This is a genomic window from Pseudoalteromonas mucoides (assembly GCF_049257175.1).
Classification (GTDB): Bacteria; Pseudomonadota; Gammaproteobacteria; order Enterobacterales; family Alteromonadaceae; genus Pseudoalteromonas.
Window position 1 is genome coordinate 1 of record NZ_JBMMUC010000013.1, and the last position, 57,671, is coordinate 57,671.

A 57,671-nucleotide genomic window follows, 5' to 3' on the forward strand; every position below is an offset into this window, starting at 1 on the left:
AGTTTGCGAGTTTGCGAGTTTGCGAGTTTGCGAGTTTGCGAGTTTGCGAGTTTGCGAGTTTGCGAGTTTGCGAGTTTGCGAGTTTGCGAGTTTGCGAGTTTGCGAGTTTGCGAGTTTGCGAGTTTTATCAGAATGAGTTTTAAAACGCGGTAGTCAAGTATTTTGCCTCTTTACCCTAGCTAACTTTACCCTAGCTAACTTTACTCTCGCTAACCTTACTCTCGCTAACCTTACTCTCGCTAACTTTACTCTCGCTAACTTTACCCTCGCTAACTTTACCCTCGCTAACTTTACCCTCGCTAACTTTACCCTCGCTAACTTTATAGCACTAAAAACAAAAAACCCAGCCGAGGCTGGGTTTTTGGAATTCTGTAAAACGTAATATTAACGTTTTGAGAACTGTGGACGCTTACGTGCTTTCTTAAGACCCACTTTCTTACGCTCAACTTTACGCGCATCACGAGTAACGAAACCGGCTTTACGAAGTTGTGGACGTAGTGACTCGTCAAACTCCATAAGTGCACGAGTGATACCGTGACGGATTGCGCCAGCTTGACCAGTAGTACCACCACCAGCAACGGTGATGTGTAAGTCAAACTTTTCAGTCATATCTACAAGCTCAAGAGCTTGACGAACAACCATACGTGCTGTTTCGCGACCAAAGTACTCTTCTAAAGAGCGCTTGTTGATTACGATGTTACCAGTGCCTGGGCGTAAGAATACGCGAGCACTTGAACTTTTACGACGACCTGTACCGTAGTATTGATTTGCCATGATAGTGCTCCTTAAATGTCTAGAACCTGAGGCTGTTGTGCAGCATGGTTGTGCTCAGTACCCGCGTAAACTTTAAGTTTACGGTACATAGCGCGGCCTAAAGGACCACGTGGCAACATGCCTTTAACAGCTTTCTCGATGATCATTTCAGGCTTTGCAGCTTGAAGTTTATCAAAAGTAGTAGACTTAAGACCACCTGGGAAACCAGAGTGAGCGTAGTAAACTTTATCTTTGAATTTGTTACCAGTTACAGTAACTTTCTCCGCGTTGATAACGATGATGTAATCACCAGTATCTACGTGTGGAGTATATTCAGCTTTGTGCTTACCGCGTAGGCGATGAGCGATTTCAGTAGCGATGCGACCTAAAGTTTTACCTTCAGCGTCAACTACGTACCAGTCACGTTTTACTGTTTCTGGCTTAGCAACAAACGTTTTCATTTATAAAAATCCAATGTTTTTCAATTAAAACCACAGGTAATTATTATTAATTACCGCTCTAAATGTTTGCTCCAACCCCTTCGAGTTTAAGACTTTATGCGCCATTCAAAAGAGGCTAAGCTAATGAAGGCAATAGAACGCAACGTGGCAGACGCGGGAGTATACCAGCACTTAATAAACATTGCTACCTGACGGTTGTTTTTTCCGCAAGAAATTTAAAAATTCATAATACGGGCTTAATTAGAGCAGGTTTATTGTTTTTTCTTGCCGTGTAATGCTAAGCGTTCTAACTTCTCACGCAGCGAAGGGGGGGCACTTTGCGCAATAGCATTAAGATAGTCTGATGTCTGTTCACTCATGGGAAGTTTTTTAGCTATCGTCGCATTAGCTGTTTTAGCAGGATTATTGATACTTAAGCGTTGGGTAGATTGAGGGTTTGCAGTAATCTTTATTTGGCCAAGTTCTGCAAGACCTTGGCTACGAAAGTGCGAGAGCATATCCATTTTAAGGTAGTTCAAACGCAGAGCAATAGGTGCTGATACTGCTTCAATCATTAACGTACCATCTTTGTAATTACTGACTCGACACTTATCCGCTAAATTAGGACTTAAAAACTCAATTAAAAGTGCTTGTTGCTTATCAAGCGCTTGGCTTTTACCTGCATAGCTGGATAAGCGGCCACTTAAACCCGCCATAATATCGTTTAACGGTTTTGGCGCAAATTTGTCTTTAGCCATTACACACACCAAAAGTACAGTTAGAAATCAATTTTAATCCAATATAAAGCGAAAGCAATAGCTATTAATCATAAGCGTTCATTTGTGTTTATTGTTTTAATTTTTTCTATAATCTCTACATTAGCTGCAGGGAAGTTATAGTCATCTAGCTTATTAAGTGCTACCCATAGACTTTGCTGACCTTCAGCACCATGTGCATCACCGCTAAAATCAGTCACTAAATGCACATCTAGTTTCACGCATTTATCACCATAATCATGTTCAATAACCATTAATTCAGTTGAGCTATGAATAGTGAGTGCCACCTCTTCTTGTAGTTCGCGTTTCAGTGCCTCAAATACGCTTTCACCGCGCTCAACTTTACCACCTGGAAACTCCCATAAGCCACCTTGATGTTTATCATTTGGACGCTTACAGATAAACAATGTATTACCAGCTTTAATTACACCTACAGCAACATGTACTATTTTTTTTATCATTATTTACTCTTATAACGTATTTATAACCAATCACGGCTAAAGCCTGTTCCTACGAAAACCATTTTTGCATAGCGAAAAAGCCACGAGCGGCGAGCTATGAACCCTAGCTCCTAGCGCCTTTTACTTTTAGCCCTAACCTCTTTGTGAAAAAATCATTTACACTTTTCGCGGCTAAAGCCAGCTCCTACGAAAACCATTTTTTGCACAGCGAAAAAGCCACGAGCGGCGAGCTATGAACCCTAGCTCCTAGTGCCTTTTACTTTTAGCCCTAACCTCTTAAGCGCAGCACCTCTTAACCTCTTTGTGAAAAAATCACTTACACTTTTCGCGGCTAAAGCCAGCCTCTACGAAAACCATTTTTGCACAGCGAAAAAGCCACGAGCTATGAACCCTAACTCCTAGTCACTTCCCTAGCACCTTTAACCCTTAACCTTAATTTACAAACAAAAAAGCGACGCACATGCGTCGCTTTTATTAAAATAAAGCAATAGTTATTTTAACTTACCACAACATTGCTTAAATTTTTGACCTGAGCCACATGGGCATGGTTCATTACGACCCACTTTTGGCTCAGCGCGTGCAGTTACTGTTGCACTTGCAGGTGCTTCGCCACCTACATGTTCAGCTTCTTCATGTTGATATTCGCGAGGAGCATTTTCACTCTTACGGTGTTGCTCTTCAACTTTTTCTACATCATCTTCTGCACGAACTTGAACTTTACTTAAAATGCCAACAACGTCGACTTTCAAGTTTTCAAGCATTTCAGAGAATAACTCAAACGATTCACGCTTATACTCTTGCTTCGGATTCTTTTGTGCATAGCCACGTAAATGAATACCTTGACGCAAGTGATCCATTGCCGCTAAATGATCTTTCCAGTGTTGATCTAAGCTTTGTAACATAATTGCTTTTTCAAACTGGCGTAGAACTGACTCACCTACTTGCTGCTCTTTCTCTTTGTACGCGTTATTCACTTCTTCTTCGATACGCTCACGAAGCTTCTCTTCATATAACTTGTTATCGTCTGCTAACCATTGTGAAATTGGCAACTCTAATAAGAAGTCTTGCTTCAAGCGCTCTTCAAGGCCCGGGATATCCCACATTTCCGCAAGGCTTTGCGGTGCAATATATTGGTCAATGATATTACCAAGTACATCACCACGAATAACCGTAATTGTCTCAGAGATATCGCCTTCAACCAGTAATTCATTGCGCTGTGCATACACCACACGACGTTGATCATTCGCTACATCATCGTATTCAAGTAGTTGCTTACGAACATCAAAGTTGCGTGCTTCTACTTTACGTTGTGCGTTTTCAATTGCACGGTTTACCCATGGATGCTCAATTGCCTCACCACGTTGCATCCCTAGTTTGCGCATCATGTTAGTCATGCGCTCACCAGCGAAAATACGCATTAATGCGTCATCCATTGATAAGTAGAAACGGCTTGAACCAGCATCACCTTGGCGACCTGAACGACCACGTAGTTGGTTATCGATACGACGTGATTCATGACGTTCAGTACCAATAATATGCAAACCACCGGCAGCAATTACAGCATCATGGCGAACCTGCCATGCGGCTTTAATGTCAGCTATTTGCTCATCGGTTGGGTTTTCAAGTTTTTCAACTTCGCTATGCCAGTTACCACCAAGTACAATATCAGTACCACGGCCGGCCATGTTTGTTGCAATCGTTACTGTGCCCGGTAAGCCTGCATCTGAAACGATATCAGCTTCTTGAGCATGGAACTTAGCATTAAGTACATTATGCTTTATCTTTTCTTTACGTAAGAATTGCGACAAGTACTCAGAGCTTTCAATTGAAATAGTACCCACAAGCACTGGCTGTCCACGCTCTTGGCAATCTTTAATATCGACTAAAATTGCTTCGTATTTTTCTTCTTGTGTTAAATAAACTAAATCTGCGCGATCATCACGGATCATTGGCTTATTAGTTGGCATAACAACCGTATCAAGGCCATAGATTGACTGGAACTCAAACGCTTCAGTGTCTGCAGTACCTGTCATACCTGCTAGTGTTTCATAGATACGGAAGTAATTTTGGAATGTAATTGATGCCAACGTTTGGTTTTCGTTTTGAATTTTTACACTTTCTTTTGCTTCAACAGCTTGGTGTAAACCTTCAGACCAACGACGACCTTCCATAGTACGGCCTGTGTGCTCATCAACAATGATTACTTCGTTTTCTTTTACTACGTAATCAATGTCTTTTTGATAAAGTTTGTGCGCACGTAAAGCGGCATACACATGGCTAAGTAGCGTAATGCTACCCGCAGAATAAAGCGAGTCGCCTTCTTCAATTAAACCACGTTCAGTTAAAAGCTCTTCAACTTTAATTTGACCACGCTCAGTAAGATGAACTTGTTTAGACTTTTCATCGATAGTGAAATCGCCGTCACCTTCAACACCCTCTTCGTCTTCTTTTTCTTGTAGTTCAAGTAAAGGTACGATGGTGTTAATCTCAGTATATAGCTGTGAGCTATCTTCAGCTGGGCCAGAAATAATAAGCGGTGTACGTGCTTCGTCAATAAGGATTGAATCCACTTCATCCACTACTGCGTAATAAAGTGGACGCTGCACACGTTCATTAATGCTAAACGCCATGTTGTCACGTAGGTAGTCAAAACCAAATTCGTTATTAGTACCGTAAGTAATATCGGCGCTATATGCTTCTTTTTTCTGTTGCGGCATCATACCTGGTACGTTACAGCCAACAGTTAAGCCTAAAAATTCAAATAATGGGCGGTTAGTTTCAGCATCACGCTTTGCAAGGTAGTCATTCACGGTAATAACGTGAACGCCTTTACCCGTTAAGCCACGTAAATAAGCTGGTAAACTTGCAGTAAGGGTTTTACCCTCACCGGTACGCATTTCTGCTATGCGGCCTTGATGTAACACCATGCCACCGAGTAACTGAACGTCGAAGTGACGCATGCCATTAACACGCTTTGATGCTTCACGTACCACAGCAAACGCTTCAGGCAAAATATCGTCAAGGCTTTGCCCGTTATCGTAACGCTCTCTAAATTCTGCTGTTTTGGCTTTTAAATCTTCGTCTGAAAGCGCTTCAAGTTGCGTTTCAAGTGCGTTAATTAGCGCGACCGTCTTTCTTAAATTTTTAATAGTGCGGTCATTGCGACTACCAAAAATCTTGGTAAATAAATTAGATATCATGATAAAACCGTTACAATGTATTCTCTGCTAACCAGTCATTGGCTAACCCATTTAATGCACCCAATATATACATGGGGATTATTACCAATTAATATATTGCTCAATAAAAGCACATATTAATTAGTAATTTTGCTAAATGCTGTTAATTTCAGCATTAATTACGTGCGCTACTATACCAGACTCTGCGAAACATCAAACCATCGCGTAGTTAAGATACCCGTTTTATGCAATAAAATTTGTCGCAGCGCTGAAGGCCGATTAAATTTAGTTAAGTGATAAAACGAATGTGCTTGTTAGATATGGCGACAATAAACTTTAAATCAAGAGCGTAAAGTAAACTTGTCATCACGTTTAAGCCAAATGTTCTCTTGCTAAATACTCCAGTGACTGCATTTCTTGCAAACGGCTAATACAGCGTTTGAATTCAAAGTTTAGATTACCTTGGGTATACAATTCAGTAATCGCTTTTTCAGCTGAGATAATTAGCGTAACGTTACGCTCATAAAACTCATCGACCAACGCAATAAAGCGCCGCGCCGCATCATCATTAGCTTGGCCTAGTTGCTTAACGTTAGACAAGATCACCGTATTGTATAAACGGCTTATTTCCATATAATCCACTTGGCTGCGAGCTGTTTCGCACAGCTCACTGAATTCAAACATAACGATACAATCAGCTACTTTACGCGTTTTTATCATCCGCCCTTCGATTTTAATTGAAGTATCGAGCTTGCCTGGCTCTGGCGATAACTTATCAAAATATTCAAATAAGTTTGCATCGGCTTGTTGATCAAGTGGGCTGTGAAATATTTCAGCTTGCTCAAGTGTTCGTAAGCGATAGTCGATGCCTGAGTCCACATTAACAATTTCGGTATTGGCATTTACTAATTCAATCGCAGGTAGGAAGCGCGCACGTTGTAGGCCATTACGGTATAATTCGTCAGGCACGATGTTAGATGTAGCAACGAGCACGATACCTCGTGCAAAAAGTGCTTCCATTAAACCACCTAGCAACATTGCATCGGTAATATCTTGCACGAAAAACTCATCAAAGCATATGATGTCTGTTTCTGCTTTAAATATATCCGCAACAATCTCCAATGGGTTCGATTTGTTATTTAACTTTTTAAGTTCGTCATGCACTCGGTGCATAAAGCGATGAAAATGCACTCGCATCTTACGATCACCCGGTAACGCTTCATAAAAAGTGTCAACCAAGTAGGTTTTACCGCGCCCTACACCTCCCCAAAAGTACAAGCCTTTTATAGCCGGCGTGCTATCTTTATTAAATAGCTTTGCAAACCAACCTTTTTCAGCTGGCTTGGCAGCGGTTAAGTCATCGTATAGTCGCTGTAAGTGACGCACTGCATTTTCTTGAGCGGCATCATGTACAAAGTCATCACGCTGTAGATCTTGCTGGTATTTTTGCCAAGGAGTCATAGATAGTTACAATAAAACACGGTTTAATTTGCGCAATATATTAACACGCATCGTAACTCGGGGTATATTAGAGACAGTAAGATTTATTTAACCTGGGCTTAGGTTATTTAACGACAGACTAAATTTATTAATTACACACGCAATTTTTTCGTTATTTTTTATTTCCCAAAGGGGTAGAATTTATGGGCACCGTTACTTGGATTGGTATTATTGTTATTATTGCCGTCGCAGCGTTTTTCTTGGGCGCGTTTGTGACTAAAAAACAATTTAAGCAAGATGAACTAGAAGAACAAGCAGAGCAAGCTAAGCATGCACTAGAGCAATATCGCCAGGATGTTGCGGACCACTTAGCGAGTACCGGTAAGCTAGTAAATCGTATGAAGGACAACTATGACCAGCTTTTGAATCACGTTGATGAGACCAACAAGCTATTATTAAGTGATAAAAAACAGCACCCAGCTGAACCTTTCTTTTCAAAAGAAACCACAGAGCAACTGCAACGCTCATTAAAAGAGCGTCAAAGCGATCGTTCTTCAGCTGAAGCGCAACCTGCCGATTACGTATCGGGAGAGTCAGGCTTATTTGCTGGAGACGACAAAGTTTCAGAACATTCTAAAGCCTCTTGATGAACTTTTTTTTGACCCCATAGTCTGTAGATATAACAGCTTTATATCTAAACCTAGAAAAGGGCTGCTTATGCAGCCCTTTTTTATGTCTATGTTTTTGCTTTTTTGTGATGTGGAGTAAACCCTGACTATGAAAATGAAATTATCGTTAATCAGCGCAGCTGTTCTATCTGCGAGCCTATTATTAACCCCTACTGTATCAATGGCTAAAATGCCAGTGGCAGTCAATGGTCAACAATTACCTACCCTAGCTCCTATGCTTGAGCAAATCACTCCTGGCGTGGTGAGCATACAAGTATCAGGCTCTAAAGAAGTTCGTAGACGCGCCGATCCTCTTGACTTCTTTTTTGGCAATCCGCAACCGCGCAGCCAAAAACGAGAATTTAGTGGTTTAGGCTCTGGCGTGATTATTGATGCCGACGAAGGTTATGTTGTTACTAATAATCACGTGGTACAAGATGCCGAAAAAATGCTAGTGACTCTTGAAGATGGCCGTGAATATGAAGCTACACGCATTGGCAGTGATAAAGAGTCAGACATCGCCTTGTTACAAATTGATGCCGATGATTTAGTAGAAATTAAATTAGCAAATTCAGACCAACTTCGAGTAGGTGATTTTGCTGTTGCAATTGGTAACCCATTTGGTTTAAGCCACACCGTAACTTCTGGCATTGTCAGCGCGCTTGGTCGCAGTGGTTTAAATATCGAAGGCTACGAAGATTTCATTCAAACTGATGCCGCTATCAACCAAGGTAACTCAGGTGGTGCACTCGTTAATTTAAACGGTGAACTCATTGGTATTAATACCGCTATTTTAGGTGCCTCAGGCGGTAATGTTGGTATTGGCTTTGCAATTCCATCAAATATGATGAAGAACTTGGTTGATCAAATTATTGAACACGGTGAAACTCGTCGTGGTTCATTAGGTATCTCTGGTCGCCCATTAGATGCGGGACTTGCAAAAGCACAGCAGCTTGACGTCAAACAAGGCGCGTATGTTATGCAAGTAATGGACGACTCAGCTGCAAGCAAAGCAGGTATTAAAGCCGGTGATGTTATTATCAGTATCGATGGCAGTGATATCAGTGGCTTCCATGAATTACGCAGTAAGATAGCCACCTTAGGCGAAGGTAAAAAGGTTAAACTAGGCATTTACCGCGACGGTAAAGTAAAAACGGTTAAAGTCACTTTAGATGGCGCATCTGGCATGAGTGCTTCAGGCGATGAGCTACATCCAGCATTCCAAGGTGCAACGCTAGAAAGCATTCAAAAAAATGGTGCTAAAGGCATTGAGCTGACTTCTGTTGATCCGCGCTCACCAGCTGCACGCGTTGGCTTGGAAGAAGGTGATATCATTATGCAAGTAAACCGCCAACGAGTTGAGAATATTCGTGATATGAATAAGATCATCGAAAACACCAAAGGTAATATTGTGCTTGGTGTAAAAAGAGGGCGAGAATCTGTATTTGTTTTAATTCAATAACGCAAATATTGTACAAATGACATAAATAATAACAGCGGCACTTGCCGCTGTTATTTTTTTTGTGCCATCATAAAGGGATTGCCCACTAACAATAAGAATACCGTGCTAAAATTTTTAAAATTTGTCCTCCCCCCGTTGTTTGCCGGACTAGGCATTGCTTTTTTAGTGGTGTTCTTTAGCCCCAATATGCGTGCAGCGTTATTACCCAATGTGACCTTGCCAAGCGCAATCACCGCACAACACCTGAGCTTTGCTGACGCAGTTAAACGTGCAGGGCCTTCTGTGGTGACTATTTTCTCTGAGAGTATTTCTAGTCAACCTAGGTATAAACGCCAAAACACAGTACAAGAGCTGGGTTCTGGAGTTATCATGTCCAGCGATGGTTATATTTTAACGAACTACCACGTTATTAATAACGCCGACCAAATTATGGTGATCCTCACCGATGGCCGCCGCTTTTTTGATGTTCAACTTATTGGCTTTGACACCATTACTGATCTCGCATTATTAAAGATAAATGCCGAGCACTTACCTGTAATCCCAATAAATAATGATTTTAACCCGCGTGTTGGCGACGTAGTACTTGCCATAGGCAACCCGCTTAACTTAGGTCAAACAATTACCCAAGGTATAGTCAGTGCAACAGGTAAGCAAAAGATCACCGACAGCCCGTACAACAGTTTATTACAGATGGATGCGGCAATTAACGTAGGTAACTCTGGTGGTGCACTGGTTAATTCCAATGGCGATTTAGTCGGTATTACATCAGCGCAGTTTAAAACCCGCGAGAACTTAGATATTCAAGGGATTTTCTTTGCAGTGCCATACTCATTAGCCAAAGAAGTAATGGATAAACTAATCCGTCATGGTCGCGTAGTACGTGGCTATTTGGGCTTCACGGGCACCGCGGTTGATAGTACAGGTAAAGAGGTCAGTGATAACTTTACGCCTGTTGCAGGCCTTCGTATTACCAATTTAGACCCATTAGGCCCTGCATGGCAAGCAGGTATTAAAGAGCAAGATATTATCGTTAAAATTGCTGGTGAAGATGTCAGTAACCCACAAAAAACACTCACTACAATCGGTAACTCAGAGCCAGGCCATGAAATTGAGTTTCAGCTATATAGAAATGGGGAAATACTTAAGGTAATGGTTAATGTGGCAGAGCTTGAGACGAAATTATAATATCAGTTCCAAGGTAAAAGGATAAAGTCGAAAGATTAAAACAAGGTTCTCACTTGAACCTTGTTACTTGAACCTTTCGACTTATGTTTAACTACTTCTACGTTTAATATTCGCACCAAGTGCACTGAGCTTATCTTCAATACGTTGATAACCACGGTCAACGTGATAAATACGATCTACAACGGTTTCACCTTTTGCCACGATTCCAGTCAAAATCAAGCTTGCTGATGCACGTAAGTCAGTTGCCATCACTTGGGCACCACTTAAGCTCTTCGTGTCGTCACAAATTGCTGTGTTACCTTCTAAGCGAATATTGGCTCCCATGCGTTGAAGCTCAGGTACGTGCATAAAGCGATTTTCAAAAATTGTTTCTGTGATAGTCGCACTACCATTTGCCACTACATTAAGCGCTGTAAATTGCGCTTGCATATCTGTTGGAAAACCGGGATGCGGCATCGTCTTGATATTAACGGCTTTAAGCTCACGGTTACGCATATCTAAATAAATAGTGTCATCGGTTACTTCTACCAGAGCATTTGTGGCACGAAGCTTTTCAATAACAGGTTCGAGACTATGAAAATCAGTGGCTTTACATAATACTTCGCCGCCAGCCATCGCTGCTGCAACTAGAAAAGTACCTGTTTCGATGCGATCAGGCAAAATACGGTGTTCACAACCATGAAGTTTCTCAACACCTTCAATCTCAATACGGCTAGTGCCAGCACCGGTAATTCTTGCACCCATAGCAATCAAACACGCCGCAAGATCCGTTATTTCGGGTTCACGAGCTGCGTTTTCAAGTACGGTTTTACCATCAGCAAGTGTAGCAGCCATTAATAGGTTTTCGGTTGCGCCAACACTGACCATTTCCATGTATATTTCAGCGCCTTTTAAGCGGCCGTCAACACTGGCATTAATGTAGCCATTTTCAACTTGAATATTCGCGCCCATACGCTCAAGGCCTTGAATATGAATATCAACTGGACGAGCACCAATTGCACACCCGCCAGGTAATGACACTTGAGCTTGACCAAAACGAGCAACCAATGGTCCTAACGCTAAAACAGATGCACGCATTTGTTTTACTAAGTCATAAGGAGCAAGCGTTTTATCAACGGTAGCACCATCAATAACTAACTGATCGCCTTGCCACTGTACATCAGCCCCAAGGGTTTTTAACAATGCTTCAGTAGTCCCAATATCACGCAAACGCGGTACGTTATTAAACGTACTTTTACCATCGGCTAAAAGAGCGGCAAAAAGAATCGGTAGCGCGGCATTTTTTGCGCCAGAAATCGTCACTTCACCCGCAAGCCCTGTGCCACCCTGAATTACAAATTGATCCATGAGGAGGCCTTAGTTATTGCGGTAAGATAAATTTTTGTTCACGCTTCCACTCTGTAGGTGTAAAAGCACGAATAGACACGGCATGAATAGTACCGTCAGAAATGGTATTCATTAATGGTGCATATACTAGCTGCTGTTTTTTCACTCGACTCAGACCATCAAAGCACTCGCCTACTGCAATCACTTCATAATGACTACCATTGGCTTTTACATGAACTTCAGCTAATTGTAATTCGTCGCGTAATAACGTCTCGACTTCGCTTGTTTGCATAACTCTCACTCAAATAGGGTTGTAACTTGACCTAACTGCATTAACTTTTGCAATTGATCAGGTATATTTTGCAATTCAAGGCGAATGCCTTGCTGCTTTAATTCTGCGAAAGAGTGAATTAACCAAGCTAAGCCCGCCGTGTCAACCCTTGATACATCAGAAAGGTCAAAATACCAAGTTTTATGGTTAGTTTGTGAGTTTTTATTAATAAGCCGTTCAGCAGCAATTGAGTTTCGGGTTAATTCACCACTAACTCGAAATTGCTGCTCGTCGATTTGAGTAACGCTTACTTTACTCATTACCACCTTCGCCTCTAAATTGGACTGGTAACTGACTTTTCTGTCTAAGCAGGTTACTGACATGCTCAATACCCTGCTGACGAAGAATCCCTTGCAGTTCGCTTTGTTTCGCATCTAATAGACTGATTCCTTCAGCTACCATGTCATAAGCTCGCCAATCACCGCTTCTGTCTTCGCGTACTTTAAAATCAATTTTAATATCAGGCTTATTAGGATCTACAATTTTAGTTTTTACTAATACAACATCCTGCCCAGCAAACGTTCTAGCAGGTGCAAATTCAACCTGTTGATTTGTATATTGAGTAAAAACACCAGCATAAGTCGCTACTAAATATTCTTGAAAGGCATCAATAAACTCTTTAATGTTTTCAACTGCTTGCTTTTGCTCTGCCGGATCTTTAATTGCACGAACTTTTGATACATGGCTACCTAATACGCGTAGTGCAGCATATTTATAATCAATGTAAGGCATTAATTCTTCAGTAACTATGACACGTAAATGCTCTTTATCTTGCTCAATTAATGGCTGATCGCGGGTAATACGCTGAAAAGTGTTATCAGATACCTGACGAACCATTTTATATGGGTCTTTTAAATTAACGGACTGAGCATTTACATTAGTTGCGATAAAAACAAATGCCACTAAAGTTAAAAATTTCTTAAACATAATAATTACTCACCACCTTGATTGAATAAAAACTGCCCGATCAATTCTTCAAGCACTAAAGCAGATTTGGTATCGGTAATAAAATCGCCGTCATTTAAAGCTTTGCTTTCTACGCCAAATAACTCGTCCAAGCCTAAGTCTTGATCATTACTTGTTACTTCAAGACCTAAGCAGGCTTGCTCTGCAGATTTAGGTGCGATGACTGGGTTAATTCCTAAATACTGCTCACCTAAAATACCCGAGGTTAAAATCGATACCGAACTGGTATCTGAGAAGCGACATTGATATTGCGCATCAATGGTCATATCAACTACTGGCAAAAACTCTTGCGGATGGATTGAAATAGCCTCAACACGCCCGACGACAACACCGCCAACCTTAATTGGAGCACGTGCTTTTAATGAGCCGATATTTTCAAATTTGGCTTTTAGCAAGTATGTTTCGCCACTACCACTAATGCCTGCGTTAGCTACTTTTAATGCCAGCATAGCAAAAGCTGCAATGCCAAGAGCTACAAAAAAGCCAACTAAAATTTCTAATTTCCGTGAATTCATTATCTAATACCTTTTTTAGCTGGTAAACATTACCGCTGTCAAAATAAAATCAAACCCTAAAACAGCCAAAGATGAGTGTACAACGGTCTCTGTTGTTGCTTTACTGATCCCTTCCGAAGTTGGTACACAGTCATAACCTTTATAAAGTGCTATCCAAGTTACAACGATGGCAAATACAAAGCTTTTAATCATGCCATTTAAAATATCTTGTTGGAATGACACCTGTGACTGCATGATTGACCAAAAACTACCGGTATCAACACCTAACCAGTCAACACCCACTAAATGAGCACCAATTATTGCAACCGCTGAGAAGATTAACGCCAGCAGTGGCATACTAATAAAACCAGCCCAAAAGCGAGGAGCTATAATACGCTTAAGCGGATCAATCGCCATCATTTCAAGGCTCGATAACTGCTCGGTCGCTTTCATCAAACCAATTTCTGCAGTAAGTGCACTTCCTGCTCGTCCGGCAAATAGCAAAGCCGTAACAACAGGGCCTAGCTCTCTGAGTAAACTCAATGCAACAAGTGGCCCAAGGCTGTCTTCTGCACCATAACCCACTAAAACGGTGTAGCCTTGCAGCGCGAGCACCATACCAATAAATAGACCTGATACCATAATAATCAGTAATGATTGCGAACCCACCATATAGAGTTGGCGAATAAGCAGTGGTGTGCCTTTTCTGAAATTAGGTAGATTCCACAGTGCACCAATCAACATTTGCGTTGAGCGGCCAAGTGCAGCAAATCGACCCAATGTTTTATGACCTAGCTTTTGAAATAAATCAAACATCAGCTACGCCCTCCAAGCAACTCGTCATTATAAGGCTGAGCCGGGAAATGAAACGGTACAGGCCCATCTGAAAGCCCTTTTAAAAACTGCTGTACTAATGGCGATTCATGGTTGCGCATTTGCTCTGGTGAGCCACTACCTATGACACCTTGATCGGCAATAATGATTACATGGTCAGCAATACTCATTACTTCTGTTACATCATGAGTAACAATAAGTGATGATAATCCAAGTACTTGGTTCAGTGATTTAATTAGTTTAACCAGCACACCCATAGAGATTGGATCTTGTCCGGCAAACGGCTCATCGTACATAATAAGCTCAGGGTCCAAAGCAATAGAGCGAGCAAGTGCAGCACGACGAGCCATACCACCAGAAAGCTCTGACGGCATTAAGTCTTGTGCGCCACGTAAACCCACAGCTTGTAATTTCATTAACACAACAAGGCGAATTAAATCTTCACTAAGGCGGGTGTGCTCTCTAAGCGGAAACGCGATATTGTCAAAAACAGACATATCGGTAAACAATGCGCCACTTTGAAATAGCATGCTCATTTTGGTACGCGCTGCATAAAGCTCTTTGCGCGTCATAGTTGGGATATTATCACCTTCAAACAAAATCGTGCCGCTATCGGGTTTTAATTGACCACCAATTAAACGCAGCATGGTAGTTTTACCAATACCGCTGGGCCCCATAATGGCAGTGATCTTGCCTTTCGGAACGCTAAAGCTCATATTTTTATATATGCTTCTATCGCCCCGTGAAAAGCTTACATCCTTGATTTCTACTATTGGTTGCGACAAGTCGCTCTCCATTTCTATTTTCACTACTTCCCCTATTTTAAGGCTTTTTACGCAAAGATGGAAAAAACAAATCGTAAAATTTTGTAATATTCTATGTAATAACACCCTAAGCCTTGCTAACACTGACTTAACCTAGCCTTAAATAAATTTTTCTAAGCTAAAAATAACGACTTACTGAGATATAGACCTGATTCTTTTATTTATACTTTCAGGTTGGCTTTTGTTACTATTTACTGCAATCTGATATTGAATAATTGGCGTAATGTAATGGTGACTTCTTTTGTCATTTTAATTCTTGGATTTGCTGGACTTGTTTGGAGCGCAGATCGCTTTGTTTATGGTGCTGCAGCCCTGGCAAAAAATTTCGGCGTACCGACTTTAATAGTCGGTTTAACCGTTGTTGCTATGGGTTCATCAGCACCTGAAATGATGGTGTCGGCCTCCGCTGCTCTTGCCGGTAAAACGGATACTGCAGTTGGTAATGCAGTCGGTTCAAATATCACTAATATTTTGTTGGTATTAGGTATTACGGCACTGTTGCGCCCGCTTTCGGTATCTTCAACAACACTCAAGCGAGAAATGCCGCTGGTGTTACTTATTTCGGTTGCTGCTTGGTATGTGTTTTCAGATAACTACTTTTCATTTGCCGAAGGCATTGCGCTACTAATTGCATTTATTGTTTTTATTGCTGGGCTTATCATCATTTCGATTCGCGCTAAAAACCAAGTCGATGACCCATTTGTTAGTGAAGCCTGTGAAGATGTGCCAGATAATGTTCCAACTAAATCAGCACTATTTTGGCTCGTCGTCGGCATGGTCGTACTGCCTTTAAGTTCTCACTTTTTAGTTGGTTCAGCTGTTGATATTGCAAAGTATTTTGGTTTAAGCGATTTAGTCATCGGCTTGACTATTATTGCTATCGGTACCAGCTTGCCTGAACTTGCAGCTTGTATTGCAGGGGTACTAAAAAACGAAGACGACTTAGCATTGGGTAATATTGTTGGCTCTAATATTTTTAACTTACTAGCCGTTTTACCATTAGCGGGGATTATAAATCCTTCGATAATTGACCCGTCTGCGGCAAACCGTGACGCGCTAATTATGATAGGTGCCACCATCGCATTAATCGCTATGTCCTTGAGTTTTCGTGGGGCGCGCCGTATTAATAGAGTTGAAGGTGGCTTATTATTAGCCGCGTTTGTTGCTTATCAAGGTTATATTTTTAGCCAAGTAGCTTAATACCGAATAAATTGGACAACACAATGACGCAGTTAAATTTTATTGAACAAGGAAAACGAGTACTTGATATTGAACGTCAAGCCCTTGTTGATATAGCTCAATACCTAGACGAAAACTTTAACCAGGCCTGTCAGTTGATGTATCAATGCCAAGGCCGAATTATCGTTGTCGGCATGGGCAAGTCGGGCCATATTGGCAATAAAATTGCTGCTACATTAGCAAGCACCGGTACACCGGCTTTTTTTGTTCACCCTGGTGAAGCGAGCCACGGTGATTTAGGTATGATCACCCGTGGTGATGTAGTCATGCTGATATCTAATTCTGGCGAAACCAGTGAGGTGCTCAATATAATCCCAGTGATTAAACGCATTGGCGCTAAAATGATCGCAATGACCAGCAACCCAACATCGTCAATGGCAAATTGGGCTGATGCTCATGTATGCATTAAAGTATCTAAAGAAGCTTGCCCTCTTGGCCTTGCACCAACAGCCAGCACCACAGCAACACTTGCAATGGGAGATGCAATAGCCGTCGCCCTACTTGAGACACGAGGTTTCACAGCCGACGATTTTGCCCTATCACACCCAGGCGGCAGTTTAGGCAAACGTTTATTACTGTGCTTAAAAGATTTAATGCATGATGGCGCCTCAACGCCTATTATTAAAGACACCCAATGCATTAAAGACGCTTTAATAGAAATGTCAGCCAAAGGCCTAGGCATGACAGCAATTGTAAACAACCTTGGCCAACTTAATGGTTTGTTCACTGACGGTGATTTACGTCGTATTTTAGAGCAACGTATCGATATACATAGCACACTTATCAGTGAAGTCATGACACGTTCGTGTACCACGGCAACTGCGGACATGCTTGCCGCCGAAGCGCTTAATATTATGGAGCGTAAACGTATTAACGGTCTTATTGTCATTGATGAAAATCGTCACCCCATTGGTGCACTAAATATGCAAGACTTGCTCAAAGCAGGAGTGTTATAAATGCAATTTGCTGACTTATACCAGCCACTGAGCTTAGATGCTCAAACCCGCGCTAAAAAAATTAAATTGCTTATCTGTGATATTGACGGCGTATTTTCTGATGGTCGAATTTACTTAGGTAATCAAGGCGAAGAATTAAAAGCATTTAATACCAAAGATGGTTTTGGCATCAAAGCGCTAATCAACAGCGGTTTTGATGTTGCTGTTATCACTGGACGTCATTCACAGATAGTTCAGCAGCGAATGACTAGCCTAACAGTACAACATATTTATCAAGGCCAAGAAAATAAGCTGCAAGCCTATCAAGAGCTTAAAGATAAACTGAGCTTAACCGATGAGCAAATCGCCTATATTGGCGATGATGGCCCTGATCTTCCTGTTATGGAGCAAGTTGGCTTTGCAGTAGCGGTGAACGATGCACACCCGTTAATCAAACGCGTATCGCATTATACCACTATGCTACCGGGTGGGTTTGGCGCTGTAAGAGAGCTCACTGATTTATTAATGCTTGAAAACGAAAAATCGCTAACCAGCGAAGGAACCAGCTCATGAATAGTGCGCGTTTAGTTTTAAGCGTATTATTTATAAGCTGTATGGTTTGGCTTTGGTATCCATATTTTAACCAAACAAACATAGAGCAGCTCGTTGAAGAAGATGTTATTGCCAAGCCCGATTACACCGCTGTGGCTTTAAAACAAACAGCCTTTGATGAGCAAGGTAAAATAAGCCACAAAGTCACCGCTGCAAAAATGGAATTATATCAGCAGTTAGGGTTCACTTACTTTGAAGAGCCTATTTTCACTTTATACAATCAAGAACAAATGTGGCAAATTAATGCAGCAGAAGCCACATTGTATGAAAATAACCAGCTGGTTTTAGAAGGCAATGTGACGGCGAAAAACCTCACAAACAATGCCATGATAGACCATATTAATGCCGATAACATTCAAGTTGATATTGAACTTCAAACCATGAGTTCAGAGCAACCAGTCGAGTTAGTCGGCCCAAATTTAAAAATTACTGGGCGCGGATTACAAGCCGATTTAAAAGCCGAAGTAATTGAACTAATTAACCATACGCGAACCATATATTATGACCAATAAACTTGCCAACCTACTTATAATACCAAGCTTATTCATTGCATATTCGAGCTTTGCCCAAGATACAATGCCACCGGCCGATCAGGTCTCAATCAGCGCCGATAAACAACAAGCTCAACTTAAATCTAATGTCGGTATTTTTGAAAAAAACGTTGAAATTATCCACGGTAACCGCCGTATTAAAGCAGATCGCCTTGAAGTACATAAACGTGAAGACTTAGGCGATAACAAACAGCTACTCGTGGCCACTGGCAAACCTGCATACTTTGAAGAAAAACAAGCCGATGGCACCCTAATGAGCGCCAGTGCTGACGAAGTTCGTTACGATGTAGCAAAGCGCCTGTTAACTTTAATTGGCAACGCGAAAGTAACCCAAGCAGGACAAAAAATTAACGCTAAAAGCATCACCTACGATATGGAACAGCAACTAATAAGTGCTGAAAGAGGCGAAGACTCAAATGACCGCGTGCATACAATTTTAGTACCTGTCGATAGCAAAAAATCAAAAGGCCAGCTATGAGTACATTAAAAGCCGAGTTTTTAGCAAAAAGCTACAAGGGCCGCCAAGTTGTAAAAAGTGTTGGCTTAGAAGTTAGCGCTGGGAGTATTGTTGGTCTGCTAGGCCCTAATGGCGCAGGCAAAACCACTACTTTTTATATGATTGTTGGCTTAGTGCCCAGCGATAAAGGTAAAATTAGTATTGATGATAACGATATTACATTATTACCCATGCACAGCCGTGCTCGCTTAGGAATTGGCTATTTACCACAAGAGTCATCTATTTTTCGTAAATTGACCGTTTACCAAAACCTCATGGCGATTTTAGAAACCCGTAAAGAGCTAAACAAAACAGCCCGTGAAGAAGCCTTAGATAGCCTACTTGATGAATTTAGCATTCAACACATTCGCGACAGCCAAGGTATGGCATTGTCAGGTGGTGAGCGCCGTCGAGTTGAAATTGCGCGCGCTTTAGCCGCAAATCCTAAATTTATTCTGTTAGATGAGCCTTTTGCTGGCGTTGATCCCATTTCAGTGTTAGATATAAAGAAGATTATCGAGCACCTTAAAAACCGTGGTATCGGCGTACTTATAACCGACCACAATGTAAGAGAAACCCTTGATGTTTGCGAAAAAGCCTACATTGTTTCTCATGGGGAGTTAATTGCATCAGGAACTCCTGAGCATGTACTTGCCAACCAAACAGTTCGCGATGTATATCTGGGTGAGCAATTTAGGCTATAAAGCAACGCTCAGCTAACTATCTGCTAAACTAAATTATGACAACACAATAAAAGGATTGTTAGAGATAAATGAGGCAATCACTCCAGCTGCGCATGGGCCAGCAACTTACAATGACTCCACAACTGCAACAAGCAATTCGCTTATTGCAGCTAAGTACATTGGATCTCCAGCAAGAAATTCAAGAAGCACTCGACAGCAATCCATTGCTTGAAGTTGAAGAGCAAGAGTTTAGTGACGAAACGGCTGGCAAAAATGAACAAAAACAAGATACCGAAGACGTCACAGTAAGTGCTTCTGCCGATGAGACACCAAGCGAATACGAACAAGAAAGCAGTGAAGCACTTAATAAAGACACCGTAAGTGACGATATGGCTATGGATGTGACCTGGGATGAGTACATGAGCGCCGCTCCTGCCAGCTCATCAGGCCCGATGCCTGAAGATGAATCTATTTATCAAGGGGCTTCAACCGAAACCTTGCATGAATATATTATGTGGCAGTTACAGCTAACCCCATTTAGTCCGACCGACGAGGCGATTGCGATTGCCATTGTCGAAGCTATCGACGACTCAGGTATTTTAACCTTAAGCTGTGAAGACATTGCTGAAAGCCTAAATAAAGATAATAACGAAGAAGAAATTGAGCTTGATGAAGTTCAGGCGGTTCTAAAACGTATTCAACTGTTTGACCCAATTGGTATTGGCGCACGCAGCTTGCAAGAATGTTTATGTATTCAACTAAATCAATTTGACCCCGCAACTCCTTGGATTAGCGAAACAAAAATGATTTTAACTGAACATATCGATTTATTAGCCAGTCGCGACTACCGAACTTTGATGAAAAAGACTAAGCTTAAGGAAGATGAGCTTAAAGAAGTGATGACACTCATCCACAGTCTAAACCCAAAGCCTGCGGATAGTATTGTACGTGAAGAATCTGAATACGTTATTCCAGATGTCTCAGTAAAGAAAATCAAAGGCCGTTGGGTTGTTGAGTTAAATCCCGATAGCATGCCTAAAATTAGAGTAAACAGCCAATATGCAGCTATGTCTCGCTCGGTTAAATCGAGTAGCGACAGCCAATTTATTCGCTCCCACTTGCAAGAAGCAAAGTGGTTTATAAAAAGTTTAGAAAGCCGTAATGACACATTACTCAAAGTAACCAACTGCATCGTTAAACAGCAGCAAGGATTCTTTGAACATGGTCCCGAGGCAATGCGCCCTATGGTATTAAACGATGTTGCTGAAATGGTCGAGATGCATGAATCAACCATTTCACGGGTTACCACCCAAAAGTACATGCACACCCCAAGAGGGATTTTTGAGTTAAAATATTTTTTCTCAAGTCATGTAAGCACTGAAAACGGTGGGGAATGTTCGTCTACAGCGATCCGCGCATTAATCAAAAAATTAATTAGCGCAGAAAACTCAGCGAAACCATTGAGTGATAGCAAAATTGCAGATATATTGGCAGAGCAAGGTATCAAAGTAGCTAGACGTACAATCGCAAAATATCGCGAGTCACTGGCTATTCCACCGTCAAATCAAAGAAAGAGCTTGATTTAAGGCGTAAAAAAACAAAGAAGGAAAATGCTTATGCAACTGAATTTAACTGGTCGTCACGTAGAAATTACCGATTCACTTAGAGACTATGTACACAATAAGTTTGCAAAGCTTGAAAGGCACTTTGATCATATAAACAACGTGCACGTCATTTTAGACGTAGAAAAGCTAAGCCAAAAAGCAGAAGCCACAATACACCTCAGTGGTGCTGATTTATTTGCTTCAACAGAACACCAAGACATGTACGCTGCGATTGACGCCCTAATAGATAAACTAGACCGTCAAGTTATCAAACACAAAGAGAAGCACGCTCGACACTAATATTATGAAACTAAGTTCACTTACTTGTAAGGACTGCAGTAAAGCTGCGGTCCTTTTTAATAGCAAAAAACGAATTTTAGAATTTATTAGCCAGTTGGCTCATGAACAACTCCCTCACCTTTCAGAACAAGAAATTCTTAACTCGCTACTTAATCGAGAGAAACTAGGAAGCACGGGTATTGGCCGTGGAATTGCTATACCTCACGGTAGAATGACTGGTGTTGATACACCATTAGCACTGATACTAGTGAGTGAAACGCCCATTAATTTTGATGCGATTGATAATCGTCCTGTTGATATATTTGTGGCACTCATCGTACCTGATGGTGAGAGTCAACTTCATTTAAAGACCTTGGCCACAATTGCTGATAAACTTAACGATAAAGATTTTTGTAAACAATTACGTAGCGCTAAATCAGACCACGACTTATACCAAGTTATTGTCGAGCAGTCATAAGAAAGTGAAGGAGTCATTACATGGAGTTAATTATCATCAGTGGGCGCTCGGGTTCTGGTAAATCTGTTGCCCTTCGCGTATTAGAAGATCTGGGTTATTATTGTGTTGATAATATTCCTGTGAACTTGCTGCCTTCACTCGTACGAAGCGTTTCTGATAACTATGATAAAACAGCCGTTAGTATTGATGTGCGCAATCTGCCAAAAGAACAGGAAGAGTTTAATGACATCCTTGAGTATTTACCTGGCTTTGCAAACCCGACTTTATTTTATTTAGACAGTGACGACCAAACACTGATCAAGCGCTTTTCAGAAACGCGCCGTTTACACCCATTATCTTTAGACTCTTTACCCCTTGATTTGGCTATCAAGCAAGAGAAAGTATTGCTTGATGTATTGATCACGCGTGCTGATTTTATCCTTGATACTACTGACTTAAGCGTTCATCAACTAGCTGAATCAATTCGCGAAAAAATCTTAGGAAAAAAAGATAAAAAGTTGATTATCACTTTTGAGTCCTTTGGTTTTAAGCACGGTATTCCTAAAGAAGCTGATTACGTATTCGATGCACGCTTTTTACCAAACCCACATTGGGAGCTTGAGCTAAAGCCACTAACAGGCCTAGATCAACCAGTAAAAGATTATTTAGCTAGCCACAGTATTGTGCAGAAGTTTACATGGCAAATTCAAACATTTGTGCAAACCTGGCTACCGCATTTAGAGCGCAATAACCGCAGCTATCTCACAATTGCAATTGGTTGTACTGGTGGTCAACACCGATCTGTTTATCTAGCACAAACTATAGGTGAGAGCTTTGCAATGAGTCATAGCAATGTAAAAATCCGCCACCGTGAACAAGAATAATACCTGCTACAGGCTTTGATATGCATTTAGAAGACACTTTTTTAATAAAGAATAAGTTAGGATTACATGCACGAGCTGCCAGCGTTTTAGCCCAGCTCGCGCTGAAGTTCGATGCGACGATTACCCTATACCAAGACGATAAACAAGCCGCTGGAGACAGCGTTTTAGCTTTAATGTTGCTTGAGAGCAGTCAAGGCAAAGAAGTTAAAGTCGTATGCGAAGGACCGGATGCCAAGCCTGCACTAGAGGCCATTGGTGAGCTAATCGAACAACGTTTTCACGAGCACGAATAGCGATTTATTTTTAAAATTGCGTTAAACTGAATAAAGATAAGCAAGTATATAAAGTCTACTTTGCTATCGCCCTACCCAATAAAATTTGTAACCTAAGGACGCCAATGCCTGAAGCTTTTGAACAAGATTACCCACTACAACAACTAAAACAAGTGACCAAGTCACTCAATAGTGGTCAATTTGTTCAAGTTAGGCGAATGTTGGCAAAAACAGCTCCTTGTGACACAGCACTATTACTCGAATCATCCCCGCATAAGATCCGTAAATTACTCTGGCAATTAGTTGATCCTGATGTTCAAGGTGATGTTTTAGAGGAGCTTTCTGAAGACGTACGATTAGGTATCATCGCGCAAATGGAGCCGGAGCACATAGCTGCGGCAACAGAAGACATGAGCCATGATGATCTTGGGGAGGTGTTACGTAGTTTACCAGACACCGTCTACCAAGATGTTGTTGGAGCTATGGATACCCAAGATAGAGAACGTGCAACTCAGGCACTTTCATATCAAGAGCGCTCTGCTGGTGCCCTAATGAATACGGACACAGTAACAATTCGTCCTGATGTTACTATTGATGTGGTGCTTCGTTATTTACGCCTACGCGGAGAGCTGCCTGAAGGCACCGATGATCTATACGTTGTAGATAAACATAATTGTTTTCTCGGGGCTATGTCACTAACAACGCTTTTGACTAACCCACCAGATAAAATTATTCGTGACTTAATGGATGAAGACTGTGAGTCAATTTCAATCGCCATGGATGAAAGCGAAGTTGCCCAACTATTCGAGCGACACAATTGGATATCAGCACCAGTCGTTGATGATAATGACCATTTGCTTGGCCGTATCACAATCGATGATATCGTTGATGTTATCCGTGAAGACGCTGAACACAGCTTGTTAAGCTTAGCCGGTCTCGATGATGAAGAAGATACTTTCGCTCCCGTCTTAAAAAGCTCGAAGAAACGTTCTGTGTGGTTAGGTGTAAACTTATTAACAGCGCTTCTGGCCGCTATTGTAGCGAGTTTTTTCGAAAATACCTTGGCTATATTGCCGATCCTAGCGGTACTCAACGGTATAGTGCCTTCAATGGGGGGCGTAGCAGGTAGCCAAACTTTAACTTTAGTGATCCGTGGTATTGCTGTGGGTCACATCAATCAAACAAACCAACGCTTTTTAATGTTAAAAGAGCTCGCAATTGGTGCAATCAACGGCATGGTTTGGTCTATCTTAATAGCCGGTGTCGTTGCTATTTGGCAATGGGATTTTAAACTGGGTGGCGTTTTAGCGTTTGCTATGTTTATGAATTTGGTAGCTGCAGGTATTGCGGGTGCTAGTATTCCACTACTACTTAAAAAGATGAAAATTGATCCTGCGCTCGCGGGCAGTGTTGTATTAACAACAATCACAGATATTGTTGGCATATTCGCCTTCTTAGGTACTGCGACTTGGTTACTTATCTAGGTTCTTCGAAATTTAATAGAATCGTTTTTAGACGTGTTCATAAGTGCATGCTCTCAATTAGATAAGCATGCACTTATGATTTAATGGATACCATCCTAGCAATCTCCCTGTTTACTCTAAAACTACGACAACAATTTACTAAGTAATTTGTTCATCCTTGCCACTTATCCATTGTGATACGTCCAATCCTTGTCACTTATCCATCATGATACATTCAATCCTTGTCACATATCCATCGTGATACGTTCAATCCTTGTCACATCCATCGTGATACATTCAATCCTTGTCACATATCCATCGTGATACGTTCAATCCTTGTCACATCCATCGTGATACATTCAATCCTTGTCACTTATCCATTGTGGTACGTTCATTCCTTGTCACCTACCCATTGTGATATGCTCAATCCTTGTCACTTATCCATTGTGATACCTTCAATCCTTGTCACCTATCCATCGTGATACCTTCAATCCTTGTCACTTATCCATAGTGATACATTCATCCTTTGATCATGAGTTCATAAATTGCTTCCACTGCTTAGCTGTCCATAACGCCGTTGCACATTCAGCTTTTCTTTGCTGAGAGCCCTTTTGTACATGTTCCATAGCTCCTCCTTGTAAGACTTGTATCGCTAAGACTTAGTTAACGTCTGGCGATTATGTAAATCGCATGAATTAAACCAGGAATATACCCTAGTAATGTTAACAAAATATTAATCCAAAACTGTGCCCCTAAACCAACTTGTAAAAAAACACCAAGTGGTGGGATCAACACTGATAGTATAATTCGTATTAAATCCATTGTGATCGCTCCTTGCCAATTTGCTAAAATGCATAAGAAAGCCCAGCCTAGCTGGGCATTTCATAATAAGTGATTATTCAGCAACAACAGTTAATTCATCAACTACGTCGCGAACATCTTCAGCATTTTTAGCAATTTTCATCGCTAGCTGTTTTTCAGCTTCTGATTCAACAGTACCTTTAAGTGTAACTACACCTTTATCAGTATCTACGTCGATATCTGTACCGCCAACTTCTGAATTAAATAAGAAGCGTGTCGTGATCACCGTACTAATTTTTGCGTCTGTTAAATCGCTTTCAGTGTCATCAACATCAGATTTCATGCGTTTGTGGTCGGTATCAACATTTTTAACGACAGTCAGTTCGTTATCAACATCATTTACACCATCAAGGCTTAATACAAGCTCTTCAGCAAGCTCTTTATCTAAGTCGCTTTCCACTTTACCTGTTAGCACAACCTTGCCATTTTTTACGTCAGTGTTAATGTCAAAGTTGTTAAGATTAGTGTTCATTAAAAGAACTGTTTCTGCCTTACCATCAATCCAAGCATCTTTACTTTCATTTTCCCAGCTGCTTGCTTGTGCACCCATAGCTGTTGTACCAAGAACTAAAGCCGCAATCATAGATTTGTTAAATGTTTTCATAATCTTTCTCCTTTTGATTAAAGACACTTAAGTTAATGCGAACATCAAGCCAACTTTTAAATAACTACAAATCAATCACTTAGAAGAACTTGGCATTTTATAGCTATATTCACCTGGTAATAATTTACAAACAATTCGGTAATTTGTTCTGCTTGTGTCAGATTTACCATTTAGTCGTTGTTTTTATTAATCAGTCGTTAATATTACTACTTAAAAATTGAGTGTAAAAAATAAGCAACTGAATTTTAAGAAGTTAATTATTGGCCTGAGCTTTGCTTTAGTTATCGCAGTTAAAAAATAATACAGCCATTACATAGGGATACCCGTCATGACAGTTAAAATAGAAGATCGCCCAATCGAACAAGTACGCGAACAAGTTATTGATCAATTAATCTATAACTACAGTCATGGGGTAATATCTGCAGAAGCATTCGAACGTCGCTTAGACCAAGCTATGGCCGCAACAGACAACTTAGTGTTAATGGAGCTAGTGGGTGATTTAGATTTAAAAGCTGATGCCAGTTACCAAAATGAAAAGCGTGCGCAGTTTAGCCCACACTATAGTAACCAAAGCCAAGATGAAACATTACATTTAAAGAGTATATTAGGCTCCAATGAACGCAGTGGCCAATGGGTAGTACCCAAAGAAATTCATATCACCAATCTATTAGGTTCAATTGAATTAGATTTCACCGATGCAATATTTCAACATCAGCATATAACTTTGCACGTTAATTGTTTATTAGGTAGCGACGAGATATACGTGCCTGAGCATGTTAATGTGGTATCTAAAATATTTAGTGTTGTTGGCAGTGTTGAAAACAAGTCTGTATCACTGAACAAACTACATGGCCCAACTATTACTATAGAAGGCAAAGTGATACTCGGCTCAGTAGAGATAAAAGTAAAACGTACCATTAAAGAAAAGTTTGTCTCCTTTGCTAATAGCCTAAAAACCAGCTGGAAAGATATGAATAAATCTTAAAGCTCCCTCCTACAAATAAATAACCGTAGGAACAGGCTTCAGCCGTTATGATATTTAGATTTGCGATATATGAAACCCATCGGCGCTAAAGCGCTCTCCTACGTTTTAATATAACGTGGGAGCAGGCTTCAGCTTTAGTTAATAGCTTTGAATCAAAAATCATTATTACGCTCTTTGGGTATGTCACTGAGGTACTCAACAAACTCAACTTCAAAACCGGCAGGGTCAATAAAATACACATTTTTACGAAAAGGATTGTCTGCGCCAGGCTTATCAATACTGTAGCCCGCAAGCTCTAAGCGGTTAATAACCGCAGCAATATCATTTGTAACGTATGCAAAGTGTGCCAAGCCGACCTGATGACCTGTTAAATCTCGGTTTTTTTGCTCTCCATTATCACTCAACGCTAAATAGTGATAATCATCGCCAAAGTGCAACCATTGTCTTGGCTTTCCATGCCAAGCGCTTTTACCCTGACTTCTGATATACCAATGTGGAAATGCCGCTTTATAAAAGTGCAGCATTGCATCAACGTCATCAACAACTAAATTCACGTGCTCTAAATACATAATAAAATTCCTTTATTAAAATAATTAAAGCCAGCTTAAAACCTAAAGTTAAGTTGAGGTAAAGTGTTTTTATAAATGAAAGGCATTAGGTTCTAGGAACTAGGTTGGAGGCCCTAGAACCTAGTCATGTAGTTTATAGCCTATAACTTACGGCTAGCTTCCCGCTATTTGCATTTCTTCAATCAGAACTGAACCTGTTTGAATTCCGCCACGGCGTTCTATATCGCCACCTAAGCCAACAATTGCTTTAAACATGTCTTGCAGCTTGCCAGCTATAGTAATTTCACTTACAGGGTATTGTATCTCGCCATTTTCAACCCAAAAACCTGCTGCACCACGTGAGTAATCACCGGTTACGGTATTTACACCTTGGCCCATTAGTTCGGTTACTAACAAACCTGTGCCCATAGCTTTAAGTAATTGCGCTAAATCCTGGTGAGTTTGCTCAACAAGCCAATTATGGATACCACCAGCATGACCTGTTGGTGTCATATTCATTTTCCGAGCTGCGTAGCTGGCTAATAGATAAGTTTGTAATTCACCGCCTTGAATAATTTCACGGTCAATGGTCTTTACCCCTTCGCTATCAAAAGGTGTCGATGCGAGCCCTTTTAAAAGATGAGGACGCTCAGAGATATTAACAACATCACTAAATACTTGCGTACCTAGGCTGTCCATTAAAAAGCTCGATTTACGATACAAAGCACCGCCACCAATTGCAGATACCAAATGGCCAAATAATGAATTAGCAATATCAGCACGAAAGATAACTGGCACTTTCATCGTGCCCAACTTTTGGCTATTTAATTTGGCTAACGTTTCACTTGCGGCCTCTAGCCCAACTGCTGCAGCATCTTTCAAACCACTTTGTTCGCGAGACACGGTATACGCTGAATCACGCTGCATTTGTTCGCCATCTTTACCAATAACCATAGTACTGATGCTATGACGTGTACGCGGGTAACCTGCAATTAAGCCGTGGCTGTTACCATACACCCGCAAGCCTTGGTGAGATGAAAAACTCGCCCCGTCTGAATTAACAATGCGCTCATCGGCATTAAGCGCTGCTTGCTCAGCACTATGGCAAAGCTCAATACCTTGTTCTGGACTAACATCCCACGGGTGATATAAATCAAGATCGAGCGGTGCAAACTCTAATAGTTCTTTATCTGCTACCCCGTTGTGCGGATCATCAGAGGTAAACTTAGCAATATCGATGGCTTTTTCAACTACAGTGCGCAAAGTTTTCGGGTTTAGATCTGCTGTAGAGGCAGAGCCTTTATGATTGCCGACATAAACACTGATGCCTAGGCCGCCATCTTGATTAAATTCAATGGTTTCAACTTCGCCCATGCGAGTACTGACAGATAAACCAGAGGTGCTCGACATGGCCGCTTCAGCACCTGTTGCACCAAGTTTTTTTGCGTGTTCTAACACTTCTGCTACGGCGTCTTTTACTTGAGAAATTTGTGTATAAATAGGATCTTGCTGTTGGCTTTTCATGTTCGTAGGTCCTGCGCGGCTATCACTTTTAATATAGTTTAAATGCTAACACACCCAGTGCATTGCATCAGCTAATATTAATCATTAAAAGAATCACATATATACCCAAGCCACCTCAAGATACAGAATTCAGCGTTTCACAGGGGCTTAATATCAAGGCGTTACTTTGCAAAAATGGCAGTCCCTTTTAAGAAGTAACAACGATGAGAGTAAGTGCCTGTGAAACGCCCAATGGGTTGGTCTAAAAGCGATTTATACTGCGTTATTGATTTTAATAATAGAACCACTATTACTTGCAATCAATGCCTTGCCTAAATCGCTTTTAACTCCAACGACACTCGCATCTTGAGGTGGTTTGGGTATAATGACCCCAGTTAACGATCTTATATGAGCACCCCATGGCGAAGAAAAAAGGCAACCCTGCTGAAATTGAAGAAGAAATTATTTACGTATCGAAAAGTGAACTTAAGCGTGATGCGCAAGAGTTTCATCAGTTAGGTTCTGACATTGCTAAAATGGGCAAAAAGCAGCGCGAGCGCTTACCTCTAAATGATGATCTAAAAGAAGCAATGGTTGTTGCTGATAAGATAAGTAACAAAAGTGACGCTTACCGTCGTCACCTAAATTACATTGCTAAAACGCTACGTACCGTTGAAAATATCGATGAGATCAAAGCTATCATCGATATTATGCTCAATAAAAATAATCAAGCCGAAGTAATGATCAAAAAAATTGAGCAGTTACGCAGCGACCTGATTGAGCAAGGTGATGATCTAATCAATGAAACGATTGAGCAATACCCAGCACTTGAGCGCCAAAAAATGCGTCAACTAGTAAGAAACGCGGCAAAAGAAGTAAAAGCTGAAAAGCCAGCTCGAAGCTATAAAGAGCTATTTCAGTACTTGAAAGACACCATGATGTAATTTCTGTTAGCAGATTAAAGGTATTAAACTTTAATCTGCTTGCAAACTTTATAACCCTAAACTACCACGAATGGTTTGCATCTGCTGTTGTAAGCGTTGATGAATATCTTCTACCAAATGGCTTGATTCACTGACTTGCCCTTTCATATTTTGCATCGACTCACTAAAATTCTCCAATAATGCATTTTGCTGTTTAGCCAACTCCATTGCATCAAACGCCACTTTATTTGCATCTTGAGCATTACTGGCAACTCCTTCAGAGTTACGTTTAAGATCGTGTGCATTATCCGTTTGTAACTGAGCATCATCAGCAAGTGCTGAAATTTGTGTCGAAACCATAGTCGAGTTTTCGCTTAACAAATTAAGCTGATCGTTTATATCACTCAACGAGCCCTGTGTTTGGCGAGCAAGCTTACGTACTTCGTCTGCCACTACCGCAAAACCTCGGCCATGTTCACCGGCACGAGCTGATTCAATCGCCGCATTTAATGCTAATAAGTTGGTTTGCTCAGCAATGGTGCGAATTACCTCAATAACCTGCCCTACATCTTGTACGCCACTAAGCAGCTCTTGTAAGCTTTTAAGGCCACCATCAACACGCTGTTGAGTATGTGAGCTGGCACTGAGCATGTTTCCTGCAAAGCCTAAACTCTGCTCCATAGCCGCATATGTTTGCTTTGCATTATCCGCTACTTGGCTATTAATATTATTTACCTGATCGCCTATATGCTGAATATCACTCAATAAAGCTTGGTTTTGCTCAACTTGCTGGTGACTATCATTGGTTTGCTGACTAATAGTATGTAAATGCTCACTCATCTCCTGCATAAAGTCATTTATTACCTTAAGCATTTGCGCGCGTTCATCTGCCTCGCCACGTTGTCGTTCAATTAACAGGTTAAAATAAGCGGCAATTTCCCCCACTTCTGTTTTAGGGTTATTACTTTCAATATTTTTAAGTTCATTACTTTCAATTAAAAAAGCAAAGCCATCACGCAGCTGCCTTAAAGGAGTGAGCACCTGATTTCGTTGAACTATATACACGCCAATAGCCAAAATAACCAACATACTAATCGCTATCGCAAACACAACCAGTACTTGCTCTTTTAACGTTGCTTGCTCAGCGCTTAGTTGCTGCTCTGCATTAATCACAGTATCCGACAACAAGGTAATTTGTTTGCGTAAATCTTCTATCCCTATTTGGCGTTGTTGGGCTTGCTCAATAGTGCTTGCTAAGTCTCTCGGGTAACGATTAGGCCAACTACTTATTTCAGCTTTAATTTCATCAGCTAAATCTTCTGCTTGCGCACCAAAAAAGAGGGCATCTTCATCGACTTCGCTCATAACGCCGAGATTATCTAAAGCATCAATCTGTTTCGCTAAACGATTTAGGTTAGCCACACTTTGCATTAAACTGTCTTGAGTGTCTTGATCAAAGCCAATAATGAGTTGATAAGTAAATAATGACAGCGAAGTGACTTCACTATAGTAGTCACTTGCTAAAGTGTAATATTGTTGCTCAAATCTGCCCTGCTGCTGCGCTTTATTGGCGTAATTAATCAAAGAAGAGGCTGAGCCTGCCATTTGTCGTAATGCATTATCAAGCAATGCAGTTTCATTACCTGAGAGCTTTCCTAACGCTCGGTATTTACCATTGATATCGGTGTCTAACTGGGTAAGTAAAGCATCAAGTTGTTGCTTTAAATTGCTGGGTAAGACATTAAGATCCGTTCGCTTTACTTCACTAATAAGTTCAGATGCTTGACCTAAGTACAGGCTATCTCCCTTTGCTAAGTAATCTTCTAACAGACCTTCAAGATTGACCAAAATTTTATTTTTTAATTGGTTATAGGATTGGTCTTGTTGCTCAAGTTTGACTAAGGTTTGACTGGCCCAAAACAGGGTAGCACCTAAGAGTAGGCTAGCTAAGGCAAGTAAAACTGCCAATAGCCTAGTAAATGATGACACGCGCATAAAAAATTTCCTTGATTAACTGCGCGCGTAGAATATTAACTATTTATGACGGTTTAATGAAAACCAACACAAAGTTACTACATTTTGGTCATATAGCATTTATTTTAATGACTAAAAGATTAGATCATGGCCGCTTTAACATACACATCAAAACGGTTTTTCTTTGTTTTAATCTGCATGCTAGGCGTTTTATCATTTAAAAAAGGAGCATAATCAGGGCGCTTAACCACAACTCGTTTGCTGGCAAGTGGGTAGGCAAACTCAAGTAAATCATCAGCGTCGGTATCAGCGCCGACTAACTCTTGGAATACGCGCATTTCTTTTTTAACTAACGCTGACTTTTCACGATGGGGAAACATAGGATCAAGATAAACAACATCAGGCATACTTTCGCATTGAGCAAGCAATGTATGGCTTGAACCAAACACTAGACTCATGTTTGCTCTCATCCAAGCGCCAATTTCAAGATCATTATAAGCACGCTGTAAGCCATCATATAAAAGGGCAGCTACAACTGGGTGACGCTCATGTAAAATAACTTTACAGCCAAGAGAAGCTAATACAAAACCATCTCGACCAAGTCCAGCAGTGGCATCTAACACCACCGGCGTTGCGCCTTTGTTTAAACCAACTGCCTTTGCTATTGACTGGCCTTTACCGCCACCAAATTTGCGTCTATGTGCCGCAGCTCCAGTAACAAAATCAACACTAATAGCCCCCAGTTTTGGCTCATCAGTTTTACGTAAACTAAGCCCTTGGTCATCATAATGCAAAGAAAAACCGTGTTGTTGTGCAGCCCACTGCTCTAAGCCAAATCGCTGCTCAACTTCAGCAAGATAAGAACGCATTTCTTTAAAAGGACACTGTATAACCAAAACTAACTCCGACCAAAAATAGCCTGCAGAGTATATCAAGTGCTGCCCGCTATAGCACTAAAATAGCTCAATATCAGTTTGTGATGTTACCTCTTGGGTGTGCTCTGGGTTTGCAATTTTACTTAAACTGACCACCAGTTCATTTCGTGATTCAATAATATGATTAAGCTGATATTTTATAAATGCTAACTCTTCATTAAGTGATGAAAACTCAGATTGTGTTTGTTCTAACTGCTCTAAATGAAAAACCAACTCCTGATTATATTTAAGCTCAGGTTTTTGCTCGATGGTTTTACGAATTTCAGCTAATTGAACCGCCAGTTTGGTCACGGCTAATTCTCTAGCATCACTGTTGTCGTACATTTTTGTTGAGAGTTCAGCAAACGCATTACCGACACTATGTGCTTGAGATAGGGCCCTTTCGTTAACTTCCATATCTTGAACTTTAGCATTCGTGACTTCTAAAATATGGGGAAATAAATCTTTATAGCGACCATATAATGCAGCATCATCTAGCGGCATATTTTTTATTAAAATCGACACTTTAGGGTAGTTAATTATAGTGCGACTACTAAAGTCGACAAAGCGATTGGCATTACGGTGCTTTTCTAATAGCTCTTGTTCTAGAGGGCACACTGCGCCTTCGTCACTACAAAATATCCCAACCTCCTGATGCCAATAAGCAATAACGACATCTAAATTAAAAGGCCTGAAAAATTCAAAAAAGTACGTTGATAGAGACTTCACATCATGAGCGTGATAACTCTGCCCAACATAACGCATTATTCGCCCCATATCCCCCGAATCAGTCATGGCTAATTCAGCGGTAATTTGTGCACGCTCTACGTCACTTTTAAGCTTAATTGAGTGCTGTCGATACTGATATAAAACACGGATCCGTGCCATTAATTCTTCGCCATTAAATGGCTTAACGATATAATCAGCGGCCCCTGAGTTATAACCTTTCACTCGCTCAGGTAGTTCACTTTTAGCAGATAAAAACATTACCGGTGTTTCTTTTGTTTGCTCAAGTGATTTGAGCTCTGTGCATACTTCGTAACCGGACTTTCCCGGCATTTCAACATCAAGTAAAATAATATCAGGGTTATATTTTATCGCTTGCCTGAGCCCTTCTTCACCATTTTTAGCATGTATGAGTTTACAAAACCCTGCTAGTGACTCTTCTATAATATGGTGCACATATTTATCATCGTCAATTGCCAGTACTAGCTTAGTCATGCCTATTCCCTTTTTGTCTATTACTTCAAAAAGCATAGTACGGAGCACTGATTTTGCGAAGAATTATTAGCTTAATAATAAAAAAGCGCCAAAAGGCGCTTTTTACTCAAATTAAATACTAGCTTTTAAACTTATGCGGCAATACCGCTATGGCGCAGTAATGCGTCAACACTTGGCTCGCGACCACGGAAGTTTTTAAACAATGCCATTGGCTCCTCACTGCCACCTTTTTCTAGAATGTGCTGCATAAAGGCTTGACCCGTTTCAGGGTTAAAAATCCCTTCTTCTTCAAAGCGTGAGTATGCATCTGCAGACAACACTTCAGCCCATTTATATGAGTAGTAGCCAGCACTATAACCGCCAGCAAAAATATGACTAAAGCCATGTTGGAAACGGTTAAATTCTGGCGGTTTCACAACTGATGTATGGCTACGCACTTCATCTAAACGTGCTTGAATTTGGCATTCTTCACCCGCTTGATAATCATTGTGAATTCTAAAGTCGAACAATGAGAACTCAATTTGGCGTAACATCTGCATACCTGAGTTATAATTTTTAGCCGCTAACAGCTTATCAAGTAACTCTTTAGGTAATGGCTCTCCTGACTCGTAATGGCCCGAAATAAAGTTAAGGGCTTCTTCTTCATAGCACCAGTTTTCTAAAAATTGACTAGGTAGTTCTACTGCATCCCATGCAACGCCATTAATACCTGCAACTGGCGCGGCTTCAACTTGGGTCAACATATGGTGAATACCGTGGCCAAACTCATGGAATAAAGTGGTTACTTCGTTGTGAGTAAACAGTGCAGGTTTATCACCCACCGCTTTATTAAAGTTACACACTAAGTAGGCAACGGGTGTTTGCAGCTGACCACTTGCACGGACTTTTCGGCCCATGCAATCATCCATCCATGCCCCACCACGTTTGTGATCACGTGCGTATAAATCTAAATAAAAGCGCCCACGTAAGGTATTGCTGTTATCGTAAATCTCAAAAAAGCGTACATCTTTATGGTAACTGTCAAAATCGTTAACTTCTTTTACGCTAATACCAAATAAACGGTTTACTGTTTCAAATAAGCCACTGAGCACTTTATTGGCTGGAAAGTAAGGACGCAGAACTTCATCTGAAATAGCGTACTTTTCTTGCTTTAACTTTTCGCCATAATAGCCATAATCCCACGCAGCTAGCTCATCAATACCATGCTTTTCTTTAGCATAAGCTTGCAGCTCTGCTAACTCTTGCTCAGCTTGAGGTTTAGATTTAGCAGCTAAATCTTCTAAAAATGAGAACACTTGTTCAGGTGTTTCAGCCATTTTAGTAGCCAGAGACTTTTCTGCATAACTCGCGAACCCTAACAGTTGAGCAAGCTCATGACGCAGCGCAAGTTCTTCACTCATAATTGCTGAGTTATCAAACTCACCGGCATTAGGACCTTGATCTGATGCACGTGTAACAAATGCTGTATAGGTTTCTTCACGCAGCTGGCGGTTATCAGCGTAAGTCATTACTGGTAAGTACGACGGAAAATCTAAGGTAAATAACCAGCCTTCTAGCTCTTTGCTTTTTGCTGTTTCAGCAGCCAATGCAAGCGCTGATTCTGGCAAACCTGCAAGTTCACTTTCATCAGTAATATGTTTTTGCCATGCAAGCGTGGCATCCATCACATTGTTACCAAATTTAGCAGCAAGCTCGGACAAACGAGCACTTATCTCGCCGTAACGTTTTTGTTGTTCAGGTGCTAATGCTATACCTGAAAGCTCAAAATCACGTAATGCATTGGTAATTGATTTTTGCTGTGCGGTACTCAAGGTTTTAAATTCATCGCTGTTATACAGTGCATTATAAGCGTCGTATAGCCCTTGATGCTGACCAACAAACGTTGAGTACTCTGAAATAAGCGGTAAACATTGTTCATATTCTTTACGTAGTTCATCTGAATTGACTACAGAGTTCATATGCGAAACAGGAGAAAACATGCGTGAAAGTTTATCGTCAACTTCTTCAAGCGGTAACACTAAGTCTTGCCAAGTAAATGACTTTTTAGCCAAAACCTCATCAATTTTTGCTCGGCATTCATCAATACCTGCTTTAAGTGCTGGCACAACATGCTCGGGCTTAATTTTTGAAAATGGTGGCAAGCCCTCAAGGCCTACTAGTGGGTTATTTTGTAAATCGCTCATGTTCGCTCTCAAATCGTTTCGAAGATGATTTTTAAATTGGGGCGCAGAGCTTGAAATACAAGGGGCTTTTCACGGGTCAACCTTGTGTTATCATCAAACTATTACGTTTTATATAAACTTGAGGACTAAAAATGGCTCAGCATTTTGATTACATTGCAATTGGTGGCGGTAGTGGCGGTATCGGCTCAGCTAACCGGGCAGCAATGCGCGGTGCTAAGGTAGCACTGATTGAAGCACAACACATGGGTGGCACCTGTGTAAACGTAGGTTGCGTACCAAAAAAAGTAATGTGGCACGGCGCACAAATTGCCGAAGCAATAAATGCTTATGCACCAGATTATGGCTTCGATGTAGAACTAAAAAGCTTCAGCTGGGCTAAATTAGTCGAAAGTCGCGAAGCTTATATTGGTCGTATCCACCAAGGTTATGACAAATACTTAGCCAGTAATGGCGTGACTGTGATCAATGGGTTTGCAAAGTTCGTCGATAATAAAACCGTTGAAGTAAATGGCGAATTATATACGGCTGATCATATTTTAGTTGCTGTAGGTGGTCGCCCAACTATCCCAAACATCCCAGGCGCTGAGCTCGGGATTGATTCAAATGGTTTCTTTGAGTTAAGTGAACAACCAAAACGTGTGGCCGTGATTGGCGCGGGCTATATTGCCGTTGAAATTGCAGGTGTATTACACAGCCTTGGCACTGAAACCCATTTATTCGTGCGTAAAAACAAACCACTGCGTTCATTTGATCCATATATTATCGATACATTAGTAGATATTATGGCCAAAGAAGGGCCCACGCTACACACTGAGTGCTCACCTAAAGAAGTGGTTAAACAAAGCGATGGCAGCTTAACTATTCACTTTGAAAACGGTTACAGCCAAAACGTTGATCAAGTAATTTGGGCAATAGGCCGTACACCAACAACAGATAAAATTAACCTTGCAGCTGCCGGCGTTGAAGTTAATGAAAGCGGCTATGTAAAAGTTGATGAATATCAAAATACCACAGCTGAAAACGTCTACGCTGTGGGTGATATTATCGAAAATGGCATAGAGCTGACACCGGTTGCCGTTAAAGCGGGCCGCACTTTATCAGAGCGCTTGTTTAATAAAGACCTGCCAGATGATTTAAAAATGGATTACAGCTTAGTGCCAACAGTGGTATTTAGCCATCCACCAATTGGTACGATAGGTTTAACAGAGCAAGAAGCTATTTCGCAATACGGTGAAGAAAACGTAAAAGTGTATAAATCTAGCTTTGCAGCTATGTACACCGCTGTTACTCAACACCGCCAAGCCTGTAATATGATGCTGGTTTGCGCAGGCGATGATGAAAAAGTTGTAGGTCTACATGGTATCGGTTTTACTGTAGATGAAATGATCCAAGGCTTCGCTGTTGCCATGAAAATGGGTGCCACGAAAGCTGATTTTGATTCAGTGGTAGCTATTCACCCTACTGGCTCGGAAGAGTTTGTTACCATGAGATAAAAGGCTCAAGGCTCAAGGCTCAAGGCTCAAGGCTCAAGGCTCAAAAAAATAAAGCCTTGCTGTTAACACGGCAAGGTTTTTTATTAGCATGATTACAAAGTGTTATGAGTTACTAAACTCAATCAAAATAATAAAAAATAAATTTAAACCTCTTTCCAAACAAGGGCGTATAAAAAACAACCAAAACTATTTCGGGTTTATTGTTTACTTTGTGGTGAAAGTCGTTAAAATACGCCGGCTTAAAATATATAAACGTTCTTTTACAACCCAAAGGTAAAACCATGCATCCAATGTTAAACATTGCGGTTCGCGCTGCGCGTAACGCAGGCAAACTTTTACTTCGCGCGAGTGAAGATTTATCAAAAGTTGAAGTGCAACAAAAAGGCACTAACGATTTAGTAACGAATATTGATAAAGAAGCTGAAGCCGTAATTCGTGACACTATTTTACAGTCTTACCCTACTCACTCTATCGTGGGTGAAGAATTAGGTGAGCACAAAGGCAAGGATGCAGATTACCAATGGATTGTAGATCCTATTGATGGCACAACAAACTTCATCAAAGGTCTCCCTCATTTCGCGATTTCTATCGCATTAAAAGTTAAAGGTCGTTTAGACCAATCTGTTATTTATGATCCTATCCGTGGTGAGCTTTTCACAGCTTCACGTGGTCAAGGCGCGCAACTAAACAGCAAACGTCTTCGTGTTAGCAAAACAACTGTTCTTGCAGGTACTGTACTTGCTACTGGCTTTCCATATAAGAACAAGCACCACATGGATGCATACACTGAAGCATTCAAAGCATTGTTTGTGCATACTGCTGATATTCGTCGCGCAGGTTGCACAGCGTTAGATATGGCTTATGTTGCAGCTGGTCGTGTTGATGGCTTCTTTGAGATTGGCTTAAAACCTTGGCATAGTGCTGCTGGTGAGTTAATGGTAAAAGAAGCGGGCGGTATGATTGTAGATTTCGCTGGCGGTAATAACTACAACCAAAGCGGTAACCTTATTTGTGGTGCACCAAAGCTAACACAAGCAATTGTACGTGAGATGCGCCCTGTATTAACTGAGTCACTGCTTCGTTAATCATTACTGCGGGATAATTACTTCTTATTCCCAGCAGCTGCTTTCAATGCTCATCGCGTTGAAAGCAGCCAGTTATAACTACCGTAAAAACTTACCTTCCTCAGTTAAACCCATCAGCGATATAGTCTTATATTTCAATCTACTTATTGCCATGTGACCTGCATGATTTGTGTGCTTTTGTACTGGCACTTGCTAAATAATAGTTGTACACAACGCTCAAAAAAAAGAACAAAAAATTGAAAACGGACTAAATACAAAACGTAAACTTGGAAAAATCAATGCAAAGTCTGCAAAAACAGATTGATCAAAACTTAGCTAATAAACTCAATAAAGCATAATGGCAAAGCTAAATAGCTACGTGAGTCATTTCAACACGCAGCTAAAACACATATTACAGATACAAAAATACCGCTGTGGGAATAATCCAAGCAGCGGTATTTTTTTGTCTAAATAACTATTATGGGCGCGGGATAAACCCTAGCGCGTCGTAAACTGACTTTAACGTTTTCTCAGCACGTATACTGGCTTTTTCGGCGCCAGTTTTCATGATGTTGTTAAGTAAAGTTTGGTCTTCACGAATTTCTTTAAAGCGCGCTTGAATTGGCTCAATCATACTGACTACCGCATCTGCAGTGTCTTTTTTCAAATGACCATACATTTTGTCTTCATACTCTGGCACAAGCTCTTCGATAGAGCGCTTAGTAGCAACAGACATAAGCGTTAATAAATTCGACACACCTGGTTTTTCAGTACGATCAAAATAAATACGCGCTTGCTCATCTGAATCTGTCACAGCTTTTTTCAGCTTTTTCTCAATCTTTTTCGGCTCATCTAGCATCATGATAAATCCATTTGGATTTTCATCAGACTTAGACATTTTCTTCAGCGGATCTTGCAAGCTCATTACCCGCGCACCAAACTCTGGAATATAGGGTTCTGGAATTGTGAATACGTCGCCGTAAAGATTATTAAAACGTGTGGCAATATCGCGAGTTAACTCTAAATGTTGTTTTTGATCATCACCAACTGGTACTTGATCTGCCTGATACAATAAAATATCAGCAGCTTGCAGCACAGGGTATGCAAACAAACCCACATTTACATTATTTGCATGCTTAGATGACTTGTCTTTAAACTGTGTCATACGGTTAAGCTCGCCCATTTGTGCATAACAATTAAGTACCCAGCCTAACTGAGCATGCTCTGGCACTTGTGATTGCACAAATAAAGCCGCTTTATTAGGATCTATACCACATGCAACATATAGTGCGATGCCATCGAGCACTCGCGATCGTAACAACTCAGGGTCTTGTCGTACGGTAATAGCATGCAAATTAGCTAACATAAAGTGACTATCATACTCTTCCTGTAGCTTAACCCACTGGTTAATAGCACCAACATAGTTGCCTATTGTCATACCACCGGTTGGCTGCATGCCACTTAATACTACTGGTTTACTCATGATGTTCCTTTATATTACTAAAATAAAAAATACTAAAGTTAAAAACGTACTTACCTTTGGGTAAGAACAGGTATTATATCTAAGAATGTATCACAGAGGTACTGTGGATTGTAATCACTCAACTTTTCACCTTGGTTATAACCATAATTCACAGCAATTACATCTATGTTTGCAGCATGTGCAGCTAAGATGTCACTTTTTGAGTCACCAATCATTATTGCTTGGTTTGCAGGCACATCTAATTGTTTACAAGCAAACAAAAGCGGTTCAGCCGATGGCTTTTTAGCCATATCATCCCCACACACGATCACGTCAAAATGCTCTGTTAAGGCTAGTTTATCAAGTAGCTTTTCAGTAAAGCGGCGCGCTTTATTAGTAATGAGTGCTTTGGGAGTGTTACGAAGAGCAGCAAGACCTGTTTCAACATGCTGGTAAAGCACACTGTACTCACCCACTTGTTGCTCGTAATGACCATAAAAAAGGTTGATAGCTCGCTTGGCAAGCTGTTCATCTAGTTGCTCACTAATTTGCATGTCGCCACTTAAACCACGCTTAACTAGGGTTTCAATACCATTGCCAATCCAGGTTTCAACTAAACGCTGACTCACTATAGGAAAAGCCAACTCAGTTAAAGTCAAATTCATTGCAATATATAAATCATATACACTGTCGACTAAGGTGCCATCTAAATCAAAAAAAGCGGCCTCGTACTTCATTAATTTACACCTTCTAATTGTTTACGCATTTGCTCTATGACTTTTTTATAATCTGGTTGATTGAAAATAGCGGAGCCTGCAACAAACATATCAGCACCCGCCTGTGCTGCGGCTGCAATATTCTCAACTTTAATACCACCATCAACTTCTAAACGAATTGCACGGCCTGAAGCATCGATAATTTTACGCGCTTGACGTAGCTTTTCTAACGTATGAGGAATAAAGCTCTGACCACCAAAACCAGGGTTTACTGACATCAATAAAATCACGTCAAGTTTATCAATAACATGCTCTAAATAACTTAAACTTGTGGCAGGGTTAAACACAAGTCCTGCTTGGCAGCCACTGTCTTTAATTAACTGTAAAGTACGGTCGATGTGTTCACTGGCCTCGGGGTGAAAAGTAATAATAGACGCCCCTGCATCTGCAAATTGTGGAATTAAACTATCAACCGGTTTTACCATTAAATGCACGTCTATTGGCGCTGTTACACCATAATCACGTAATGCTTTGCATACCATAGGACCAATAGTTAAGTTAGGCACATAGTGATTATCCATCACATCAAAATGAACTACATCAGCGCCAGCTGCTAGCACTGCGTCTACATCTTCACCCAGTCGTGCAAAATCAGCAGACAAAATAGATGGAGCTATAAGGTATTTTTGCATCGTTTCTAACATTAGTAATCCTTAATGTGTATCAAAATGCGCATAAGTGGCGCTTAATGTAACAAATAACCACAAGGTGGCAAAATAAATATCCCAATATAAACATAGCGAGTTAGTAAGCAGTGATTTGACCTTAACGAATATATTAAGCTACCTCACTAAATATAAAGGATATTTACTGAGCGATTTATAAAATATCACTTTCAACTTAACCTTATAATAGTATTGGTTTTTGTAATCATTAAGGGTAAATTAAGTTTGTTATTTGAACACTTATTAGGTATTATTAAGTCAGTTACACTACTATGGACTAAGTAAATGCGTGCTTTTAAAATCGGGATCTTAACTGCGACGGCTCTAACTATCGGTACACTAAGTTATTTTTCTAAAAGCGATACCACGTTAATCGCTGCTAGCAACTACGAGTGTAGCGGTGAGCACTTATTAAATAACTCAGCCCAATGTATGAATGCAGAGCATGAATCCGGTTGGATGTCTTGGATCACAGGTGATAGCCGTAGTGCACAATTTCATTACTTAGATTTGCTGGAACTATTAACCAGTTCTGACGAACCAAAAAAGGCACGTTCTTTAGGGCCTCGGTTTTAATTAAGTGAAACACCTATTCAGTGCCTTGCAAAGCGTTATTGCCGCTTTTTTTGGCGTCCAGTCTGAAAATAAACGTCAATCTGACTTTCAGCAGCACTCCCCACGTTCTATTATTCTTATAGCTGTTGGGCTTTTTATTTTATTTATTAGTGCTATTTACGCCGTTGTGGCTTGGGTGCTAAATACATAGCCATCAGTTCATTAACCTTATTGCGCGAGCCACCTTTTGGGCTAATCGTGCGCTTTACCTGAATCTCATCTAGTTTTGCTTGGCTGTATATTTTTCGCGTCCAGACTGTATCGTGGTTAGATATAAGTACCGGTGTGCTATTTTCAAATGCAGCTTGCTCAGCTAAATTTGCTAAATTAGCCTGATCATCTAAGTTAAACCCACCTTTCGCGTAAGAGGTAAACGATGCTGTTTTGCTCAGTGGCACATAAGGAGGATCACAGTAAATCACTGCATTATCAGGTACTAATTTAAAAACATCATCATAGCCTAAACACGTAAATGTTGCTTGTTGAGCTTTTTGTGCAAAAAAGTGCATTTCTTTTTCAGGGAAATAAGGGCGCTTATACTTACCAAAAGGCACATTGAAAATACCCTTCAGATTATAACGGCATAGGCCATTATAGCCATGACGATTCATGTATAAGAATAAAATCGCACGTTCATAAATATCGTTACTCTGATTGAACTGCACACGATAATCATAATAAGCATCTGGATGATTGTTTAAATCCACAAACAGCTTTTTTGCATCACTAATAAACTCATCTGGAGAGTTTTTTAATTCATTATAAAGGTTTATGAGATCTGCATTGATATCGTTTAAAATATAATGTTTAAAATGGGTGTTTAAAAATACCGATCCAGCGCCTACAAACGGTTCAACTAAGGTATCTGCATGCTTGCTCGCTACATTCAAGCGCGCACTGATATCTTCAACTAAGCTGTATTTTCCGCCGGCCCATTTAAGGAAGGCTCTGGTCTTTGTTTGCATCGGCTCTTTACTTCAAACTGGTGTGGCCGCGATTCTACACTAATCAGCTTAGTTTTACTGATCTAGTAACGCGATTTCTTGTTTAATTTTACTGATTTTTTTATAAAAAGGCTGATTTCTACGTACAGCCTCAGGCAAAGTAGCAGTTACTTTACGTGCCACATTAATGTTTTCATAACTACCGTAAGTTACTATCCACCAACTCTTATTATTACGGCGTGTTTGGTAAATCTTAGCAGCCTCACCTAGCTCCTGTGCGACAATAAACTGCTCTGCAATGGCTTGCTTAGTAACCGCGAGTAATTGGATCACAAAATTATCATCAACTTGCTCGTTAAACCATGCATTATCAGCAGGTAAGTTCGTAAGTTTAGGTTCTGTAACCTCAACTGGCGTAACGGCTTTTGGCTCTGCTTCGGGCTGTTGTAATACCGCTTGCTTAGCGCCAACAGCAAGGCTATCTAAAATAGCTGCTACATTGTTATGTGTTTCATCTTGTTCGGTTGTTACAATTGTAGAAGATTTACTCTCGTCAGTACTGAGAGCTGGTTTTATTATGCTGGGTAGTTCATCTGCACTTTGTTTTAGTTGCTCTACGCTTATTGCGGTTGCTACAGGTTCCACAGGCTGCTGTTGGTAAACCTCTTGCCACCATTGAGTCATATCTGATTTATATAACAAACCTATAATCAATAGCATGATAATAATCATCAGTGTAATTAAATGCAGTCGCCAAGATACTTTATCTGCCACTTTAACTTCAGCACTATGCTCTATTGGTTGCCACGCTAACAATAAGCTTGGATTACCGTGAGATTCCTTTAAAAACGTTTGAAAAACAGGATCTTCATCAACAGGGAGGTTGTTAAAAAACCAATGCATAAGCTGCTTACTTTCAGCCATAGATAAAGGTTCAAGATGAATTTCAACTGCGTTACTAAACTGTCCAACAGCCTGTGAAGCAACTAAAATGTACAATGTGGTTGGACTATTTTTAGCAAGCAAAGCTAGATCAGCTGCCATTTCATCAGATAAATGGCGCGCACCATCTAGCACCCATAAACATGGGCCACAGTTTTGCTTTTTAACTAATTGAAAGAAGTTTTCAGACAGTGATAAATTTTGATCAATTAATGGCGTACTAAAACTTTGATCTAGTAATTCACTCATTAGTTGACTGTCAGTCATTCGAGCAGTTACTTGGACAAATGCTTTATTAAAATCGCTGTATTTATCTGTGATAAAGGTTTCAAGAAGGTAGCTCTTACCAAGACCAGATGGCCCTAATAAAGCAATTAGATTCTGCCCGTATTCAAATTGCAGCGCGATGCGATCAACCAAAGCCGCTCGGCTTGGTAAGATTTGCGATTGCATTAGCGCCCTATTAAATCACGAACCTGTTGATCAGATACATCGTCAACGAGCGCGCACTGGCCAAACTCGGTTGGTAAGATAAATCGAATAGTGCCTTTTTTATTCTTTTTGTCTTTACGCATATGATGTAAAAATTGTTCACTGGTCATATCGCTAGGGATTTCACATGGTAAGTTATACGCAGTAATCAAAGAGGTAACTCTTGATACCTCTGCCGCAGTTAAATCACCACGAGTATGCGCCAGTTGAGCAGCTAATACCATGCCAGTCGCAACAGCTTCACCATGTAACCATACTCCATAACCCATTTGAGCTTCAATTGCGTGAGCAAAGGTGTGGCCTAAATTGAGTAATGCGCGTAATCCAGCTTCTTTTTCATCTTGTGCGACAATCAATGCTTTAATTTCACAACAGCGAAAAATAACATGCTGCAGTGTTTCTTCATCCAGCGCTTGTAACTTAGCAACATTATCTTCTAAGAAACTGTATAACTCGGTATCGTAGATCAGACCGTACTTAATGACTTCAGCCATACCCGCGGCAAATTCTCGCTCAGGCAATGTATGCAATGATTGAGTATCAATAAACACGGCTTGTGGCTGATAAAACGCCCCAATCATGTTTTTACCTAACGGATGGTTTACTGCGGTTTTACCACCCACTGAGGAGTCAACCTGAGATAACAAAGTAGTTGGTACCTGAATAAAAGGCACACCACGCTGATAACAAGCAGCGACAAAGCCTGTAAGATCGCCAATTACACCACCGCCTAATGCTATTAGGCAAGTATCTCGGCCACAGTTATTCTCCAACAGAAACGCTGATATTTTTTCAAACCACTCAAGTGATTTAAATTGTTCGCCGTCAGGAATAATAAAATGAAGAGGATTTAAATCAGCTAATAACGCCATTGCATCATTTAAATACAAAGGTGCAATGGTGTCATTAGTGATGAAGATAGGGCGACAGTCACCTAAGTGCTGACGCAACCTGTCTGTGTTGTGAAGTGCAGATTCACCAATATAAATAGGATAACTTCGCTCGTCTAAATTAACAGTTAATTCAAGCATCGCCAGTATCCTTTATTATTGGTTTTTAAAAATCTAATTTCTCAATGATTTGATTAGCAACAACTTTAGCGCTTTGCTCATCAGTGCGTACAGTAAAGTCAGCAACTTCTTTATATAACGGTTCGCGCTCTTGTGCTAAACGCTCTAACACGTCACGAGGTGCTTCTTCTGTTTGCAGTAATGGGCGACGCTTGTCGCGCTGCGTACGTGCAACTTGCTTTTCGATTGGTGTCTCTAGGTATACAACAATACCACGAGCCGAAAGCTTGTTTCGTACTTCTTTACTCATCACTGAACCACCACCTGTTGCAAGTACAATACCTTGCATTTCAGTTAGATCGCCAATGACGCCTTCTTCACGAAGTCGAAAGCCTTCTTCACCCTCAAGATCAAACACCCATGCTATATCAGCACCAGTACGGCGTTCGATTTCTTGATCAGAATCGACAAATTCAAGATGTAATTGATCGGCAATGTGACGACCAATTGTGCTTTTGCCAGCCCCCATAGGACCAACTAGAAATATATTACGTTTTTCAGCCATATCTTTTAGTACAAACGAACTCTAAAATTTGAAATAAAACCCCGCCTAACGACCTGGCCCCAAAATTAAGGAGGGGATTATCTCAGTAATTGAGGCGGTATTTCAAGTCAAATAGAACAAAAAGCCAATTAACGAGCAATTAAAGTCAAAATTGCCCGTTGCGTTAAGGAAAATAGACCAGATTTAGTCTATTTGAATCTTCGGAGTAACGAAAATCAATAATTCCTTCTTCTCATTAAACTCACTCGTACTTCTAAACAGCACACCTAAGTAAGGAATATCACCTAATAGTGGAACCTTTTTCGTCGAGTTTATGATTTGTTGCTGGAATATACCACCAAGTACCACTGTTTGACCATTCTCAACCAACACTTGTGTCTGAATTTTTTGCGTATCTATCGAAACAGCAGAGCCGGTTGGTGTCTGTACCGTATCACCACGCGTATCTTGAGTGATAATTAAATCCAAGATTACTTTATTGTCCGGCGTGATATGCGGCGTTACTTCAAGGCTTAGCACCGCTTTTTTAAATGTAACGGTCGTCGCACCACTTGAAGCAGACTCCACATAAGGAATTTCAGTACCTTGCTCTATACGGGCCTTTTTCTGATTTGCGGTAGTAATACGTGGACTTGCGATAATTTCACCACGGTTTTCTTCTTCTAATGCACTGAGCTCTAAATCAAGTAACGTACCATTTGCTAGTTTAGCTACTTGCATACCGATACTACCTGCAGCACTTGAAACAGGTAAGTTAACATTTAAGCGATCAGCAATACTAGGGATATCATTATAACTGCCAGCATCAAATATTCCTTGCGCACCTTCTAATGAACCTGATAGCCCACCATTGTCTGAAGCATCACTAAAGCCCCAGCGTACACCTAAATCTTCTTGGACATTATCACGTACAGTAACCATACGAGACTCAATGACAACCTGCTTAACGGCAATATCAAGGGTTTCAACCATACGACGCACGCTTTCAATACTTTTAACAGTATCTTTAATCAGTAAGGTATTGGTACGCTTATCAACCGACACGCTGCCGCGAGGGGTAATGATACTGTTGGTGTCTGTTTTTAGTAAATCAGCAAACTCTTCCGCTTTTGCGTAGTTTAAACGAATGTATTCACTATATAGTGGCTCTAAATCTTCGACTTGTTGTTTAGCTTTTAAATCTTTAGCTTCTCGGGCTGCTAACTCTTCTGATGGAGCCACCATTAAGATTGACCCATCCATGCGCTTATCAAGACCTTTAACACGTAATACGACATCAAGGGCTTGGTCCCATGGCACACCATCAAGGCGTAAAGTGATATTACCGGTAACAGAGTCACTGGTTACAAGGTTAAAATCATTATAGCCGGCAATAATTTGTAGCACGGCACGTACAGAAATATCTTGGAAATTTAAGGTCATTGGGCGACCTTGATATTCTTTGCCGCCATCTAAAAATGAACGCTGTGAGGCATCTTTTTCTACGGTTAGGGTAAATACATTTTCAATTTGTTGGAATGTATATTTAAAGGCAGCATTAGGCTCAATTACAATACGGCTTTTACTGTCTTCTTTAAATGTCTCAATCTTACTCACAACAGTGCCAAAATCGAGCACGTCTAACTCATACAGTAAGTCGTCTAAAATATCTGTATGATGAAACTCAGCAATAATTTTTCCACCACTTTCATGAACATCAATCGCCGCTTGGGTATCCTGTAAAAATACTAAAACGCGTGCTTCACCTTTTTCACCACGACGAAAATCGATAGATTGAATTGAGTTTATATAATTACTGGTCTCGTTTGCAGTTGCTGACTCTGAGCTTGAGTTAGTCAGCATGTTGTCTGATACATGTAACGATACTAAATTATTATTCACCGTTGTTTGGTAAATTTTTAGCCTATCCATATGTACAGTTACAATTAAGTTACCATCGCTTACTTTACTTGTTACTTTCTCAATTCCCGCTTGGTCAATCGCAACGTCACTCAACGCCTTATCTACATTGCTGTCCGTGAACCGCATTTCAATACGGGCTGGATTATTAAACACTTGTACTGTCGGTTGCTGCGCTAACTCTTCATCAAAAACCAGTTGTAGTTCGGTTTCTCCTGCAATTAACGGATTGTACCGAACATCATAAAGTAATGGCTCAGCAAGCGCCGCCTGCGTGATAAAAAGGGCAATAACGCCAAGCACTGATTGCTGAATGCGGTTACTCCAAGATACTCCCTTATGCATTTTAATTTTACCTTTTTTATTTTTAACTCGCGCCATCAGTTGTCGCCTCTAACATTTCAAGCTTAGTCAGGCGCTCTTTCCAACAACCAGACCCATCGGGTATTAATTCTAGTAACTCTATAAAATCACTTTGAACGTCTTTCACTTCACCATGATATAAACCTAAGTAATCCCCTATTGCGACTCGATGCAAAGATTCATCAGCGGCTTTAATTAAAGCCCATGTTCTGCCATCTGAACCAAGAGTCCCCTTCATTGCTAGGTTATCTAAAGGGTATTTCTCTAATGGTTCTCGAGCTCGATCAGGATCAGGGTGTAAACAGTTCTTCACTTGCACCATATTATTTTGAATAATTTCAGGCTGTGGCGCAACAAACGGGCTGCGTAATTGACGTGCGCTGTATTCAAAATGTTCAAACTTAGTTAACTTAGGTATTTCTTCAACTTTAGGAGTTGTGCTGGCCTTAACCTGATCAATAAATTCTTGCTGCTGTGCAATATCATCATTACACGCAGTTAAAGCAAAAGCTGAAAGAAGTATTGTAGCTATTTTTCTCATTTTCTAGCCACTCCCTTCTTAACTGCACCTTCATAGCGATAGGTTTTTGCGACCACGCTAAATGTAAGTTTACCGGTATTTGTGCTGGTTATTGAAAAATCGTGCAAACTTACAATGCGAGGTAGTTGCGCTACTTTGCCAACAAAATCACCAAATTCATGGTAACTACCTATCACTTCTATTTTTATAGGTAACTCAGTATAAAATTCTTTTTCTATTTCAGGTAGCCAACCAATCTTTAAGAAGGTTAATCCGCTTGTGGTACCAACATAGGTTAAATCATCTAGTAAACCAGGTGTTTCATTAGACGTTGGCAAGCGCTTTAGTAGCTGTGAGAACTTATCTTCCATCTCCACCATTTGTTGGCGGTAAATCTCTAAATTACTCGCTACCGCGTATTTTGCGCGATAAGTATTGCGTAGCTCAACTTCCTTCGCTACCGCATTATGGTAACTATCAATTTCGTCTGAAACCAGCAAGCTATAACTAAAAAATAGCACCAAAGCTGCTACAAAAGCACAACAAATAACTTTAACAACAACTGGCCAATCACCAATATTTTCTAGCTCAATTTCATTCCAATCAATCTCGGTTAAGGCTTTGATATCAAGGTTCATTGCTTAACCTCACCAATTTTATCAAAGGGCTTAACATAAAACTCCATATTAAAATCACTAAGTAAGCGAGATGACTTTTCACCCGCTACGATCCCTTGCATAGTAGGTTTTTCTAACAGATAAGAGTTTTGTACTTGCCTTAACATGCTTGACAGACGGTTATTTGATTCACTGCGTCCAATTACATGAATGGCGCTTCCCCGACGCTCTAACTTAGTTAAATAAACCCCACCAGGTACAATTTTAGCTACTTCATCCATAATTTGCGTACCTAAATTTCGACTACTCTGTAAATCCTCAATAAGACGCATACGCTGTTGTAAGTTTTCTTTCTTTTTATCTAACTCACGAATTTCACGAATACGCGTATCTAGATGACCTATTTCGGTTGTTAAAAAGTTATTTTTAACATTCTGTCCATCACGCAGATTCCCGTAATATGTACTTAACATATACATACTTAAAAAGCTCAATAGCACAACTAAAAACAAAATAGTGGCAAACTTATTCTGAGATTGTTTACGCTGCTGTTCACGCCATGGCAGTAGATTTATATGTGGCATGATGAAAAGCTCCTTAATGCCAACCCTGTAGCAATGGCAAACTGCGTTCGGTGACGCTGCATTACATTACGATCAACTCTAGGTGATATATCCATATTTTCAAATGGTTCGGCAACAATTGTATGAATACCAAGCTCTTCTATTAACAAGCGATCTAAACCATTAATCATGGCTGTTCCGCCGGTCAAAATAATATAATCAATTTGCTCTTTACCACTGGTAGTCAAAAACATCTGTACAGCACGGCGAACTTGTTGTAACAGTGAAGTTTGAAAAGGCGCTAATACTTCAAAGGTATAGTTAGGCGGTAAATCAGCGGTTGTTTTACCTATTTCAGCTTCATCAAAGCTTTTATTATAATAAGCAACAATGCTATTAGTGTATTGATCGCCACCAAACACTTGGTCACGAGTGTAAATAGTTTCACCTGCAAGTACCACACTGACTAAGGTCAGCACAGCCCCTATATCAATCATTGCCACACATTTATTAAATGCATCGCTGGGCAGTTGTTGATAATACACGTCCATGGCTCGGCTAAGCGCATAACTTTCAACATCGACGACTTTTGCGGTTAAGCCTGCGGTTTCTAATGCGCCAACACGGGCTTCAACACTTTCGGTTCGTGCAGCCGAAAGTAACACGTTCATTTTGGTAGGATCGGCTTCATTGGTTGCTAGTTTCTCAAAATCGAGACTAACTTCATCTAGCGGGTATGGAATTAAGCTATCGGCTTCAATTTCGATTTGCGACTCAAGTTCGGCATCACTTAACGTAACGTCCATAAAGATAACTTTGGTGATCACTGTTTGCCCGGAAACAGCAACCGCCGCAAATTTTGCCGATTTAGGTAATTTACGCTTCAATTTAGTGATAATATTACCAATCGCTTCAATGTCCTGAATATTTCGTTCGGACATTGTTCCTTTTGGCATAGGTTCAATTGCTAAGGCCTCTAGGCGGTAGCCGGTTTCCGTTTCATTCAGTAACACAGCTTTAATAGCGTGCGAACCGATATCTATCCCTATCATCATTGATGAAGACTTATTCATTAGTTGGCTTAACATGTTTGCGATTCGGCCTTTGTTTTAAGAATAAACAAGTTATAATTTTTATCTGAAAAAATACTATTCATTTTTTAATCAATATATACTATCAGTCTACGATTCTAATTGGGAGTCCATTTAGGGAAAATATAAGTGATTTTATTCAAACGAACTTTACAATTTTTTATCATTTGCACGTTTTTGGGCTTAATTACATTAGCAAGCCTTTATTATTACGTTAAATCCGATATCCCAAGTGTGCAAGTTTTAAAAGACGTGCAATTACAAACTCCCATGCAAGTATTCTCTCGAGACGGCTTGTTGATCAACCAATTTGGAGAGAAACGCCGTATACCTGCAAGTATCGATGAGATCCCACAGCCACTCATTGATGCAATATTAGCCACTGAAGATACACGATTTTATGAACATATCGGCATCGATCCTATAGGTATAGTTCGTTCAGCGATAGTATTAATATCAACTGGTGAGAAAAAGCAAGGCGCAAGTACAATCACCATGCAGCTCGCTCGTAACTTTTTCTTAACACGAGAAAAAGCCTATATTCGTAAAGTAAAAGAAATCTTTATTGCCCTGCATATTGAAAACCTACTTAGTAAAGATGAAATACTTGCTCTTTACTTAAATAAAATCGAATTAGGCAACCGTGCATTCGGTATCGGCGCAGCTGCACAAGTTTATTATGGTAAAGAGCTTAATGAATTAAATTTAGCACAAATGGCAATGATTGCAGGTTTACCTAAAGCACCATCAGCATTAAACCCTATTCGTAATCCTGTGCGCGCTAAAGCTCGCCGTAATGTTGTGCTAAGTCGGATGCTTGACGTGGGCTTTATCACCCAGCAAGAGTTCAATGAAACGTCAAAACAGCCAATTACTGCACGCTTTCATGGAGCTGAAATTGATTTGTATGCCCCTTATATTTCGGAAATGGTACGTGCCGAAATGGTCGCTCGCTACGGTTTCGAACGTGCCTATAATAGCGGTTTTAAAGTATACACCAGTGTAGAATCAGACGTACAAGCCGCTGCACAAAAAGCGCTGGTAGATAACTTACATGCTTATGATATGCGCCATGGTTATCGCGGCGCAGAGGTTCATCTGTGGGATCATGAGACACAATCACCACTCAATCAACAAGCAATTTTAGACAAACTTGCTCCCATCAAAGAAATCGGCCCGCTGTTGGCCGCCGCAGTATTAGAGGTAGGCGAAAAAAGCGCTGACGTATTATTAAAAAATGGCGAGCAAGCAACGCTGAGTTGGGATAACTTAAAATGGGCACGTAAGTACATCACTCGTTACCGTCAAGGTTTTGCGCCTAAAACAGCCAATGAAATTCTCGCACCGGGCGCTCAAATTTGGCTGCGTAAAAATGACGACGGCAGCTATCTACTTAGTCAACTGCCAGAAGCCGCCAGTGCTTTAGTGTCTCTAGATCCTAACGATGGCCGTATAAAAGCTATAGTAGGTGGTTATAGCTTTGAACAAAGCCAATACAACCGTGCAGTTCAAGCGAAGCGCCAAGTAGGTTCAAACATCAAGCCCTTTATTTATTCTGCTGCATTGGAAAGAGGCTATACCTTAGCATCTATTTTAAACGATGCCCCTATAAATCAATGGGATAAAAGCTTAGGTGTAGCATGGCGTCCTAAAAACAGCCCTGCGGTTTATAATGGCCCAATTCGTATTCGCCGTGCATTAGCGCAATCTAAAAACGTTATTTCCGTGCGTTTATTAAGAGGGGTTGGACTCAATCGTACTGCTGATCATTTACTTAAATTTGGCTTTCAAAATAGTGATATCAATCGCAGCGAATCTCTTGCCTTAGGTAGTGCATCTATCACACCACTTGAACTTGCTCGAGGTATGAGTGCATTTGCTAATGGTGGTCATTTAATTACCCCTTACTTTATCAGTGAAATTCAAGATTCTGCTGGCAATGTGTTATTTAAGACGCAACCACAGCTCGCTTGTGATGCTGATGAAGTACCTACTGATGAATTAGCATCTATTAACAGCCCAGAACAGCCAAGTGCTAGCCCTTTTGATAACTCAACCCAGCAAGCTGAACCGGCAATACAGTGTGCTCCACGCATTATTTCGAAGCAAAATGCATTCTTAATTGCTGATGCTATGCACAGTGCTGTGTGGGGTGGCGGTAGCTGGGCCCATAAAACAGGCTGGAGTGGCACTGGATGGCGAGCACAAGCATTAGAGCGTCGTGATTTATCTGGTAAAACAGGGACCACCAACGACTCAGTAGATACTTGGTTTAGCGGCTTTAATCGTAATGTGATGACTTCAGTTTGGGTGGGCTTTGATAATCCGGGCAATCCTCTGGGTCGCTCTACCTATAATAGCAACCTGAGTAAATCTCAAATCACGGGCGCTGAATCAGGTGCTAAAACCGCTCAACCTGCGTGGGTTGATTTTATGCGTGAAGCGCTTAAAGACCAGCCAGAAGCCCCAATAGAGCCACCAGAAGGGCTAGTGTCAATTCGTATAGACTTAGCTACAGGACTACTCAGCCAAAAGAACGATTACACGAGTCGCTTTGAGTATTTTGAAAAAGGCACAGCCCCTACAAAATATGTAATGCAACACGTTGAAGATGTATTTGAAGAAGAGACTAAAACTGAAGAAGAGCTATTTTAATCATGGTGATTTAAAATCGCTAATATATAGAAACGCGATATAAAATCGCTGCTACAAAAAAGCGCCAACATTGGCGCTTTTTTGTTATATGTTTTTTACTTTAGATTTTGTATTAACCAATATAAATCCGAATGCACGCCTGCTGCAGTGACCTCTTTACCTGCACCTGGGCCTTGTATTACCAAAGCATTGTCACTATACCACTGGCTGTTTATCACAAAGATATTATCGCCCGGAGTTAAATTAGCTAACGCATCGCCTTGAGTGGCAAACGCCAGCCCAACTTGCGCTGTGACTTTATTATCAGTAAGTGACAAAGCGCCAGTATAGCGCAACACTTTACCCTGCTCGCTCGCCTGCTTGGCCTTGTCAGCAATAAAGCTGTCTAACTGTTGTTTGTTATCTAAAAATGACTGCCAATCGCCTTGTGCTAATTGCTCAGGCATCAGTGCTGTTAAGTCAATATCATCTAACTCTAAGGTTAAACCTAACTCACGCGCTAGAATAAGCAACTTGCGCTGCATATCACGGCCAGATAAGTCTTCACGCGGATCAGGCTCTGTAAAACCCATTTTCTGCGCTTGTAATACTAAATCTGAAAATGGCACACTACCATCATAGCTACTACACAACCAGGATAACGTACCAGAGAACACCCCTTCAATACGCGTGATTTTGTCGCCGCTATTTTGTAAATCAGCTAAAGCAAAGTTAATCGGTAACCCAGCGCCAACAGACGTGTTATAGCGCCATAATAAATTACGCTCAGCTAAATTGTGGCGTAATGCTTGATACCAATTATTATCAGCCGTACCTGCATATTTATTAGCACTGATCAAATGACAGTCTAAATTAACAAAGTCAGGATAAAGTAAACTAAATGATTCACTGGCGGTAATATCAATCACCACTTTATGTTCGTAATCAAGTTCACTTATATGCGTTAATAAATCCGCTTGCTGATAATCAGCAGCTTCGTTATCCCATTGTGTTTGCCATTGCTCCAGGCTAATACCGCTTGGGCTGAATAACATTTGCTGAGAACGTACTAAACCCACTAACTTCACACTAAAATGCTGCTCTAAGCGATTTAGCTGTTGTGAAAGCTGTGAAATAAACACTTCGCCAACATTACCTAAGCCTGCAATGATCACCGCAAGCTCTTGGCCTTTGTTGATTAACTTGTCGTGTAATAACGTTAATACATCACTATCAATTACTTGATCGGTTAATAGCAAAGCATAATCAGTATCTTGGTGGCTAAAACGTGGTGCTAAACTTTGTTCACTAAGCAGCGAGGAAGCCTGTAAAGATAAATGAGCTATATCATTACTTGGCGCAACAATCGCGCAGCCATGTAAGTTTGACTCAACAATGTTAGCACGCCCTTGTAACTGGCTCACAACTTGGTGAGTCGCACTACCTGGCACTAATAAGTAAGTATCGCCCTGCTTAACAAAATGGTGCAAGCTATGTTGAATAAGCTGACTCAGTTGCCCTACTTCACCTGCATTGAGTTGATCCACACGTAATAAATCAATGTTTTCTAGCGTGGTGATAAAACGCTTAGCTTTACTATAACCTTCTTTAACTATTTCAGTGGCACTAGCTTCAGTATCAAAACTGCTGCGTACAACCAGCTTTATATCAGTATTTTTTAACGGTGATAATGTTTTAGCATGTAAAACAGGATTACCTAATCGGGCTAATAAATTGGCTTGGCCACGACACACTTTTGAATACTTAAGCGCCTTATTTACCTTACGAGGGTCAGTACTAAATACACCTTGAGTATCGGTCCAAATAGACACTTGCTGGGCATGACAATAACTACCTAAGAGTGTGGCACTGTAATCACTGCCATTACGTCCAAGGGTAACTGTATCACCATGGCAGTCACTGGCAATAAAGCCGGTAACCACATTAACATGCTGCTTGCTTATCAAATCTATACAAGCTTGTTGATTCTTTTGATGCAATAACTGCCCATCGTTTAAGGTAAAAAGCTGACGCGCATCAATATCTTTTGCAGCTAAACCTAATTGCTGTAAATAGCTTGCAAGTAATCTCGCCGACCACACTTCACCATGAGCAAGTAAAGCTGACTCCGCTAAGGTTTGCTGCTTGGCTTGTTCGGCTAATTGTGCCAATTCTTGTTGCAATAAGCTAAGGGCCTGCTGCTTGGCTTGTGCCGTTAATAATTGCTCAATCAAGGTTCGCTGGTGATTATCTAACAATAATAAAATGTCGCTAACAGCTTGCAGGTCATCCTGCTGGTAACTTTGCCACAATTTAACCAAGGTATTGGTTGTTTTACCTGCGGCTGAAACCACAACACAATCACCCACTTCGCTATTCGCTAAAATGATATTCGCGACTGCTTGATAGCGCTCTGGTGAACTTAAGCTCGAACCACCAAATTTATGTACTATATTAACCATATTGTTACCACAATGCCGTATGTGCTGGCGTTAGTTTAAATGAGCTTGATTGCTGATCTTGTTGTTTAGCTGTGGCTTGTTGTGCAACAAGTTGCTCACTTTGACCACCCTGACCAGGCTTTACTTTATTAAACACACGTTCTAAATCAGCCACTAAGTCTTTAACATCTTCAATACCAACAGAAATACGAATTAGCGTGTCACCCACACCAGCCTCAAGGCGTGCAGTTGCATCCATTCCGGCATGCGTCATAGTAGCTGGATGACAAATTAAACTCTCAACGCCGCCCAGTGACTCAGCTAAACTAAATTCTTTAAGACTCGTTAAAAATGCTGCCGCATCATTTACATCACCCTTAATATCAAAACTCACCATGCCACCAAAACCACGCTGCTGTACTTTAGCCAACTCATGCTGTGGATGTGACTCAAGACCAGGATAATAAACTTGGCTTACATAAGGAGAGTCTTCTAGATATTGCGCTATGATAAACGCATTTTCTTGGTGCTGACGCAAACGCACATTTAACGTACGCAAGCCACGTAAAGTTAAGTAGCTATCAAACGGCGCACCGGTAATACCAATATTATTTGCCCACCACGCAAGCTCATCACCTAACTCTTGGGTTGCAGCAATCACGGCGCCACCCACAACATCTGAGTGACCATTAATATATTTAGTCGTTGAATGCACCACAATATCGACACCAAATTCGATTGGATTTTGTAAAGCCGGCGATAAAAATGTGTTATCTGCGCCAACAAGTGCACCACATTGTTTAGCAATAGTGGTAATTGCTTTAATATCGGTCAGCCGTAAAATAGGGTTGCTCGGTGTTTCAATCCAAATTAGCTTAGGTTTAATTTCAAGAATTTTTTCATGGTTTTCGGTTTTCGTTAAATCTAAAACCACTAACTTTAATAACCCACGCTTTTCAAGAGAGGTAAATAAACGGTAGCTACCGCCATAACAATCGTGAGGAATAACTAAAGTATCATCGCTATTGAGTAGTTGAGTCGCTAAATGTACTGCCGACATACCAGTGGCTGTAATGATCCCCTTGGCGCCCCCTTCAAGCTCGGCCAAGGTTTCAGCTAATATATCGCGATTTGGGTTTCCACTGCGGCCATAATCGTATTGGCGTTTAGTATCAAAATCAGCAA

Annotated in this window: 57 protein-coding genes and 1 pseudogene (1 of these 58 running past the window's edge); 23 read left to right on the top strand and 35 right to left on the bottom strand. The window is 40.7% G+C overall.

Annotated features, from left to right (window positions below; genetic code table 11):
• Positions 1–178: 178 nt before the first annotated feature.
• A pseudogene (locus tag AAEU30_RS14445) lies at positions 179–382 on the top strand (pentapeptide repeat-containing protein); the annotation flags it as partial.
• A gap of 2 nt (positions 383–384) precedes the next feature.
• Here the strand turns inward: AAEU30_RS14445 and rpsI are convergent.
• The 6 genes from rpsI to zapE form a co-directional block, all read right to left on the bottom strand.
• A complete protein-coding gene (gene rpsI / locus AAEU30_RS14450) occupies positions 385–777 on the bottom strand; it encodes a 30S ribosomal protein S9 (RefSeq protein ID WP_024600778.1) in 393 nt (130 codons plus the stop codon).
• Positions 778–785: 8 nt separating this feature from the next.
• A complete protein-coding gene (gene rplM, locus AAEU30_RS14455; protein WP_002957960.1) occupies positions 786–1,214 on the bottom strand; it encodes a 50S ribosomal protein L13 in 429 nt (142 codons plus the stop codon).
• A 251-nt stretch (positions 1,215–1,465) separates the two neighbouring features.
• The gene (locus AAEU30_RS14460; RefSeq protein WP_421961095.1) at positions 1,466–1,951 is read right to left on the bottom strand and encodes a DUF721 domain-containing protein; all 486 of its coding nucleotides are present in this window, start codon (positions 1,949–1,951) and stop codon (positions 1,466–1,468) included.
• A 68-nt stretch (positions 1,952–2,019) separates the two neighbouring features.
• Positions 2,020–2,430: an 8-oxo-dGTP diphosphatase MutT gene (gene mutT, locus AAEU30_RS14465; protein ID WP_421961096.1), complete on the bottom strand. Its 411-nt coding sequence runs from the start codon at positions 2,428–2,430 to the stop codon at positions 2,020–2,022.
• A gap of 491 nt (positions 2,431–2,921) precedes the next feature.
• A complete protein-coding gene (gene secA / locus AAEU30_RS14470; RefSeq protein ID WP_087533112.1) occupies positions 2,922–5,630 on the bottom strand; it encodes a preprotein translocase subunit SecA in 2,709 nt (902 codons plus the stop codon).
• A 351-nt stretch (positions 5,631–5,981) separates the two neighbouring features.
• Positions 5,982–7,070, bottom strand: a complete 1,089-nt coding sequence (zapE, locus tag AAEU30_RS14475) for a cell division protein ZapE (protein ID WP_421961097.1) — start codon at positions 7,068–7,070, stop codon at positions 5,982–5,984.
• A 182-nt stretch (positions 7,071–7,252) separates the two neighbouring features.
• On the opposite strand from zapE, the gene AAEU30_RS14480 reads away from it, so the two are divergent.
• The 3 genes from AAEU30_RS14480 (at position 7,253) to AAEU30_RS14490 (ending at position 10,364) form a co-directional block, all read left to right on the top strand.
• Positions 7,253–7,696, top strand: coding sequence for a Z-ring associated ZapG family protein (locus tag AAEU30_RS14480; RefSeq protein WP_421961098.1), 444 nt, complete (start codon positions 7,253–7,255; stop codon positions 7,694–7,696).
• Between the two features lie 130 nt (positions 7,697–7,826).
• Positions 7,827–9,179 carry a Do family serine endopeptidase gene (locus AAEU30_RS14485; protein ID WP_421961099.1) on the top strand — a complete coding sequence of 451 codons (1,353 nt, stop codon included), beginning with the start codon at positions 7,827–7,829 and terminating at the stop codon, positions 9,177–9,179.
• Between the two features lie 102 nt (positions 9,180–9,281).
• Positions 9,282–10,364 carry a trypsin-like peptidase domain-containing protein gene (locus AAEU30_RS14490; RefSeq protein ID WP_421961100.1) on the top strand — a complete coding sequence of 361 codons (1,083 nt, stop codon included), beginning with the start codon at positions 9,282–9,284 and terminating at the stop codon, positions 10,362–10,364.
• A gap of 87 nt (positions 10,365–10,451) precedes the next feature.
• On the opposite strand, the gene murA is transcribed toward AAEU30_RS14490, so the two are convergent.
• Genes murA through mlaF form a run of 7 tightly spaced genes read right to left on the bottom strand, consistent with a single transcriptional unit; the run spans position 10,452 to position 15,112 of the window.
• A complete protein-coding gene (gene murA / locus AAEU30_RS14495) occupies positions 10,452–11,711 on the bottom strand; it encodes a UDP-N-acetylglucosamine 1-carboxyvinyltransferase (protein ID WP_421961101.1) in 1,260 nt (419 codons plus the stop codon).
• 13 nt (positions 11,712–11,724) lie between these two features.
• Positions 11,725–11,982 (bottom strand): BolA family protein, encoded by a 258-nt coding sequence (locus AAEU30_RS14500; RefSeq protein ID WP_087533118.1) that lies wholly within the window; start codon positions 11,980–11,982, stop codon positions 11,725–11,727.
• A 5-nt stretch (positions 11,983–11,987) separates the two neighbouring features.
• Positions 11,988–12,281, bottom strand: coding sequence for an STAS domain-containing protein (locus AAEU30_RS14505; RefSeq protein WP_087533119.1), 294 nt, complete (start codon positions 12,279–12,281; stop codon positions 11,988–11,990).
• Positions 12,274–12,948 (bottom strand): MlaC/ttg2D family ABC transporter substrate-binding protein, encoded by a 675-nt coding sequence (locus AAEU30_RS14510; RefSeq protein ID WP_421961102.1) that lies wholly within the window; start codon positions 12,946–12,948, stop codon positions 12,274–12,276. Before AAEU30_RS14510 ends, AAEU30_RS14505 begins: the two co-directional genes overlap by 8 nt.
• 5 nt (positions 12,949–12,953) lie before the next feature.
• Positions 12,954–13,502: an outer membrane lipid asymmetry maintenance protein MlaD gene (mlaD, locus tag AAEU30_RS14515; RefSeq protein ID WP_087533121.1), complete on the bottom strand. Its 549-nt coding sequence runs from the start codon at positions 13,500–13,502 to the stop codon at positions 12,954–12,956.
• A gap of 15 nt (positions 13,503–13,517) precedes the next feature.
• Positions 13,518–14,297 carry a lipid asymmetry maintenance ABC transporter permease subunit MlaE gene (gene mlaE, locus AAEU30_RS14520; protein ID WP_087533122.1) on the bottom strand — a complete coding sequence of 260 codons (780 nt, stop codon included), beginning with the start codon at positions 14,295–14,297 and terminating at the stop codon, positions 13,518–13,520.
• Positions 14,297–15,112, bottom strand: coding sequence for a phospholipid ABC transporter ATP-binding protein MlaF (gene mlaF / locus AAEU30_RS14525; RefSeq protein ID WP_421961221.1), 816 nt, complete (start codon positions 15,110–15,112; stop codon positions 14,297–14,299). Before mlaF ends, mlaE begins: the two co-directional genes overlap by 1 nt.
• A 255-nt stretch (positions 15,113–15,367) precedes the next feature.
• On the opposite strand from mlaF, the gene AAEU30_RS14530 reads away from it, so the two are divergent.
• The 12 genes from AAEU30_RS14530 (at position 15,368) to mgtE (ending at position 24,635) form a co-directional block, all read left to right on the top strand.
• A complete protein-coding gene (locus tag AAEU30_RS14530) occupies positions 15,368–16,339 on the top strand; it encodes a calcium/sodium antiporter (protein WP_421961103.1) in 972 nt (323 codons plus the stop codon).
• Between the two features lie 23 nt (positions 16,340–16,362).
• Complete coding sequence (locus AAEU30_RS14535; RefSeq protein ID WP_421961104.1) at positions 16,363–17,334, top strand: KpsF/GutQ family sugar-phosphate isomerase; 972 nt, start codon at positions 16,363–16,365, stop codon at positions 17,332–17,334.
• Positions 17,335–17,886 (top strand): 3-deoxy-manno-octulosonate-8-phosphatase KdsC, encoded by a 552-nt coding sequence (gene kdsC, locus AAEU30_RS14540; RefSeq protein ID WP_087533125.1) that lies wholly within the window; start codon positions 17,335–17,337, stop codon positions 17,884–17,886.
• Positions 17,883–18,437, top strand: a complete 555-nt coding sequence (lptC, locus tag AAEU30_RS14545; RefSeq protein WP_087533126.1) for an LPS export ABC transporter periplasmic protein LptC — start codon at positions 17,883–17,885, stop codon at positions 18,435–18,437. Before kdsC ends, lptC begins: the two co-directional genes overlap by 4 nt.
• Positions 18,427–18,954, top strand: coding sequence for a lipopolysaccharide transport periplasmic protein LptA (gene lptA, locus AAEU30_RS14550; protein WP_421961105.1), 528 nt, complete (start codon positions 18,427–18,429; stop codon positions 18,952–18,954). Before lptC ends, lptA begins: the two co-directional genes overlap by 11 nt.
• On the top strand, positions 18,951–19,676 hold the full coding sequence (gene lptB, locus AAEU30_RS14555; RefSeq protein WP_087533128.1) for an LPS export ABC transporter ATP-binding protein: 726 nt from the start codon (positions 18,951–18,953) through the stop codon (positions 19,674–19,676). The genes lptA and lptB overlap by 4 nt, the downstream gene beginning before the upstream one ends.
• Before the next feature lie 68 nt (positions 19,677–19,744).
• Positions 19,745–21,241 (top strand): RNA polymerase factor sigma-54, encoded by a 1,497-nt coding sequence (locus tag AAEU30_RS14560; RefSeq protein WP_421961106.1) that lies wholly within the window; start codon positions 19,745–19,747, stop codon positions 21,239–21,241.
• Between the two features lie 30 nt (positions 21,242–21,271).
• On the top strand, positions 21,272–21,559 hold the full coding sequence (gene hpf, locus AAEU30_RS14565) for a ribosome hibernation promoting factor (protein ID WP_087533130.1): 288 nt from the start codon (positions 21,272–21,274) through the stop codon (positions 21,557–21,559).
• A 4-nt stretch (positions 21,560–21,563) separates the two neighbouring features.
• Entirely contained in the window at positions 21,564–22,016 is a 453-nt protein-coding gene (gene ptsN / locus AAEU30_RS14570) for a PTS IIA-like nitrogen regulatory protein PtsN (RefSeq protein WP_421961107.1), read from the top strand.
• 20 nt (positions 22,017–22,036) lie between these two features.
• Positions 22,037–22,879, top strand: a complete 843-nt coding sequence (gene rapZ / locus AAEU30_RS14575) for an RNase adapter RapZ (protein ID WP_421961108.1) — start codon at positions 22,037–22,039, stop codon at positions 22,877–22,879.
• A 20-nt stretch (positions 22,880–22,899) separates the two neighbouring features.
• Positions 22,900–23,172 carry an HPr family phosphocarrier protein gene (locus AAEU30_RS14580; RefSeq protein ID WP_421961109.1) on the top strand — a complete coding sequence of 91 codons (273 nt, stop codon included), beginning with the start codon at positions 22,900–22,902 and terminating at the stop codon, positions 23,170–23,172.
• A gap of 104 nt (positions 23,173–23,276) precedes the next feature.
• The gene (mgtE, locus tag AAEU30_RS14585; protein ID WP_421961110.1) at positions 23,277–24,635 is read left to right on the top strand and encodes a magnesium transporter; all 1,359 of its coding nucleotides are present in this window, start codon (positions 23,277–23,279) and stop codon (positions 24,633–24,635) included.
• Between the two features lie 642 nt (positions 24,636–25,277).
• Here the strand turns inward: mgtE and AAEU30_RS14590 are convergent.
• Positions 25,278–25,436, bottom strand: a complete 159-nt coding sequence (locus AAEU30_RS14590) for a YqaE/Pmp3 family membrane protein (RefSeq protein WP_087533135.1) — start codon at positions 25,434–25,436, stop codon at positions 25,278–25,280.
• Positions 25,437–25,509: 73 nt separating this feature from the next.
• Positions 25,510–26,079 carry a BON domain-containing protein gene (locus AAEU30_RS14595; protein ID WP_290209447.1) on the bottom strand — a complete coding sequence of 190 codons (570 nt, stop codon included), beginning with the start codon at positions 26,077–26,079 and terminating at the stop codon, positions 25,510–25,512.
• Positions 26,080–26,407: 328 nt separating this feature from the next.
• Here AAEU30_RS14595 and AAEU30_RS14600 point away from each other — a divergent pair, with 328 nt between their 5' ends.
• On the top strand, positions 26,408–27,064 hold the full coding sequence (locus tag AAEU30_RS14600; RefSeq protein WP_421961111.1) for a LiaF domain-containing protein: 657 nt from the start codon (positions 26,408–26,410) through the stop codon (positions 27,062–27,064).
• A 152-nt stretch (positions 27,065–27,216) separates the two neighbouring features.
• On the opposite strand, the gene AAEU30_RS14605 is transcribed toward AAEU30_RS14600, so the two are convergent.
• Together AAEU30_RS14605 and pmbA are read right to left on the bottom strand one after the other, a co-directional pair.
• Positions 27,217–27,633 (bottom strand): VOC family protein, encoded by a 417-nt coding sequence (locus AAEU30_RS14605; protein ID WP_421961112.1) that lies wholly within the window; start codon positions 27,631–27,633, stop codon positions 27,217–27,219.
• Positions 27,634–27,786: 153 nt separating this feature from the next.
• On the bottom strand, positions 27,787–29,136 hold the full coding sequence (pmbA, locus tag AAEU30_RS14610) for a metalloprotease PmbA (protein ID WP_421961113.1): 1,350 nt from the start codon (positions 29,134–29,136) through the stop codon (positions 27,787–27,789).
• A gap of 398 nt (positions 29,137–29,534) precedes the next feature.
• On the opposite strand from pmbA, the gene yjgA reads away from it, so the two are divergent.
• Positions 29,535–30,059 carry a ribosome biogenesis factor YjgA gene (yjgA, locus tag AAEU30_RS14615; RefSeq protein ID WP_087533140.1) on the top strand — a complete coding sequence of 175 codons (525 nt, stop codon included), beginning with the start codon at positions 29,535–29,537 and terminating at the stop codon, positions 30,057–30,059.
• Between the two features lie 48 nt (positions 30,060–30,107).
• Here yjgA and AAEU30_RS14620 read toward each other — a convergent pair whose 3' ends face one another.
• The 4 genes from AAEU30_RS14620 to prlC form a co-directional block, all read right to left on the bottom strand.
• Entirely contained in the window at positions 30,108–32,033 is a 1,926-nt protein-coding gene (locus tag AAEU30_RS14620) for a methyl-accepting chemotaxis protein (RefSeq protein ID WP_421961114.1), read from the bottom strand.
• A 119-nt stretch (positions 32,034–32,152) separates the two neighbouring features.
• Positions 32,153–32,908 (bottom strand): class I SAM-dependent methyltransferase, encoded by a 756-nt coding sequence (locus AAEU30_RS14625; protein WP_421961115.1) that lies wholly within the window; start codon positions 32,906–32,908, stop codon positions 32,153–32,155.
• 57 nt (positions 32,909–32,965) lie between these two features.
• Positions 32,966–34,147 (bottom strand): response regulator, encoded by a 1,182-nt coding sequence (locus AAEU30_RS14630; RefSeq protein WP_421961116.1) that lies wholly within the window; start codon positions 34,145–34,147, stop codon positions 32,966–32,968.
• Positions 34,148–34,278: 131 nt separating this feature from the next.
• Positions 34,279–36,330, bottom strand: a complete 2,052-nt coding sequence (prlC, locus tag AAEU30_RS14635) for an oligopeptidase A (RefSeq protein ID WP_421961117.1) — start codon at positions 36,328–36,330, stop codon at positions 34,279–34,281.
• A 131-nt stretch (positions 36,331–36,461) separates the two neighbouring features.
• Between prlC and gorA the strand changes: the two genes are divergently transcribed.
• Both gorA and suhB read left to right on the top strand, forming a co-directional pair.
• Entirely contained in the window at positions 36,462–37,823 is a 1,362-nt protein-coding gene (gorA, locus tag AAEU30_RS14640) for a glutathione-disulfide reductase (protein ID WP_421961118.1), read from the top strand.
• A gap of 281 nt (positions 37,824–38,104) precedes the next feature.
• Entirely contained in the window at positions 38,105–38,908 is an 804-nt protein-coding gene (gene suhB, locus AAEU30_RS14645; RefSeq protein WP_290209436.1) for an inositol-1-monophosphatase, read from the top strand.
• 457 nt (positions 38,909–39,365) lie between these two features.
• Here suhB and trpS read toward each other — a convergent pair whose 3' ends face one another.
• Genes trpS through rpe form a run of 3 tightly spaced genes read right to left on the bottom strand, consistent with a single transcriptional unit; the run spans position 39,366 to position 41,769 of the window.
• Positions 39,366–40,370 (bottom strand): tryptophan--tRNA ligase, encoded by a 1,005-nt coding sequence (trpS, locus tag AAEU30_RS14650; protein WP_421961119.1) that lies wholly within the window; start codon positions 40,368–40,370, stop codon positions 39,366–39,368.
• 50 nt (positions 40,371–40,420) lie between these two features.
• Positions 40,421–41,086 carry a phosphoglycolate phosphatase gene (locus AAEU30_RS14655; protein ID WP_421961120.1) on the bottom strand — a complete coding sequence of 222 codons (666 nt, stop codon included), beginning with the start codon at positions 41,084–41,086 and terminating at the stop codon, positions 40,421–40,423.
• Positions 41,086–41,769 carry a ribulose-phosphate 3-epimerase gene (gene rpe, locus AAEU30_RS14660; RefSeq protein WP_421961121.1) on the bottom strand — a complete coding sequence of 228 codons (684 nt, stop codon included), beginning with the start codon at positions 41,767–41,769 and terminating at the stop codon, positions 41,086–41,088. The genes AAEU30_RS14655 and rpe overlap by 1 nt, the downstream gene beginning before the upstream one ends.
• 306 nt (positions 41,770–42,075) lie before the next feature.
• On the opposite strand from rpe, the gene AAEU30_RS14665 reads away from it, so the two are divergent.
• Together AAEU30_RS14665 and AAEU30_RS14670 are read left to right on the top strand one after the other, a co-directional pair.
• Positions 42,076–42,366 (top strand): hypothetical protein, encoded by a 291-nt coding sequence (locus AAEU30_RS14665; RefSeq protein WP_421961122.1) that lies wholly within the window; start codon positions 42,076–42,078, stop codon positions 42,364–42,366.
• 4 nt (positions 42,367–42,370) lie between these two features.
• Entirely contained in the window at positions 42,371–42,556 is a 186-nt protein-coding gene (locus tag AAEU30_RS14670) for a DUF2970 domain-containing protein (protein ID WP_421961123.1), read from the top strand.
• Here the strand turns inward: AAEU30_RS14670 and AAEU30_RS14675 are convergent.
• The 9 genes from AAEU30_RS14675 to AAEU30_RS14715 form a co-directional block, all read right to left on the bottom strand.
• Positions 42,519–43,370, bottom strand: coding sequence for a Dam family site-specific DNA-(adenine-N6)-methyltransferase (locus AAEU30_RS14675; RefSeq protein WP_421961124.1), 852 nt, complete (start codon positions 43,368–43,370; stop codon positions 42,519–42,521). The genes AAEU30_RS14670 and AAEU30_RS14675 overlap by 38 nt on opposite strands.
• 54 nt (positions 43,371–43,424) lie before the next feature.
• Positions 43,425–44,744 carry an AAA family ATPase gene (locus AAEU30_RS14680; protein ID WP_421961125.1) on the bottom strand — a complete coding sequence of 440 codons (1,320 nt, stop codon included), beginning with the start codon at positions 44,742–44,744 and terminating at the stop codon, positions 43,425–43,427.
• Positions 44,744–45,814: a 3-dehydroquinate synthase gene (aroB, locus tag AAEU30_RS14685; RefSeq protein WP_421961126.1), complete on the bottom strand. Its 1,071-nt coding sequence runs from the start codon at positions 45,812–45,814 to the stop codon at positions 44,744–44,746. The genes AAEU30_RS14680 and aroB overlap by 1 nt, the downstream gene beginning before the upstream one ends.
• Before the next feature lie 25 nt (positions 45,815–45,839).
• On the bottom strand, positions 45,840–46,358 hold the full coding sequence (gene aroK, locus AAEU30_RS14690) for a shikimate kinase AroK (protein ID WP_087533154.1): 519 nt from the start codon (positions 46,356–46,358) through the stop codon (positions 45,840–45,842).
• Between the two features lie 183 nt (positions 46,359–46,541).
• The gene (locus AAEU30_RS14695) at positions 46,542–48,638 is read right to left on the bottom strand and encodes a type IV pilus secretin PilQ (protein WP_421961127.1); all 2,097 of its coding nucleotides are present in this window, start codon (positions 48,636–48,638) and stop codon (positions 46,542–46,544) included.
• The gene (locus AAEU30_RS14700; protein WP_421961128.1) at positions 48,625–49,161 is read right to left on the bottom strand and encodes a pilus assembly protein PilP; all 537 of its coding nucleotides are present in this window, start codon (positions 49,159–49,161) and stop codon (positions 48,625–48,627) included. The genes AAEU30_RS14695 and AAEU30_RS14700 overlap by 14 nt, the downstream gene beginning before the upstream one ends.
• Positions 49,158–49,778: a type IV pilus inner membrane component PilO gene (locus AAEU30_RS14705; RefSeq protein WP_087532642.1), complete on the bottom strand. Its 621-nt coding sequence runs from the start codon at positions 49,776–49,778 to the stop codon at positions 49,158–49,160. The genes AAEU30_RS14700 and AAEU30_RS14705 overlap by 4 nt, the downstream gene beginning before the upstream one ends.
• The gene (locus AAEU30_RS14710) at positions 49,775–50,341 is read right to left on the bottom strand and encodes a PilN domain-containing protein (protein WP_290209428.1); all 567 of its coding nucleotides are present in this window, start codon (positions 50,339–50,341) and stop codon (positions 49,775–49,777) included. The genes AAEU30_RS14705 and AAEU30_RS14710 overlap by 4 nt, the downstream gene beginning before the upstream one ends.
• On the bottom strand, positions 50,329–51,408 hold the full coding sequence (locus AAEU30_RS14715) for a pilus assembly protein PilM (protein ID WP_087532644.1): 1,080 nt from the start codon (positions 51,406–51,408) through the stop codon (positions 50,329–50,331). Before AAEU30_RS14715 ends, AAEU30_RS14710 begins: the two co-directional genes overlap by 13 nt.
• A 132-nt stretch (positions 51,409–51,540) precedes the next feature.
• Between AAEU30_RS14715 and AAEU30_RS14720 the strand changes: the two genes are divergently transcribed.
• Positions 51,541–54,066, top strand: coding sequence for a penicillin-binding protein 1A (locus AAEU30_RS14720; protein ID WP_421961129.1), 2,526 nt, complete (start codon positions 51,541–51,543; stop codon positions 54,064–54,066).
• A gap of 95 nt (positions 54,067–54,161) precedes the next feature.
• On the opposite strand, the gene metL is transcribed toward AAEU30_RS14720, so the two are convergent.
• Together metL and metB are read right to left on the bottom strand one after the other, a co-directional pair.
• Positions 54,162–56,507 (bottom strand): bifunctional aspartate kinase/homoserine dehydrogenase II, encoded by a 2,346-nt coding sequence (gene metL / locus AAEU30_RS14725; protein ID WP_421961130.1) that lies wholly within the window; start codon positions 56,505–56,507, stop codon positions 54,162–54,164.
• A 4-nt stretch (positions 56,508–56,511) separates the two neighbouring features.
• Positions 56,512–57,671, bottom strand: the 3' portion of a protein-coding gene (gene metB / locus AAEU30_RS14730) for a cystathionine gamma-synthase (protein ID WP_421961131.1). Its footprint extends 106 nt past the window's final position; the window shows 1,160 of its 1,266 coding nt (coding positions 107–1,266); its start codon lies beyond the right edge, outside the window; the stop codon is at positions 56,512–56,514.

Bases quoted from the DNA above. Each gene is read 5' to 3' on its own strand.
- rplM (WP_002957960.1), bottom strand. From the start codon at position 1,214: ATGAAAACGTTTGTTGCTAAGCCAGAAACAGTAAAACGTGACTGGTAC.
- AAEU30_RS14460 (WP_421961095.1), bottom strand. From the start codon at position 1,951: ATGGCTAAAGACAAATTTGCGCCAAAACCGTTAAACGATATTATGGCG.
- mutT (WP_421961096.1), bottom strand. From the start codon at position 2,430: ATGATAAAAAAAATAGTACATGTTGCTGTAGGTGTAATTAAAGCTGGT.
- secA (WP_087533112.1), bottom strand. From the start codon at position 5,630: ATGATATCTAATTTATTTACCAAGATTTTTGGTAGTCGCAATGACCGC.
- zapE (WP_421961097.1), bottom strand. From the start codon at position 7,070: ATGACTCCTTGGCAAAAATACCAGCAAGATCTACAGCGTGATGACTTT.
- AAEU30_RS14480 (WP_421961098.1), top strand. From the start codon at position 7,253: ATGGGCACCGTTACTTGGATTGGTATTATTGTTATTATTGCCGTCGCA.
- AAEU30_RS14485 (WP_421961099.1), top strand. From the start codon at position 7,827: ATGAAAATGAAATTATCGTTAATCAGCGCAGCTGTTCTATCTGCGAGC.
- murA (WP_421961101.1), bottom strand. From the start codon at position 11,711: ATGGATCAATTTGTAATTCAGGGTGGCACAGGGCTTGCGGGTGAAGTG.
- AAEU30_RS14500 (WP_087533118.1), bottom strand. From the start codon at position 11,982: ATGCAAACAAGCGAAGTCGAGACGTTATTACGCGACGAATTACAATTA.
- AAEU30_RS14505 (WP_087533119.1), bottom strand. From the start codon at position 12,281: ATGAGTAAAGTAAGCGTTACTCAAATCGACGAGCAGCAATTTCGAGTT.
- AAEU30_RS14510 (WP_421961102.1), bottom strand. From the start codon at position 12,948: ATGTTTAAGAAATTTTTAACTTTAGTGGCATTTGTTTTTATCGCAACT.
- mlaD (WP_087533121.1), bottom strand. From the start codon at position 13,502: ATGAATTCACGGAAATTAGAAATTTTAGTTGGCTTTTTTGTAGCTCTT.
- mlaE (WP_087533122.1), bottom strand. From the start codon at position 14,297: ATGTTTGATTTATTTCAAAAGCTAGGTCATAAAACATTGGGTCGATTT.
- mlaF (WP_421961221.1), bottom strand. From the start codon at position 15,112: ATGGAGAGCGACTTGTCGCAACCAATAGTAGAAATCAAGGATGTAAGC.
- AAEU30_RS14530 (WP_421961103.1), top strand. From the start codon at position 15,368: ATGGTGACTTCTTTTGTCATTTTAATTCTTGGATTTGCTGGACTTGTT.
- AAEU30_RS14535 (WP_421961104.1), top strand. From the start codon at position 16,363: ATGACGCAGTTAAATTTTATTGAACAAGGAAAACGAGTACTTGATATT.
- kdsC (WP_087533125.1), top strand. From the start codon at position 17,335: ATGCAATTTGCTGACTTATACCAGCCACTGAGCTTAGATGCTCAAACC.
- lptC (WP_087533126.1), top strand. From the start codon at position 17,883: ATGAATAGTGCGCGTTTAGTTTTAAGCGTATTATTTATAAGCTGTATG.
- lptA (WP_421961105.1), top strand. From the start codon at position 18,427: ATGACCAATAAACTTGCCAACCTACTTATAATACCAAGCTTATTCATT.
- lptB (WP_087533128.1), top strand. From the start codon at position 18,951: ATGAGTACATTAAAAGCCGAGTTTTTAGCAAAAAGCTACAAGGGCCGC.
- AAEU30_RS14560 (WP_421961106.1), top strand. From the start codon at position 19,745: ATGAGGCAATCACTCCAGCTGCGCATGGGCCAGCAACTTACAATGACT.
- hpf (WP_087533130.1), top strand. From the start codon at position 21,272: ATGCAACTGAATTTAACTGGTCGTCACGTAGAAATTACCGATTCACTT.
- ptsN (WP_421961107.1), top strand. From the start codon at position 21,564: ATGAAACTAAGTTCACTTACTTGTAAGGACTGCAGTAAAGCTGCGGTC.
- rapZ (WP_421961108.1), top strand. From the start codon at position 22,037: ATGGAGTTAATTATCATCAGTGGGCGCTCGGGTTCTGGTAAATCTGTT.
- AAEU30_RS14580 (WP_421961109.1), top strand. From the start codon at position 22,900: ATGCATTTAGAAGACACTTTTTTAATAAAGAATAAGTTAGGATTACAT.
- mgtE (WP_421961110.1), top strand. From the start codon at position 23,277: ATGCCTGAAGCTTTTGAACAAGATTACCCACTACAACAACTAAAACAA.
- AAEU30_RS14590 (WP_087533135.1), bottom strand. From the start codon at position 25,436: ATGGATTTAATACGAATTATACTATCAGTGTTGATCCCACCACTTGGT.
- AAEU30_RS14595 (WP_290209447.1), bottom strand. From the start codon at position 26,079: ATGAAAACATTTAACAAATCTATGATTGCGGCTTTAGTTCTTGGTACA.
- AAEU30_RS14600 (WP_421961111.1), top strand. From the start codon at position 26,408: ATGACAGTTAAAATAGAAGATCGCCCAATCGAACAAGTACGCGAACAA.
- AAEU30_RS14605 (WP_421961112.1), bottom strand. From the start codon at position 27,633: ATGTATTTAGAGCACGTGAATTTAGTTGTTGATGACGTTGATGCAATG.
- pmbA (WP_421961113.1), bottom strand. From the start codon at position 29,136: ATGAAAAGCCAACAGCAAGATCCTATTTATACACAAATTTCTCAAGTA.
- yjgA (WP_087533140.1), top strand. From the start codon at position 29,535: ATGGCGAAGAAAAAAGGCAACCCTGCTGAAATTGAAGAAGAAATTATT.
- AAEU30_RS14620 (WP_421961114.1), bottom strand. From the start codon at position 32,033: ATGCGCGTGTCATCATTTACTAGGCTATTGGCAGTTTTACTTGCCTTA.
- AAEU30_RS14630 (WP_421961116.1), bottom strand. From the start codon at position 34,147: ATGACTAAGCTAGTACTGGCAATTGACGATGATAAATATGTGCACCAT.
- prlC (WP_421961117.1), bottom strand. From the start codon at position 36,330: ATGAGCGATTTACAAAATAACCCACTAGTAGGCCTTGAGGGCTTGCCA.
- gorA (WP_421961118.1), top strand. From the start codon at position 36,462: ATGGCTCAGCATTTTGATTACATTGCAATTGGTGGCGGTAGTGGCGGT.
- suhB (WP_290209436.1), top strand. From the start codon at position 38,105: ATGCATCCAATGTTAAACATTGCGGTTCGCGCTGCGCGTAACGCAGGC.
- trpS (WP_421961119.1), bottom strand. From the start codon at position 40,370: ATGAGTAAACCAGTAGTATTAAGTGGCATGCAGCCAACCGGTGGTATG.
- AAEU30_RS14655 (WP_421961120.1), bottom strand. From the start codon at position 41,086: ATGAAGTACGAGGCCGCTTTTTTTGATTTAGATGGCACCTTAGTCGAC.
- rpe (WP_421961121.1), bottom strand. From the start codon at position 41,769: ATGTTAGAAACGATGCAAAAATACCTTATAGCTCCATCTATTTTGTCT.
- AAEU30_RS14665 (WP_421961122.1), top strand. From the start codon at position 42,076: ATGCGTGCTTTTAAAATCGGGATCTTAACTGCGACGGCTCTAACTATC.
- AAEU30_RS14675 (WP_421961124.1), bottom strand. From the start codon at position 43,370: ATGCAAACAAAGACCAGAGCCTTCCTTAAATGGGCCGGCGGAAAATAC.
- AAEU30_RS14680 (WP_421961125.1), bottom strand. From the start codon at position 44,744: ATGCAATCGCAAATCTTACCAAGCCGAGCGGCTTTGGTTGATCGCATC.
- aroB (WP_421961126.1), bottom strand. From the start codon at position 45,814: ATGCTTGAATTAACTGTTAATTTAGACGAGCGAAGTTATCCTATTTAT.
- aroK (WP_087533154.1), bottom strand. From the start codon at position 46,358: ATGGCTGAAAAACGTAATATATTTCTAGTTGGTCCTATGGGGGCTGGC.
- AAEU30_RS14695 (WP_421961127.1), bottom strand. From the start codon at position 48,638: ATGGCGCGAGTTAAAAATAAAAAAGGTAAAATTAAAATGCATAAGGGA.
- AAEU30_RS14700 (WP_421961128.1), bottom strand. From the start codon at position 49,161: ATGAGAAAAATAGCTACAATACTTCTTTCAGCTTTTGCTTTAACTGCG.
- AAEU30_RS14705 (WP_087532642.1), bottom strand. From the start codon at position 49,778: ATGAACCTTGATATCAAAGCCTTAACCGAGATTGATTGGAATGAAATT.
- AAEU30_RS14710 (WP_290209428.1), bottom strand. From the start codon at position 50,341: ATGCCACATATAAATCTACTGCCATGGCGTGAACAGCAGCGTAAACAA.
- AAEU30_RS14715 (WP_087532644.1), bottom strand. From the start codon at position 51,408: ATGTTAAGCCAACTAATGAATAAGTCTTCATCAATGATGATAGGGATA.
- metL (WP_421961130.1), bottom strand. From the start codon at position 56,507: ATGGTTAATATAGTACATAAATTTGGTGGTTCGAGCTTAAGTTCACCA.